Here is a 57,671-nt window from a genome sequence, read left to right as displayed (position 1 = left end):
GTGGACTATTTTTGCTATTTCCTCCCCAGAAACAACTTCGTCGTTGAAGCTAACTTTAACCTTACTTGAAGTGAATAGTACCTTTACCTCATTTACACCATTAGCATTTGTAAGTGCAGTTTCGATTTTTTTCACACAACTTGGGCAAGTTAATTGTTCTAATTGTAAAGTAATATTTTTCATTTAATACTCCTCCTTAAATTTAATATGCTTGATTGTTAACTTCATTATAGATTAGTTTTCCAAATTTGAAATTGATTACAATCAAATTTTTAAAAAATTTCAAAAAATAAATCCCACTTCAAAAGTGGGAAATTAATTAAACTATTTTAGTTGTCCAGGATTCACAGTTCCATACGTCTGTAGTAACATCTCTATAAAATTCAGGCTCATGACATATTAACAAAATAGAACCCTTGTATGCCTTTAAAGCCCTTTTAAGTTCTTCCTTCGCATCAATATCAAGATGATTAGTAGGTTCATCAAGTATTAGTATGTTTGTTTCCTTATTTATAAGCTTACATAATCTAACCTTAGCTTGTTCGCCACCACTTAATACATTAACCTTACTTTCAATATGCTGGGTAGTTAATCCGCACTTTGCAAGTGCTGCACGAACCTCAAACTGAGTAAAAGAGGGAAAATCCTGCCAGATTTCTTCAATGCAAGTATTTGTGTTCGCTTTTTTTATTTCTTGTTCAAAATATCCTATATGCAGATAATCACCAAGCTCTACAGAGCCAGAGACAGGTTTAATTTGTCCTAGTATACTCTTTAATAATGTAGTTTTGCCAAGACCATTTGCTCCTACAAGAGCTATTCTTTGGCCTCGTTCCATCCTGAGATTTAAGGGCCTTGAAAGGGCCTCCTCATATCCAATAACTAAATCCTTAGTTTCAAAAATAAGCTTTCCCGATGCCCTAGCATCTCTAAAATTAAACTCTGGCTTAGGCTTTTCTCTTGCTAGCTCTATTACCTCCATATTATCAAGCTTCTTTTGTCTAGACATTGCCATGTTTCTAGTAGCTACTCTTGCTTTATTTCTAGCTACGAAGTCCTTTAAATCTTCAATTTCTTGTTGCTGCTTTTTATATGCAGCTTCTAATTGAAGCTTTTTAGCTTCATATATCTGAATAAAATCATCATACGTGCCTACATAACGGTTTAATTCTTGATTTTCCACATGGTATATAAGATTTATTACACTATTTAAAAATGGCATGTCATGAGATATAAGAATAAATGCATTTTCATACTGCTGTAAATACCGTCTTAGCCATTCTATATGCTGCTCATCTAGATAATTAGTAGGCTCGTCTAATAAAAGAATATCAGGCTTTTCTAAAAGCAGCTTAGCTAAAAGTACTTTGGTTCTTTGGCCACCGCTTAAGTCATTTACATCCTTATCAAGACCTATATCGTACAAGCCAAGGCCTTTTGCTATTTCTTCAACCTTTGCATCTATTATATAAAAGTCATTATTAGTAAGGATATCTTGTATAGTACCTAAGTCCTCAAGCAATATTTCAAGCTCCTCAGGCGTAACGTCTGACATCCTTTCACAGATTTGATTCATTTCATTTTCCATATCAAAAAGATATTTAAAAGCAGTTTTTAGCACATCTCTAATAGTCATTCCCTTAGAAAGAGCCGTATGCTGGTCAAGATAACCTACCCTTACACGTTTTGACCATTCTATGTTTCCTTCATCAGGCTCAAGCTTGCCTGTTATTATATTCATGAAGGTGGACTTGCCTTCACCATTAGCCCCTATAAGACCAATATGCTCTCCCTTTAATAGCCTAAAAGAAACATTATTAAATATAGCACGACTTCCATAACCATGACTTAAATCCTTTACTGTTAAAATACTCATTGTAAACCCCTCTCATTATTTTACGTACAGAAACAATTATACCTAAGATTATATAGCTTTAAAAGCAAAATTTTCATAAAAAAATAACTACCTTTTGGTAGTTATCTAGTCAGCTGTTTGTTTCTTTTTAAAGGTGCTTCTTAAGCCAGTTTCCTTTCTCTGCAGGATATTGATAATATTAGACCTGTGGTTATAAATACTCAATGCAGCTAAAACAATAGCAATTATTATACAGCCTTTACTATATCCAAAATATATTGTAGAAGCTATAAATAATAAAACTAAGCCTATAGTTCCTAAGGCAATAAAATCAGTTGCAATAGTAATAGCTACAATAGCTATTATCCCTAAAATTGCAATACGAAAATCTACTGCAGATAGCATACCAATAAGTGAGGCAGTGCCTTTCCCACCTCTAAACTTCATATAGAAAGGATAGTTATGACCTAAAATCACAGATAATCCATTCAAATAAAGGTAAAATGGAAGTTGACCCTGCTGAAGAATATTTTTAAGAAGCAGTTTTATAATGACAATAGAGAGTATAGCCTTGCCAATATCTAGCAGTGCAACAGCTACACCATATTTCCAACCCAAAGACACAACTGTGTTAGAAGCACCTGCGTTTCCATTGCCTAAAGTACGTATATCAACTTTTTTAAAAAATTTTCCTAAGATATAAGATGCTTGGAAACAACCAAATAAATAGCCAATTAAAGTTATAATAACATAGTTTTCCATAACCTATTCTCTCCTTAAGAATACTTTAATACATTATATCAAAAATCAATAGATTTAGATATTCAAGATTTTGTATATAATATAAATTTATGTTTAATCTTAATTATATATAATATTTGTCTGTTAATTTTGAAGTAAAAGATACAACAAATAAGACTAAAGGATAGAGGCAGAAAAATAAGAAAAAAAGCTAAAAAAATTACATTAATTTGAAAAAAGTGATAAAATATATTTAAACTTGCAATTCCATATGAAAGGAGATGAGTAATATTAAAATATTACTAACAACAGATACCTTTAGTCCCGCTATAAATGGGGTAGTTATTTCTGTAAAGAATCTATATCAGCAACTGACTAAAAGGGGACATGAGGTAAAAATACTAACGCTTTCTCAAACAGGCTTTTCATATAAGGAAGGGGACATCTACTATATAAAATCCTTTAATGTAAGGGTTTACCCTGGAGCAAGAGGTACACTTTCCTACAAGAACAAATTTATAAATGAAATCATTAAATGGTCACCAGACATAGTACATTCTCATACAGAATTCTGCACACTAATTCATGCTAAGCATATAAGAAAAAAACTAAGGGTCCCACATATCCATACTTATCATACTATGTATGAAGACTATCTAGGCTATGTTTTTAAGGGCAGATTAATATCTAGAAGAAGAGCTATGGATTTAATAAGGAGGTTACTTTGGTCTGTTGACGAAATCATAACTCCCACTCAAAAGGCAAAAGGCTCTTTAATAGCATATGGTATTAGAAACCCAATAAGTATAATACCTACGGGAATTGACTTATCTAGATTTAAAACAGAGCATAGACATACGAAAGAAGCTAAGGATTTAAAAGACAAGCTAGGAATAAATCCAGAAGATAAAGTACTCATTTTTCTTGGCAGACTTGGAAAAGAAAAGAATATTGATGAAATAATAATGAATATAAAGGAACTGAATAAGAAGTATCCATTAAAAATGCTAATAGTAGGTGGAGGTCCCCACATGGAAAATTTACAAAGCCTTGTAGATAATTTGGACCTCAAAAAAGAAGTTATATTCACTGGTATGGTTCCACCAGAGGAAGTTCCATTATACTATTCTTTAGCCAATATATTTGTTACTGCTTCTACTAGTGAGAGCCAAGGCCTAACATATATAGAAGCCTTAGCTAGTGGTCTTCCAGTTGTATGTAAATATGATGAAGCTGTAGAAGGATTAATTATGAATGGAATTAATGGGTATATGTATAGAAACGAAGGGGATTTTATTAAATGTGTAAATCTTCTGTTCTGCAGCAATGAGGACATACATCAATTAAGAAGTAAAGCTAAAGCTTCTGTAGAAAGATTTTCATTGAATGTTTTCGCAACAAATATTGAGAGGCTATATTTGAGCCATATAAAATAATGCTTTTATTATTTTAATAGAATGTTATAAACAAAGTCATATATATCTTTAAAACAATAATTAAAGGGGGGTTCACATGCTTAAACTTAAAAGTAAGGAAGAAATACTAAAGCAGTATGTTAGCAGGTATCCAGAGCTTGATAGACAGTTTATGAACAGACTCTCTGAAGAATATGACAGATATATAGAGGTTTTAAAAGATGTTAACAGCATAGAAGAATACAATAAGGTTTTTGAAGAGGAAATAAGAGAAAATGAGAGACGATACAAGGATAATGCAATGCTAAGAGGACTGGAGGATTCCCCATATAATCAGTATATGGAGATATTAGCTCATTATGGGTTGATTGTATTTTTTAGAGATAATATGCTAGACCTATCCTAAATCATATATTCTGAATAATATTAATAACAGCTACGATTTAATGTAGCTGTTATTATTTTGTAATAATACTATAATGTTAAGATATTACAGAGAAACAATATACTGTATTATGAATTTCTGCATATATATCTAACAAGCATGTGAACATATTACAAAAAAATAGCAATATTTTCAATAAATTTCACAATTGAATAGCCAAGCTATAATACCTTTCTTATTTAATAGGAGATAATTTATGCACTAACTACAAAGGTAATATTAAGAAGATGCAGAATTATCAGAATAAATCAAATAAAGGAGGTATAGTATGACGTCAACAAAAATTAATTACCCATTTTGGAAAAAGGAGGACTTGGATGGATTCTTTTCTCTATTCCAGAATAACCTTGCTAACTTTGTCGTTATCGCAATTAGTATGCTTGGGATGGGGTACCCAAGTAGTATAGTATTTGGGAAAGTTATACCTGGAGCAGCTATCTCAGTATTAGCAGGCAACCTTTATTATGCACACATGGCAAAAAAACTCGCAGAAAAAGAAAACAGACTTGACGTAACAGCATTATCTTATGGTATTAGTACTCCTGTAATGTTTATTTATCTTTTTGGTGTATTAAAACCTGCACTTGATATTACAGGGGATCCAAACCTAGCTTGGAAAATTGGAGTAGCAGCATGTTTCTTAGGAGGTATTATTGAAGCTTTAGGAAGCGTAATTGGAGGTTGGGTTAGAAAAAATCTTCCTAGAGCCGCTATGCTTGGTGCTTTAGCAGGAGTTGCATACTCAATTATTGGTGGACAAATGTTTTTCCATACTTTTGAGATGCCAGTTGTTGGCATGATAGTATTAGTTATTATTTTAATTGGTCTTGTGGCTAAGAAAGCAATGCCTTTTAAAATACCATCATCTTTATTCGCAATTATTATAGGTACAGTTTTAGCTTATGCTTTAGGTCAAGCAGACCCAGGTAAAATAACAGAAGGATTTTCAACCTTTGGGTTTTACCCGCCATTACCATCTATAGCTTTTCTTGAAGGATTTAAGTATATATTTGGAACTATGATTAGCTTGTTAGCAGTTTTAGTGCCTATATCTGTTTATAACTTTATAGAAACCATGAATAACGTTGAAGCTATGGCTGCAGCAGGTGACGACTACAATGTTGCAGAAGCACAGCTAGCAGATGGTTTGGGTACAATGGTAGGTAGCTTATTTGGTGGAGTATTCCCTACAACAGTTTATATAGCTTCTATAGGCGCTAAATGGGTTAATGCTGGTAGAGGATACTCAGTAGTAAATGGAATTGCTTTCTTAATAACTGCTTCTCTTGGAATAATAGCGGCTATATCCAGTATTATTCCATTACCAGTTATAGCTCCTATACTAGTGTTTGTTGGGGTATCAATGATTTCACAAGCTTTTGGTTCAGTAGACAAAAAACATTTTCCAGCTGTAGTAGTAGCCATGTTCCCATATTTGGCTAACTATATTTCTGGTAAATTTAATGGAGCAGCTCCTGAGGCTGTTGCTAAGCTTTCACCAGCAATTGTACCTCTTGGACAGGGTGCAATGTTTACAGCTTTAGTATGGGGTGCTATAGTAGTATTTATTCTTGACAATGAATTTGACAAGGCTGGTATGGCTGCTTTTGCTGGGGCTGTAATGTCTGCAGTAGGACTAATGCATGCACCAAAGCTAGGATTCTTACAGGATTATACATTTGCACTAGGATACTTAATAATGGGAATAATGCTATATATATTTAATGTTACAATGAAGGACAAAGTAGACCTAGACGATAATGTTTCTATGGATATGGTTGACTAAGCAATAAGAAAACGTTACCAATAGATAATCTGTTGGTAACGTTTTTTATTTGGATGATTATACTTCTACTTCGGGTGGTATACAAATACGTTTGCCAGGTATAAACTCACTTGGAGCCATAGTAGGGTTATATTTTAGTATATCCGTAGCAGATACAACAAATTTTTCTGCTATACTAGTTAGAGTGTCCCCCTGCATTATAACGTAAGTTTTTCCAGTTGGGCATAGCTCTGAAGGCTCATAAGGTGGAATGCAAATCTCTTGACCTATGCGAAGGTTTTCTATATCAATATCCGGGTTTGCATCTACTAATGCTCTAAAGGATACATCGTATTGCTGTGCTAATTTAAATAAAGTATCTCCTGCTACAACCACATGTATCTTTCCGCCTGGACATCTAGGCTTCCTAGGTATACAAATTATTTGGCCTATAGTTAGTTTAGTAGGGTCTACTCCAGGATTTGCTAACTCTAAGTCTCTAAGAGTTACATTAAATCTGTTTGCTATACTAAAGAATGTGTCACCAGCCTGTATAGTATAATATGCACCACCAGGGCAAGGAGGAGTGTTAGGTGGAACTACCTTTTTAGGGATACAAATAATTCGCCCTACTACTAGACTATTAGGATCCACGCCAGGATTTGCTGCCTCTAAATCTCTAAGAGTTACATTAAACCTGTTTGCTATACTATAGAAAGTATCTCCAGCCTTTATTACGTAATAAGTTCCGTCAACGCATGGAGGTATAGCTGGTGGTGGAGGCGGAGGAGCAGGTTTTTTTGGTATACAAATTTTTTGACCCACCACTAGGTTATATGGATTAACTAATGGGTTTGCTAGCTGCAACTCTCTAACAGTTATGTCAAACTCATCAGCTATTTTGTAAAATGTATCTCCAGCCTTTATAGTATATATTGTTCCATTTGGACAAATAGGAGTTGGAACTCTTCTAGGAACACAAATTATCTGACCAACAGAGATACGGTTAATATTAATAGTAGGGTTTAAAAATCGAATAACACCAATAGTTGTATTAAATTCTTGAGCTATACTACTAATTGTATCACCTCTTTTTACTGTATATTCTTCAGCAAAAGGAGGACATCTTCTCTCAAGCATGTTTCATATCACCTCACTTATTTTGTATTATATATTATTCAATCTTAAGAATAAGTGTGCATAAGAGAAGACAAAAGAAAAACCCTTCTCAGCACGTGTATTTTCGTACTGAGAAGGGCTTCAACTAAATAGGCTTCTATCGCTAACATCCTTAAATAAGGATAGGAGCTTTTCTTTTGTAAGGTTTTTCTTCTCTTCTCCTGAAACATCTAATATTATTTGACCTCTATGCATCATAATCAATCTATTTCCGTATCTTATTGCATGATCTATGTTGTGAGTCACCATAAGGGTAGCTAGTTTTTTTTCCTTAACAATTCTATCTGTTATAGCCATGACTATTTCAGATGTTTTAGGATCTAGGGCAGCAGTATGTTCATCTAAAAGTAAAAGACGAGGGTCAGTTAATGCAGACATAATTAAGGCTAAGGATTGCCTCTGACCTCCTGATAATTTAGACACATCTACTTCCAGCTTATCCTCTAGGCCTAAGTCTAGTATTTTCAATGATTCCTTAAACAAGCTTTCATTTTTCTTATCTATTAAAAGTGAAAAGTTAAACTTTTTACCTTTATTTAAAGCCATAGATAGATTTTCATGGACTGTCATAGATGGCACAGTACCTAATGAAGGATCCTGAAAAATCCTAGAAATTTTTTTACATCTTTGACTTTCTACCTGATCAGTAATATCTTCACCATTTAAGATTATACTGCCCCTATCTATACCTAGCTTTCCAGACACAATATTTAAAAGCGTTGATTTTCCTGCACCATTGCTACCTACTATACATATAAAATCATCATCTTTCACTTCTAAAGATACTCCATGAAATATGCTTTCTTCATTAATATCACCAAGATTAAAGGTTTTACATATATTATTTAACTTAAGCACTTATATCACCTGCCTGTCTTTTAGCTTTAGGCTGTGGCAAGGCTTTTAATCTAAAAGCTGACTTGTTATTTCCTAAATAAAGAGCAAGTATTACAATTATACAGCTTATAAGCTTTAAATCACTAGGGTTAAAGCCTATCCTTAGACTTAAAGAAATACTGGCTCTATATAGAAAAGCACCAATAATGCACAATAAACTAGGAGTGAATAATCTTAAATTTTTAAATATTGAATGAGCCATTATTATAGAAGCTAAGCCTATGACTATAGTGCCTGTTCCCATATTTATATCGCTATAGCCTTGATATTGGGCGAATATTCCTCCAGATAATGCAACTAAAGCATTAGATAATGCTAAACCAAGTATTCTAACATTTCCAGTGCTTATACCTAGAGAGGTTACCATATTTTCGTTATTCCCTGTAGCCTTTATAAGATAACCTATTTTGGTTTTGAAAAATATAGTAAACAAAGCAGCACATACAACAGAAAAGCCTAATGCAATAAATAAATTAAAAGTTAAACTATCTTTAGAGAAAATAGTAGCATTATTAAATATAGGTAGATTTGCTTTTCCCATAATTCTTAAATTTATAGAATAAAGCCCTAGCATTACTAAAATTCCAGAAAGCAAATCCTTTATTTTAAGCCTTACATTCAACAAGCCTGTCATGGTTCCAGCTAAGGCTCCTGTTATAATAGAAAAAGAAAGTGCTATAAAGGGGTTAATTCCCTTAGAAATTAAAATTGCAGATACACTAGCACCTAATGTAAATGTTCCATCTACGGAAAGATCAGGAAAGTCCAAGAACTTATAAGTAATATATACTCCCATTGCCATTATGGAAAATATTAGACTTTGCATAAAAATGCCTAAGATAAAAGCATTCATATTATTCAGCTCCCTTCACTAGGGTAGCTCTTTTTAACAGTTCATCAGGTATATTTATACCTAATTCTTCTGCAGCATCTTCATTTATTATTAATTGGGTTTCTTTAAGCATAGAAACAGGTGTATCCTTTATGCTTTTACCACTTAGAATCTCAGCAGCCATAATTCCAGTTTGATGGCCTAGCTTATAATAATCAAGTCCTTCGCAGGCAAGAGCACCATTTTTTATCATAGGCTCATCTACTCCTATAATAGGCACTCTATTATTCATGGCTATTTTAGATATTATAGGCATATTAGAAGCTACTAAATTATCTGATGGAAGAAATAAAAAATCTATACCTTTTATCTTAGCGTTTAAAGCAGGTTCAAATTCTGATGTATTAGTAACTGGAATTTCGATTATTTCAATACCTAAAAAAGCAGCAGATTCTTTAGCTATATCTACCTGTAGCTGAGAATTAAGCTCACTGGTATTAAATAAAATACCAACTTTTTTCGTGTTTGGAATTAAGGTCATACCAAGCTCTAGCTGCTTAGCTACAGGGCTTAAGTCACTAGTTCCTGTTACATTGCCCTCTGGAGCATCAGGATTTTGGACTAAGCCTGCATATACAGGATCAGTAACAGCTGTAAATAATACTGGAATATCCTTAGTAGAGTTATGTGCTGATTGAGCAGAAGGAGTTGAAATAGCAAGAATTAAATCTTTTTTCTGTGATACAAAATTTTGTGCAATAGTAGTTGTCAAGGCTATATCTCCCTGAGCAAACTGAATATCTAAATTTAGGTTTTTACCTTCCTCATAACCTTTTTCTTTTAATGCATGAATAAAACCAGCCCTAGCACTATCTAATGCAGGGTGTTCGACAATTTGACTTATTCCTATTGAAACCATATTTTTGGAATCATTGCTAGATGAACAAGCACTCAATAATAAAGTGATAATCATAAGAATTGAAATAAAGCCTAAGATATTACTTAGACTGGTGAGATGTTTTTTTCCTACCATACTACCGTCCTCCAATTTTTTAATTTTTTGTTTAAAGTCTTCTGCTAAATCCTACCTTACTCCCCTTAGCCTCAATGGCTATCTACAAAAAAACAAACCTACTAATTCTTTTTGTAATCCTGAGTGTAATCCAAGGATCACTTTTAGAATAATTAAAATTGATTTTATAATCTTTCCATTAAAATGTCAAGAAAAAGTTAAAAAACTTTTAGCTAACAACTAACAACTAATTCTAGTTTATTCTTTTATTACTGGTATGGACCTATGGCCCAATCCAATAGCAAGATCATTTAGATGAAGTAGTCCAATGCTTATGAAAAGGCAAACACTAATATGCTCCTCATATCTGGCGATACCTATTTTCCCACCAAAGTTTAACCCCATAGCCTTTGGATTTACCTGAGTAATAGCTTCCATAACAGCGCCAGCCACAGCACCTTCATGGACATGATAATCTTTAATAATTCCAGTTTTTTTAGAAGCTACTAAAGCTCTTTCTATAATTTTAGGTATAGAATTTATCAAATCACCACCAACATTTACAGCAGCAGCTTTAAAACCTTTTTTATGAAGATCCTCTATAATAGACTTTTCTTCATCTCTAGTAGATATGGCAAGCCTTATTGAAGCCTTTGCAACATTTGTACTTTGGTTTTCCACTAAAATCACCTCGTTACTATATTGTAGACTAAATTATATATGAGATACACAAAAATGTAAATGCTCTAGTAAACAGAGAGCCTAAGGAATTGTTCTTTATATGAGTAAAGCAAAAAACGACATAGGTAATAGCAATAAAAGGAATGATTTATTTTAAACTATCAAATATAATAAATTAAATTTAGACATGTAAAAAAATTAACAAATTTTCACAAAATATGATAAAATATTTAATAAATTATTAGGAACTTTTAAAATTATGTTATATGATAGAGATACTTATACAAATGAAAGCAAGAGCCAAATGTAAAAAATGAGAAGGTGATAAAGTGGAAGCTATAAAAATACCAATAGAACAATTAACTATGAAAAGGAATAAGCAACTTAGTGCTTTAACAAAAGACCATCTGCAAGGCAATGCTGGGGAACAGGACAAATTAAGCTACAAGGGTAGAATATTGATTTTAGATGATGACGTAATGATGCTGAATATACTTGAAAGGCTCCTTACGGAAAGAGGACATGAAGTTATTCTTTCTTCTAATCCTTTTGAAGTAATCAGTATAATAAAAGAAAATAAGATAGATCTTGCCATATTGGATTTAATCTTACCCAAAAGTAATGGGTATGAAATTACAGCATTAATTAGAAAGACAGAGCCAGAGTTACCTATTATCATGTTATCGGGCAGCGCCATAACAGAGAGCAAAATAAAAGCTTTAAAAATAGGTGCTGATGATTATATAACAAAGCCCTTTGAAGAAAATGAGCTAATAGCTAGGGTTGAAAGAACATTAACCAGATATATAAGCCTTAAAGCATTATCTGTTGAAGATGGATTAACGGGGGCCTATACTAAAACTTATCTATGGCGAAAGCTAAAGGAAATTAAAAATGCATATACAAGAAACGGTAAGATTTTTTCTGTTGCATTTGTAGATATTGACTGCTTCAAAGAAATAAATGATACTTATGGACATTTAGCAGGAGATGAAGCCTTAAAATGTTTTGTATCTACACTTAAATCTTCTCTGAGAGCTACAGACTATGTATTTAGATTTGGAGGAGATGAATTTATTGTCCTATTTCCTGAGACAACTAAAGAAAATGCTCACAAGGTTTTAGAAAGATTTAGAGACAATGAAAGCTATATCCAATGTATTAAAAGTAAGACAGGGGTTTTAATTGGATGCTCTTTCAGTGCAGGAATCACCGAAATAAAAGGTGTATCTGATACAGTTGAAAAAATTATTGAGAGGGCAGACGAAGCCTTATACCAAGCCAAAGCACAAGGCAAGAATAGAGTTATTATCTACGATAGCTGCGACTAATTTTTGGAAGGGAAAATTATCACATCGAATTTTCATACAAAAGAAAAAACGAATAATTATGGGGAGGAATATAGGGAAGAGAGGAAGAGGAGATATAATGACTTTTGGATATGAAATAGTGAATAGTCAAGACGGATTTCCCGTAAAAGCATTTATCCATAGCGTTGATGGCTTTAAAATGCATTGGCATGATGCAATAGAGATACTTTTGATTCTAAAAGGCTCAGTAAGTATAAATGTAGGAAATGAAAGATTTTTGCTTAGAGAAAATGATTTAATATTGATAAATAGTAATGAAATTCACAATACAAATAAAACAGATGAAGATAATATAATACTAGCATTACAAATAAATCCAGCACATTATACTGCTTATCATCCTCAGATTAATAGGATGTTATTTGACTGTAAATCCTTCATTTATAGAGAAGATGAGCAAGAAAGATTTGATGTAATCAGGTGGTATCTAGCTCAAATAGTATGGGAATTTAATAAACAAACTAGTGGTTATCAGTTTACAATAGGAAGTAAAGTAAATTTACTTATCTCACATTTGATGAATCATTTTACATATACAGCTGTGAAAAATGAAAATGTTGCATTCATAAGAAAAGACATTGAAAGAATTCAAAGGATAATAAGTTATATAAACGAAAACCTAGAAAGTAAGATAACTCTTAAAGAAATAGCCGAAATAGAACATCTTAGCCTCTACTATCTATCGCATTTCATAAAAAAACATATGGGAATGTCATTTCAAGAGTATCTAAATCATATAAGATTAGACAAGAGTGTTAAGCTTTTGACAAGCACTGATAAAACAATAACAGAAATATCATATGAAAGTGGATTTCCTAGTACAAAATCTTTTAATAAGCTTTTCAAGGATATATATAATCTCACCCCTACAGAATTCAGAAAAAAGCGTGAAAACCCAAACTACATTTCAAAAGCTGAGGACCATGATATAGGAAAGGTAAGGAGCAAAACTTATTTAGATGTAGATAGAAGTGCTGCATTTAAAAGCCTATTTCAATATTTAGATTTAATGGATAAAAAAGCACAAAAGCATAATATGGCACCTACAAGTACTGAAACCATATCTGCAAAGGCAAATGAGGAAGGAGAATATTTAGAGCCATATTGGAAAAAGCTAACTAGCTTTGGCAGGGCAGCAGAGGGACTAAGACAAGGCTGGCAGAATCAGCTTAAAGAGCTGCAGGACGAACTTGGATTTGAATATATAAGGTTTCATGGCATATTTTCAGATGAAATGATGGTATATAATATTGGCAACGATGGTAATGTAGTGTACAACTGGTCTTATGTTGACGAGCTCTTTGATTTTTTTAAAAAAATAAATATTAAACCCTTTGTTGAATTAGGTTTTATGCCTTCAGAGATAAAAAGCTCAGACGAAACTATCTTTTGGTGGAATGCAAATATATCCCAGCCAAAGGATATTAAATTGTGGACAGATTTAGTAAAAGAATTCATAAAGCATTGCATTAATAGATACGGTCTAAAAGAAGTAGAAACCTGGTATTTTGAAGTATGGAATGAGCCAGAACTGGAATATGTATTTTGGATTGGTGGCAAGGAAAGCTATTTTAATTTTTACAAAGAAACTGTTTTAGCCATAAAGTCCATTTCTCCTAAATTCAGAGTAGGAGGTCCTTCCATTACTCATCAGGTTGTAAAGGAAGGAACCTGGCTTGAGGATTTTTTAGATTATTGTAATAGCAATAATGCTCCCTTAGACTTTATATCCCTGCACATTTATCCAGAGGATTTTTCGTCAAAGGAAGAGGTTGAGGAGATAATGATTGAAGCCATACAAAAGGAAGAACCTTTAGATTTAATGTCCATATGGGGTTCTGTTAAAAGGATTTATTATGATAAAAATCACACTCATGACACTTTAAGTTCAGCTAACAGCAAAATAAACAAATATTTAATAAAAAAACCAGAACTTCACATAACAGAGTGGAATGCTTCAACATATTGTCGAAATCTAATTAATGATACATGCTTTTCTGCCACATTTATTATAAGCAATATTTTGGAGAACATAGGAAATGTTGATTTTATAGGACATTGGACATTTACAGATATAATGGAGGAGTTTAAGGCAGGCATATCCCATTTCCATGGAGGCTTTGGGCTGATAAACAAAGAAGGATTAAAAAAACCATCTTATTTTGCTTACTATCTATTGTCTAAGCTCGGAAATAGAATAATAGGACAAGGCCAGGAATACGTAATAACGAAAAGAGATGAAGATATTCAAGTTTTAGCTTATAACTATGCATATTTAGATGAATTGTTTTCAAGCGGAGATACCTCTGCACTTACTAACACGCAAAGATATTTAGTTTTTGAAGACAAGCCTACAAAGGAAGTAAAGCTATGTATATCTGGACTTTCAGGCTATTATAAAATAACAAGATACCAGTTGAATAGAGAGCATGGGTCAGTAGTAGATGCATGGATAGACATGGGAGCGCCAGAAAACATGACAGAAGAGGAACTAAAATACCTTAAAGGAAAAGCAATGCCTAAAATGACTGTGGAGTATTCAGAAATAGAGGGAGACTATAAAGATAAACTATTTGTTCCAGTACATGGTGTAGAGCTAGTATTATTAGAGAAAAAAATTAAATAGGAATAGTTTTATTAGCCAGCTTCATTATAACAATGTGAAGCTGGCTTTATTTTTGATAATCCAATGGAATATTTAGTTAAACACAGTAAACATGGCTAATCCTTCAGTAAATTAGGATCTTATCCCCAAAGTTTAAATGGCAAAAAAAAGGAATAGATTCAAGCAACTATAGCATATCTTATGCCATTGGCATTAGATACTATTAAATAAGTATGTATTTTGTCGAAATACATACTTATTTAAATAAAAACGGGGTTGAGATTATGAAAGAAAGGAGGAAATATATGCTTTTTAATAAAAGTAAATACAAGATAATCATGATGATTATCCTAGCCATGCTGCTTCAAATAGCAGCCCCTGTAGCAGAATATGTCTATGCTGAGGTGATGAATGGCGAAGGGGGAGAAACAGTAACAGAAGCAGTATACATACCTAGTGAGATGATATCTTTCAGCTTGGTGGTAAATGGAATAGACCTTGCAACAGCAGATGAAACAACAATTGAAGCCTTAGAACTTGAGCAGAAACAGGAAGCGAAGTTTACAATAGTATTTAATGTAAATTTAGAGAATGATGCTTATCTGTATAAAACAGGAGATTATTTTGAATTTGATTTTCCAACTGCTATAAAAGACTTTGGCAATCTTTCTGGATATACATCACCAGATGTAGGAGAGCCAAAATTTAGTTACAAATATGAAGGTGGAAAGGTAAAGGTTTATTTATCTGAAGATTTAGACCCTTTAAATCATATAAGCAATGAAGTTATAGTTACACTAAACTTTTCTTCAGAGTTTGGATTTAGTGGGGATGATTTAGAACAAAAAATAGAGATTCCGACTCCAGGTCAAGCTGGTGGGACTAAGACTATAAAACTAACCTTTAAGCCTAAGACAAAAGATGAAAAGATGTCAAAGGAAAGTCTTGGAGTAACTATCATAGATGGTGAAAGATATATTGACTGGGTAATTTGGGTGAATAAAGCAGGTAAAGCTTTAAACAATGCAACAATTACAGATGTGCCTAGCAGCAAACCAGCCCATATAATTGTAGAGAATTCAGTTAATGTTGCAAGGTATGATATTGGATTAAGTGGTGTAATAGATGAGATGGGGGCTGGAACAACCGTTTCAACAGATACGAACTTTCCCATAAATTCCTTGATTGGTAAGTATGCTTATAAAATTACTTATAGAACAAAGGTAATTGAAGATTCACCTTCTGGACCTCAAGAATTTAAAAATACGGCAACATTGACTAGCCCAGGATTTACCACAGAGACATTTACAGGTTCCCAAAGCATTACCTATGGAAAAGCACTTGAAAAAATTCGAATTAGTGGTGACAACTATGAGTCAAACTGGGAGATTAGATATAACTATAATCTAGCAAGTATACCGGAGCCAGGAGAAGGGGAATTTAACATTGTAGACACTCTATCAGGACCCCATAATATTGATACAAGTTCTATCAAAGTATATAAAATGAGTACTGATGCGAATGGAAATGTAGTAGATACAGGAACAGAAATAGGAGGACTTTCAGGTGGAGAAAATCCTAACGGTCCAAGCTATACTATTACTACAGTCCAGGATGAAGAAAGTAATGTAAAAGGCTTTAAATTAAAATTTGATGGTCCTGTTACAGATGCATATAGAATAGTATACCAAGCTAAATATGATAAAGACTTCTATACTGGTCCGTCAGCTACTGTAACCAATACTGTAAATGCAGGGAGCCATAAAGATTCTAAAAGCTATACAGTAGGACAAAATATTTTAAAAAAATCTCATACTTTAGACTTAGCAAATCAAGAACTAACTTGGAAAATCACCATTAAAGCAGATAATGCTGATATCACCAACTTAAAACTTGCAGATGTATTTGCTTCAAAAGATACGGTAACAGGTATTGGTGAGCAAAGCCTTGAGGGAACCATAACAATAACTGAATCAACTGGACATACTATAACACCTAATTCTGACTCAACCAAAGGCTTCACTATAACAAATATCAATATTACAAAAGGCAAAACTGCAACAATAACCTATAAAACTAAATATGCTGTAGGTGAAGATGGTAAAGTCGCTAGTGAATATAAAAATACTGCGACAGCTACTTGGGGAGATTATACTGTTACTGTATCCGATAGCTATAAACCTAAAACAACAACTACAAACAACGGTAGGAAGGAAGGTAACTATAATTACAGTACCCAAACATTTACTTGGGGTATAATAGTAAACTTCAATAAAAAGGATATCCAAGGAGCGATTTTAACAGACACTCTTGGACCAGGTCATGACATAGTAGCAGATTCATTAAAGATATATAATTTCACACCTTATGGATCCGATGATACTAAAGGGACTAAGGGAGATCCTAGTAACCTAATAGCGGAAACAGATTATACAGTATCATATAATGCTACAAATGGTAAAAGCACAGGATATACACTAACATTTAAAAGTGATTTAGAGAGTGGAAAGAACAATAAAGCATATTATATAGAATATGAAACTAGGGACTCCGACAATATAATTGGGCTCAGCACAGGAGAACAAGCAGAACAGAATGATGAAGATAAAGGTAAATATACAAACACTGCCACCTTTAAGACTAAAGATACCACGACTCATACCTTAGAATCTAAACCTGTAACAGTAAATAATGCAAACCACCTTATATCAAAATCAGTTTCAGGGAATGCAAGCTCAAATAGTGATAGAGTGCTGACTTGGACAATAGATATCAATAAATCACTTTCTAATATTGGAATGGTTACATTAAAAGACATACCTTCTAATAATTTAATGCTTCTTCCAGATACAATTAGAGTACGAGAAATTAAAATAGCTTCTAATGGGAGTATAACATATGGTTCTTGGATTAGCCCAAACCCTGCACCAACGCTAAACAATGAGGAAGGAAGTTTTACTTTAGATTTAGGAAATCTATCTAGTCCCGAAAGAAAGGCAGTTCAAGTACAATATAAAACATTAGTGCTAGAAGCAAATAATACTAATGAATCCTTTACTAATGAAGCTACTATCACATACGAAGGATCTGAGGATACAGGTGAAGGACAAGATAACGATTCTAAAGTAGAACAAAAATTTAAATTTAGCTTTTCAGACGCAACTTCTTCATCTAAAAAAGGAAATGTGAAGTTCAAGAAAGTTGGATATGATAACGCAACAGAAAATAAAGTGGACCTAGGGAATGTTGAATTCCAGCTAATAAAGAAAATAGGAAATAATCATTATATAATCAGGGAAGCTACTTCAGAAGAGAATGGAGAATTTGTATTTAACAGTGTTGGATATGGTACTTACCTTATTAGAGAAGTATCAGCACCAGCAGGATATATAAAAATGGAAGACCAACCATTTACAATGGGGACAGACACTGACATTAAATTATCAGGTAACGAAGCAAAAGTTATTGAATTAACTAATACAAAAATAAACCAAGGCTTCAAATTAACAAAGATAGATGAAAAAGAACCTAGTATAAAGCTGGCTGGTGTAGAATTTGAACTTTTCAAACACGATGGAATACCTGTTACAAAAGATAGAAATGAAAATGATATAATAGGGAAACTTACAACAGATGTGAATGGTATAATCCTTATTGATGATTTACCAACAGGTAAATATTATCTAAAGGAAATAAAAGCACCAGAAGGATATTGGTTAGATGAAGGGCATATTGAATTTGAAATTAAGGCTGAAAATATAGAAATAATTGATCTAGGCAATATAACCAATACCAAGCAAGGCGACCTAATCGTCAAAAAGATTGATAAGGATAACAATAATTCATTACCCGGTGCAGAGTTTACCCTTTATGATAACTCTAAGAATATAATAGCTACTGCAACAACAAATGCAGATGGAATAGCCAAATTTACTAATATAAAATATGGCTCATATATATTGAATGAAACAAAAGCACCATCAGGATATGTAGGTTATTCGGAAGATATTAATATAACTATTGCTTTACCTGAACAAGAGGAAGTAGTACAAAACGAAAAAATTCATCAAGCAGTGGAGCTAACTAAAGTAGATGAAAGTGATGCTAATATAAGGTTATCTGGAGCAGTGTTTGAACTTTATAAAACCGATGGGACACATGTTAAGCAAAATGAAAAAGGTGAAGACATAGGAGACGAAGGACGTATCTCAACAAATATTGATGGCAAAATTTCAATAAATAATCTAGAACCAGATGAATATTACTTTAAGGAAGTAAAATCACCAGAATACTATCTATTACCAGAAAACTATACAATATCTTTTAAAATCGAAGAAAATCAAACAACCATCACATCAGTAACAGCAAAAAATATTCGCGGCGAAGGTAATATAATACTCACAAAGGTAGGCGTAGTTGAAGGAGAACCAGATACTAAGACTCCCTTAGAAGGAGTAGAGTTTACGCTTAAAAAAGGCGATACTGTTATAGCATCTGGAACCACTAAAGCGGACGGTACTCTAGCATTCAATAATTTACCATACGACACCTATACTATATTAGAGACGAAGGCACTTGATGAATATGTACCAAATACTACTTCAATAACAGTAGTATTAGATGGAGAGGGTACAAATGGTAAAGAAGTCACAGTAGGACCTATAGAGAACATAAAGAAGGACTACTCTGTGAAGTTAACAAAATACAATTGGAACAAATCCGAGGTTCTCAAGGACGCAATCTTTGAACTAAGGAAAGAAGGACTAGATGGGGAATATGAAGTTGTTGAAGGGATTGATGTTGAAGATTTAACAACAGATGAAAATGGTGAAATTCATTTAGAAAACTTAGAAGCTGGTAGTTATCAATTAATTGAAACTAAAGCTCCTGCTGGATATAGATTAGATAAGACACCAGTAGAGTTTGAGATCAATGAGAATCAGATAGAGCCAACTAAAGTTGAGAAAATAAATTATAGGATTCCACCAGTAGACCCAGACCCAGGGCCAGGTCCAGGACCGAAGCCAGACCCAGAAAAACCAACAGAGCCACCAACAAGTCCAGAAGAGCCAACAGTTCCAACAGAACCAGAAGAGCCAACAGTTCCAACAGACCCAGAGGAACCAACAATTCCAGAGGAGCAACCTACAGTTAAGGAAGAAACTCCAAAGGAAACCCCAAAGGAAGGAGAAGTAGAAGTTCCAGAGGGAAGTGATCCAAAGGTTAAGAATCCGCCTGAAAACGGGACGGTAACCATCGATGAAGATGGAAGGTGGAAATATACTCCTAATCCAGGGTTTGTAGGAAAAGACAGATTTACTATAATAATTAAGCACCCAGACGGAACAGAAGAAGAAATATTTATAGAAATAGATGTAGAAGATGTACCATTAGGTACAGTATTACCTAAAACTGGAGAAGGCAGTAAATTAGGATATTATCTTACAGGATTATTACTAGTACTTCTAGGAGTATTCCTAAGAAGAAAAATAATATAGAAAAATAGTGCTGTAGTAAAGGGGCGCCGTAGGGCTATAGGGGAAACGGTATAAAAGGCAGAGATTACAAAGTCTCTGCCTTTTAAATACCGAACCCATTGAGTACATATGTTTATTTAACGGTTCAAACTCGACAAACAAGATTTAAAGGTAGGATATAAAATGAAGAGAAAAATACTATCGTGGATTATTATAATTATAGGCTTGTTACTAGCTGCATATCCCAAAGCATCAGAGCTATATGTAGATTATAAGCAGGCTAAACTCGTAGAACAATGGCAGCAGAGCTTGGCGGTCATAGATAGTGGAGATGATATAGAAATAGAAAATGATGAAATATATAATTTAGATGAAGATAGCAATCTACATATGGAAGCAAGTCCACAAGAACCAAGAGAAGAAGGAGAAACAAAAGAGGATCCTGAAGAAAAAAGAAAAGAAGAAGAAAAAGCTAGAGAAAGAGCAGCTAAAGCAGCAAAAGAAAAAGAAGAATATATAAATAAAAACATGGAAGGAATACTTAAAATAAATAAAATAAAGTTTAACCAGCCCATACTTAAGGGCGCTACAGAAAAAAATCTAAAAACATCTGTAGCTAGTGTAGAAAATACAGGGAAAGCAGGAGAAGTAGGCAACTATGCCATAGCAGGACATAGAACCCGCAGCTATGGGCGAAACTTCAATAGATTAGAAGAAGTAGAGCTGGGAGACATAGTGGAAGTAGATAGTGGAGATAATCAATATAAATATACAGTAACAGAAAAGCTATATGTTTATCCAGAAGATGTATGGGTATTAAATAATAACAAGGAGGATAAAGAAATAACCTTGATCACATGTCATCCTATGGTTAATCCGACCCATAGATTGATAATAAAAGGAAAGATTATTGACTAAACAATAGACAGAGTAGTCCTAGAAAAAATAGGACTTTTGGATTATTTTTTTAAAGGACAAGCTATGGTAAAATCAAGAAAATAAATGTAATTTTTTATCAGTGACTTTTCACCGATAAAGGCAAACCTAGCGAAAGCTAGGGGCGCAAAGCTAAAGGGCCTTCCTTAGAAATAAGATGGCAGCCAGTTACCGAAAGGAGAGTTTTTTATGTTAAAGCGTAATCTAGTAATCTTCTCACTAATTGCTACAATAATATTATCTTCCACAGTGGCTTTCGCTTCAACTTCAAATATAGACAAAAGCCAATTAGAGAGTGGGTTAATAAGCATAAATTATACACCAAAAAAAGATGTAGCAACAAAAGTAATGATCAGTAAAGGTGATGTAAAATATACTTACGATATAAAAGCATACAATAGTTTTCCACTACAGCTTGGGGATGGTAAATATACAGTTTCCATTTTAGAAAATGTAGATGGTAATAAATACAGACAAGTTGAAAAAGAAGAGATAAATTTAAAGCTATCAAATGCTAATACAGTATTCTTACAATCCAGCCAAATCGTAAACTGGAACGAAAACATGGACGCTATAAAAAAAGCTAATGAATTAACTAAGGGTGCAAAAAATGATAATGAAAAAGTAATAGCAATATATAATTACATTGTAAATAACATTAGCTATGATAATGAAAAAGCTGTAAGTGTACAAGCAGGATATATACCTTCCATAGATAGTACCTTAAACGAGCAAAAGGGAATATGTTATGATTATTCAGCACTATTTGCAGCAATGCTTAGAAGCGTAGATGTACCTACAAAACTAGTAATGGGAAGGAAAAATGATATAGAAGCATATCATGCTTGGAATCAAGTTTACTTAAAAGACACTAATGAGTGGATAATCATAGATACAACATATGACGCTAGTATGAAAAAGGGAAAATCAGCTACTTCAATGATAAAAAGCGAAAAAGAATATACTGTAGAAAAGCAATATTAAAATGAATATAAAAATCACCATATAAAGTGAATATAAAAAAACCACTGGTAAAATCCAGTGGTTTTTTTGGCTTTTGTACAGCCTTAAAAATATAATATTTTTATTCACCTTCAAAATCTTTAATACTGCATAAGAAAAGCTAATTATAGAAAGGGGATTGTTTGTTATATAATAAACACAAAGAAAATGTTAAAAAAAACACAATGAAAGGGGAATGAAAATGCAAACTACAGCCAAAATCAATAAAACTCAATTAATCATTGCACTATGTATCATTGCAATTACTTCAGCTTTTGGCAAGTTCTTAAGTCAAACTGATAACAAATTAACATTGTTTCTTATTACTGGTGTGGTTTTAGGATACATACTTTCTCGTTCAAGATATGGCTTTGCAGGCGGAATCAAAAGAATTTATGTTACAGGAGAAGGTAGCCTTACTAAAGTACTTTTAATAATGTTTGCTATCACTATGGTTGCATCAGCAGGTATACAATGGGCAGCTGTAGCAAAAGGAGCAGTACCACAATTTAGAGCCGCTTCTTCAGATTTGATTATCCCTGGAAGCCAATCTGTAAGCATGTTTAATATCTCTACTATTCTTGGAGGATTTCTTTTCGGAATCGGAATGATATTTGCTGGAGGTTGTGCATCAGGTACACTTAGTGATTTAGGGGAAGGAGAAATTCGTTCTGCCATAGCTCTACCATTTTTCGTTTTATTTACTATACCAGGTCACGCTTTAAGAGATTCAATTGCACAGTCATCCATAGGTAAAATAGGAGCACAAGTATATTTACCAGATGTATTTGGATTTATAGGGGCTATTATTATATCTTTTGCAATATTGTTAGTTTTATATGTAATAACTAGAAAATATGAAGATTTTAGAAAAAAAGAAGGTTTTTATGAAGAGACAGTTTTTGAACCAAATGAAATGCCACTACCAGAGGATGAAGACTTTAAATTCTTTAGTTACAAAACATATCATAAGTTTTTCATTGAAAGATGGAGTTTTCTTAAAGGTGGAATGTTATTATCAATTGGATTTATATTTGTATTAAATACAACAGGGAAAAACTGGGGAGTAACCTCTGCCTTTACAAAGCTAGGAGTTAAGATTGTGAATCTATTTGGCATAGAAATTACATCACCAGCCTTTGCAAGTATTGTTAAAGATGTTAATACTGGTTTAATATATGATGGTGGCACACTTAGAAACGTAGGAATTGTCATTGGAGCAGCTTTATGTATGCTTTTAGCAGGTAAGTTTAGTTTTAACCTTAACTTTAGATTTAAAGATGCTGTATACTATGCTGTTGGTGGAGCTCTTATGGGATTTGGATCAAGACTAGCAGGTGGATGTAATCTTGGTGCTCTATATTCTGCAATTAGCAGCTTTTCATTGTCTGGCTGGGGATTCATGGTTGCTCTTTGTTTAGGTGGAATAGTAGGACTTAAATTATTTGCAGGAAAAGTTAATATAATACCACCAAGTAGGTACAAAGGAAAAGCAAAAGCTTAATAGTTTTATGCAAACGTTTTATTATAAATTTAATACAGATAGACAACCTAATTTTTTATTAAATTCACATATTGGATTTCTATTTCTGTTATATAAGAAAACAAAACCATAAAGGAGGAAAAGATTATGAGTAAAAGAATTTTAATCGTTGGTGGAGTAGCAGGGGGAGCTTCTACTGCTGCTAGAGCAAGGAGAATTGATGAGTTTGCTGAAATAATCATGTTTGAAAGAGGACCTCATGTATCATTTTCAAACTGCTGTTTACCAAATCACTTAAGTGGCATGATAGAAAACAGTGATGATCTTGTACTTATGTCTCCAGAACAATTTAAAAATCAATACAATATTGAAGCAAGAGTAAATAGCGAAGTTATTAAGATTAACAGAGATAAAAAAACTATTACAGTTAAAGACTTACAATCAAATAAAGAGTACGAGGAAGCATATGATAAGTTAGTATTATCTCCTGGTGCTAATCCTATAGTCCCTAAAATTGATGGCTACAATAAATCACATGTATTTACAGTAAGAAATGTTATTGATATTGACAAATTAAACAGATATGTAAGAAGTGGCAAGGTAAAGGATATAGCAGTAATTGGCGGAGGATTTATTGGTGTAGAAGTAGCAGAAAACTTACAGTTATCAGATTTAGATATTAATGTAACCTTAGTAGAAGCAGCAGATCAAATAATGGCTCCATTTGATTATGATATGGTTCAATTACTTCATAAAGAAATGATGGAAAAGGGGGTTAATTTAATTGTAGGAGATGCAATAGCAAAGGTTGAAGATGAACATATAGAACTTGCTTCAGGTAAAACAGTACCGGCACAAGCAGTAGTTATGGCAATAGGAGTAAGACCAGAGACTACATTGGCAAAAGAAGCAGGACTTGAAATAGGAGAAACTGGTGGAATAAAAGTAGATCATAATTATTTGACAAATGACAAAGACATTTATGCAGTAGGAGATGCTATTGAAGTATATAATAAGCTAACTCACTCTAAAACAAGACTTGCACTTGCAGGACCAGCTCAAAGGCAAGCGAGAGCTGCTGCAGATCATATATATGGAATTCCACACAGAAATACTGGTGTTATTGGCTCTTCATGTGTGAAAATATTTGACATGAATGCAGCATCCACTGGATTAACAGAGAAAGCTGCACAAAAAGCTGGAATTCAATATGATTTTGTTTACATTATCCCAGGAGATATTGTAGGATTAATGCCTGAAAATAGTCAATTCCACTTTAAACTAATATATGAAGTTCCAACAGGCAAAATATTAGGAGCTCAAGCTATAGGAAAGGGTAATGCTTCTAAGAGAGTAGATGTTATTGCAGCTATGATTATGATGGGCGGAACATTAGAAGACTTAAAAGAACTAGAATTATGCTATGCCCCAGCATTTAGTACTGCAAAGGACCCAATAAACCATGCTTCTTTAGTAGCATTAAACATATTAAATGGAAGATTTAGACAAGTTCCAGTTACAAAGGTAAGAGAGTTAGTAGAGAGCAATGCTTATATTATAGACGTAAGAGAAGTAGATGAATATGAAGAAGGTCATTTAATTAATGCAATTAATATCCCATTAAGTGAGATTAGAAATAGAATTTCAGAAATACCAAAGGATGTACCAGTGTATCTACATTGTCGTTCAAGCCAAAGAAGTTATAATGCTATTATGGCATTACAGAATATGGGATATGACAATCTATATAATATTTCAGGATCTTTCCTAGGTATTTGCTGCTATGAGTATTTTAATGACCAAGTATCAGGAAGAGATAAAATAGTAACTGAATATAACTTTAATTAGATTATTTCTATATAAGGTAGATTAGTTTAACAGCTAATAAAAACCTTGTAGGCAAAAGACTTACAAGGTTTTTATTTACACACAAAGGAATATCTTTTTTTCATAATACAAAATGAGAAAAAGAGGAGGAGAAAAGGAAATGAAAGAAAAAAACAGGAAAGTGAAAAGCTCAAAAAAATTAACTATTGCAACTTGGATAGTAATATTAGGGATTTGGTATTTTGTAACTAAACTTAATATGGTACAGTCAGTATTAGTGCCATCACCATATGAGGTATGGAATAGTTTTTTGAATATACTAAAAGATGGCTATAATGGGACTTCTTTAATGATGCATTTAGGTATTAGTTTCAAAAGACTGTTCGTTGCTTCATTCTTTGCTGTATTAACTGCAATACCTCTTGGATTGTTAAGCGGGTATTTTGAAAAAATTAGGGCAGTTGTGGATTCAGTAATTCAGTTTTATCGTCCTCTTCCGCCACTTGCTTATTATACCTTGCTTATACTATGGTTTGGGATAGATGAAACATCTAAAGTTACGTTATTATATTTAGCTGCTTTTGCTCCCATATATATTGCATGTGTTTCAGCAGTTACTAAAATTAATCAAGACTATATACTAAGTGCCGAATCGCTAGGAGCAAGCCACCGAAATATTTTCTTTCATATAGTATTACCTGCTAGTATGCCTGAAATATTTACTGGGCTTAGAACCGCAGTAGGAGTAGCTTATACTACTCTAGTAGCTTCAGAAATGGTAGCAGCCACTTCTGGAATAGGCTGGATGGTTATTGATGCATCTAGGTATTTAAAAAGCAATGTAATGTTTGTAGGTATTATAATCATGGGTATTACAGGCATTTTAATAGATGCAGGCTTAAAATTTTTAGAAAAAAAGCTTGTGTATTGGAAAGGTTATGTTTAATTATTAAGAAAAGAGAGGTAGTGAAAAATGAGAAAATCCATGAAGGCTTTAGCTTTAATTATGTTGTCAGGTGTTTTAGTTCTTTCATTGATAGGCTGCGGCAACAATTTAAATGTTTCTGGTCAAGCAAAGGGGCCAAACACATCTTTACCAAAGCAAATAAACTTTGGAATTTTAAGAGTTCCAAATGATGAAACTATAGCGATTTCACAAAAGATATTTGATAAGTATTTTACGGAAAAAGGTATCAAGTGCAACTTCATTGTTTTTGATTCAGGAGTAGAAGCTAACAAGGCATTTGCATCAGGAAGCATTGATTTTGCTTCTATGGGACATACCAATGCAGTAGTAGCTTTAGCTACTGGTTTAGATGTAGAGTTAATATGGATTCATGAAGTTCTTGGAGAAATAGAAGCTTTAGCAGTAAAGAAAAGTTCCAACATTAATAGCATAGAGGATCTTGCAGGTAAGAAAATAGCTACTCCTTTTGCATCTACATCTCATTATAGTTTATTAAATGCACTTAAAAATGCAGGAATTGAAGATCAGGTAGAACTTTTAGATATGCAGACAGTAGATATTGTTGCAGCATGGGAAAGAGGAGATATTGAAGCAGCATATACTTGGCAGCCTTCACTAGGGAAAATATTGAAAGATGGCAAGGTAATCATAAATAGCGAAGAAATGGCAAACCAAGGTTATGTAACAGCAAACACAAAATTAGTTAGAAAAAAATTTGCTGAACAGTATCCTGATTTAGTTGCTTCTTTCATTGCTTGCTTAGCTGAAGGCTCAAAGATATACAGAGAAAATCCAAATGAAGGAGCTAGTTTTGTAGCAAAAGAGCTTCAAATTGAAACACAAGATGCCTTAGAACAGATGCAAGGTGCTATATGGCTATCACCTGAAGAGCTAATAAAAGAACAATATTTAGGCAATTCAAATTCCACTGGTAACTTTGCAATGATTATGAAAGATACAGCAGATTTTCTAGCACAACAAGGTTTTTTAAATAAAGTGCCAATACAAGAAGAGTTTAATAACTTTATTAATCCTAGCTATATAGAAGAGGCTATAAAGATATTAAAATAATTTAAATAGACGAATATTTTAAACAAACTATATCATATTTGCCATGGAGGTGATATAAATGGGGAAAGACGAAAAAAGAGAAGTAATTATTGACGTTCAAAATGTAAGCCTAACTTATGAAACTAATACAAAGCCAATAACGGCTCTAGAAGATATAAATTTACAGATAAAAAAGGGAGAATTTCTGTGTGTATTAGGTCCTTCTGGATGTGGTAAAAGTACATTGCTTAAAATTATTGCTGGATATATAATACCTACAACAGGTTCATGTCTCATGCAAGGAGAACCTATTAAAGGGCCTGATTGGCACAGAGGTGTGGTCTTTCAATCACCCACCTTATATCCATGGATGAGTGTGAGAAAAAATATTGAATATGGTCCTAGAGTGAGGAGCCTACCACAAGATGAAATTAAACGAATAGGACAACATTATTTAGAACAAGTAGGGTTAATAGAGTTTGGAGATAAGGCAACATTTGAGCTTTCTGGTGGTATGAAACAGAGAGTAGCCTTAGCTAGGGCGCTGGCAAATGAACCTGAAGTCATACTTATGGATGAACCCTTTGGAGCATTAGATGCACTTACAAGAGTTAACATGCAGACTTTAATTCGAAATATTTGGAAGGACACTAAAAGTACAATATTTATGATTACACACGATATAGATGAAGCATTATCTCTTGGAACAAAAGTAGTAGTTATGTCTAAAACTCCTGGCAAAATATTAAAGGAGTTTAGCCTTGATTTTACCTATACAGCTATGACTAATAAAAATGGTCGTGTAAAAGTTGGAGAGGAATATATAAAAATCAAAGAGGAAATAGTAGACATAATTAGCCAATGACAATAGATATAATTACTCTTAAGAAATATAGAAAAAGAATTCAAAATAAGTAATCATTTATTTTGGATTCTTTTTATCATATTTAAAATTATTTATTTATAATGACTAATTAAAATATCATAAAAAATATCTAATTATTAGTTTACTGCCTATAATAGCTCCTATAAAAATGAAAAGACCAAAAACCCATCCAGCTAAAGAAAGAGAAGCTATACCACTGTAGAGAGCACCTATATTGCATCCAGAAGCCAATCTAGAACCATATCCCATTAATAGCCCACCTATACAAGCACCAATTATTTGCTTTTTAGATTTAATTTTTCTAAACTTAAACTGAGACGCCATTAAGGCAGAAAGTAGTGCACCTACTATAATGCCTATATTCCTAATAGATTTAGGGTCTTTTAAAAACCCCTCTTGCAAAGTTAATAGAGAGCTTTCCGAGCTGAAATAAAACCAAGAAGATACATTTCCACCAAGGGCCTCATATATCCATGCTCCCCAGTTTGTTAATGTAGAAGAAATTCTCCATGCTTCTCCTGTTACAGCTAAAGTAACAATTTGAAACAAGGACAGAAGAATTGCACCAGTAACATAAGTCCAAGAATTTTTAAACCATTTAAGGTAAAATTTATTATCATTTAGATTCAATTTTATCCCCCCAAATCACACATTAATAGTCATGATTATTTTTAGATTCCCATTTATCAGCTAAAATATAGAGTAAAGCAATAAATAATAATTGTACTAATAAAGCACCGGACCAACCTAAAACATCTGGGAGAAATATTGCCTTAGCTTTCGAAATAAAGGCTTTATCCCACCAGCCATAATCATGTGCTCCCCATAAAGAGCCTATAATAAAGAAAATAAGTGTTAGTATCTGCATTTGAAAGCCTTCTCCAGCTCTCATAAGAACACCTGAAGCACAGCCGCCTGCTAAAACCATTCCTATGCCAAATAAAACACCACCAACTATGGTAGCAAAGCTTATTGGAGCAATAGAGCCTTGTCCAGGAATTGCGTGGTTATTAATATATGCTCCATACTTAATTGCAGTAAAGCCAATAGTTGTTATGGCAAAGGCTATTAGCATTGCTTTAGTTAATGATGTGCCATTAATTAAATAGGGATCTCTTATGGCTGCAGCAAAGCAAAATTTTGATCTCTGAAGTATAAAACCAAAGGCTATACCAGTTAACCAAAAGAAACTGTGGATATCTGATATTGATTGTAAAAATATATCTATAGCTATAATTAAGGCAATAACTAATAGACCAATAGGGATTTGATTTTTTAGATTGTTGCTATTCATAGCATACACCTCGAATTCATTGAGTTATTTCTCATACAGTAAATTTTCGTCACAGGCTAATCGAATTTTATTATTATACCATAAATGCATATTCGACTTATTTAGTGATACAGAAAATACTAAATTACATTTAAATTTGTGATTATTGCTGCTATTTAATTATTTATAATATATAATGTAAATAGTGATATTTATTTACATGAGGAGCTGAGTAGAGAATGAATATAGAGTACCTAGATTACTTTTATAAAGTTGCTACAATGGGTAGTATTTCAAAGGTAGCTAAAAGTGCCCATATATCTCAGTCAGCACTAAGCCAGCAGATTTCAAAACTTGAAGAAGTTTTGGGTTATAAATTATTAGATAGAAGTAATAAAGGTGTTGAACTAACTGACAAAGGACTTATTGTTTTTAAATATGCTGACAATATAGTAAGAACATATGAAGCTATGATAGAGCAGTTACATTTAGATAATGAAAATGCACGAAATATAAAGATTGAGGCATGTTGGTCAATTGCTACCTATTCCTTACCATGTGTTATGTATAAAATTAAAAACAAATTCCCAAATCATAGTTATGAATTAAATCCAAATGAATCAGACTTAATTGAAGAAAATGTTATGAACAATATATGTGATATTGGAGTTATATATAGTAAACCTAAAAACCAGAATCTTTCCTATTATAAAATAGGTATGGATAAAATTGTTCTTGTTTCTTCATCAAATTATAATATATCTGATGAAATTGATTTTAAGGATTTAATTAAATATCCACTTGTATTATTAAATGATAAAATGCATGTTATGGATCCTATAACAAGCAAAATGAAAGAACTAGGATTAATGATAGATAATCTAAAAATTCTATACAATAGCGATTCAGCAGAGTCAGTAAAACTATCTGTACTAAATGAATTTGGTATAGGCTTTTTACCTTACACATCTATAAAAAAAGAATTATACAATAAACAGCTAATGTTAATAAATATTGCAGATTTTTCAATAGAATATGATATGTATTTAATACATGACAAGAAAACAAGAGAAAATAAAGTACTCTACGAATTTGTAGAATATTTTAAGAGTATAGCACAAAAAAATTTATGCTAAGGCTTTACTATGAAAATCTCCCAAACACCATTTATGACTTCTTTATAGGAAATATCATATTTCTTAAAGTTACTCATTACAGACTCAAGGACACAGCTGTGATCTGTCACAACTTTAACCGTATCACCTGAACTCAATGATTTGAGTTCTTTTCGTGTTTTTAAAATTGGAATAGGGCACATATCACCTAGACAATCTATGGTTTTCACAAGACTCACTTCCTTGAAGATTATATATTTAACTGCATTAATTATATCATAAAATGGCATTTATAGTTATAATGAAAAGAAAGTAAAAAAAAGACACCTAGATATGAGACTTCTGAAAAATTCTTGAATTTTGCCTGTTATTCAGTGGTCTCCTAGATATCTTTTTTTTATTACTAAATTGCTATTATCTATATATAATCCACATTTAAATTGAATGCTAAAGCCTTTTGTCCTAATAGCGCCTTATCCTTAGACTTTCCTATATAGTCATCTCCAAACATTGTATATAATTCACCTGAAATAGTAAGCTCAGGAAGCCTTCCTAGAAGCTTTTCGCCATCAGTTAAAAATCCTAGCTGAACAGGCGTACCAAATACTCCTTCTGCTGTAAAGTCACCACCAGAAGCTAGGAGAACTACAATAGCCAGTTGCCCATTTAATAGCTCCTTTAAGGTTTTATTGCTAGATGCTACCTTAAGATTTCTAGCTCCTAAGGATGGAACCTTATCATAATCTGCGGAAGCACTGCCAGTTAAAGGCAGGTTAAATTGAGCTGCAGTCTTCTTATCCGTATATGGAGTTATTATCTTTCCATTTTCGATTAAAGTATATCTATCCTCATTTACAACACCCTCAGCATCAAAGAATTCAAACTCTGTAATATCTTCTCTTTCTGTACTCTGGTATAGTGTAAAGCTGTCGCTAAATTTCTTTTCACCTAAAAAGTCTTTAAATAGAGAAGCGCCTGTACCTATCTTGTATCCGTTCATTTCCTCTAAAATTTTCTTAAGGGGTAGTCGTTCATCATTCTCTAAAAATACCACGGGCTGTTTACCCTGAACAGGAAGCTTAACCTTATTATTGTAAGCTGTTAAAGTTTCTCTTACATTATTTAAGATTTCATTTCTACTATACTCTCTATCTAAAAAGCTTGCAAATGCATCAAAGACGTTTACAGAAGCTTTTTCTTTTATTATAAGTGCTGCTATAACAGCTCTATCTACATGAGTTAGATTGAGTCCTTTATTATTTATTAGTTTAGTTTCAAATTCTTGAATATAGATATTATTTGAAAAAATAAAGTCAGGAAACTCTTCTCTCAATATTTTAAGCAGCTCTTCTACTTCACTTACAAAATCTTCATCAGAAAGAGTTTCTTTTCTATAATCAACTTCTTTTACAAGGCTTGATGAAGGCTCGTAAGGATAAGGTATTTGAAGCTTTAAATTTTCTATTGCTCTTTTTTCAAGCTCAGCCTCATCTGCTTTTCCTACAGCCCCTGCAATACCTATAAAGCCATTTTCATATATTCTGAATCCTGTTTTTGTAATATCCTTTTTTCTGACGGATTTTATTTCTGTTTGAGATATGTTTATGCTTATTTCTTTAAAAGTCTTAATATATTTTTCCTTTACCATTCCTACACCTCCTATTGTACTGTAATATTATTTACTCTTATATAAGGACCACCCATGCCTACAGGAAGAGGCCATTGCTCAAACTTTCCACAGCCTCCTAAAGAGAAGGAAAGAAGCTCCATTTCCTTAGAGATACCATCTATCTCATGAAGAGTTTCCATTACATTACCACTAATAACTGCTATATTAACAGGCTCTGCAATTTTACCATTTCTAATCATATAGGAAATACTAGGTGCTATAGTAAAAGTAGACATACCGGAGCCGTGGTTTATCTCTTCTACTAATATGCCTTCTTTCACCTCTGAAATAAGCTCTTCTTTAGTTTTATCTCCAGCCTCAATATATGTAGAAGTCATTCTCACAATAGGCTCAAATTCAAAATTCAAAGCTCTAGCATTACCCGTAGGATTTTCTTTAAGGGACTCTGCAGTTACACTGCTATGAAGTCTACCAGAAAGGATTCCGTCTTTAATTAAATAGGTTTTATTAGCTTTAGTTCCTTCATCGTCAAATGGTACAAATCCGCTTCCAGGAATATCTCCTCTATCAACTATAGATAAATTATCTACACCTACTTTTTTGCCAATAGTCCATTCTCTCATCATGGTTTCGTCGCCAACCATGAAATCTGCCTCGCTTTTATGTCCAAAGCTTTCATGAGTAAATACTCCTGTTGCAATAGGTGAGAATATTACAGTATATTTCCCAGGCTTTATAGGCTGAGCATGGGTAACATATTCAATATCTCTAGCTATGTTTTTTTCTAGCTTATCATGTAGAGATTTAATTTCATTAAAATCCGTAACAGTTTTATCGTACCCACTGTCTAGGGTTTTACCGTTTACATTCAAGGAATATCTAAATACTACTGCACAAGTCTGATAGTCAAACTTTAAATCTGCTCCCTTACTTGAATAAAATTCCTTAGTAGTTTTGCGGTCAATGTAAATAGCTCTCCACATTTTTATTTCATCTTTATTTTCTATAATTGGGAAGTATGATTTTAGAAGATGGAGTTTTTCTTCTTGACTTACATTCAATATGTCATTTTCCTTAAACTTAAAAAAATCTCCCTTATTAACTTGAAATTTTTCAACTACATGATTTTCCATGATTCTTTCATTTTCTTTAGCCATAAGAGCGAGCGTATTTATTTCTTCCTGTATATTGTCTATATCCGTTGTTGAGCTATAGTACCATCTTTTACCGTCGAAAACTCTTATGAAGCCACCCTTATGGTTTCTCTTTAAATTTTGTCTTAGTTCTCCATTTTGATAGGTAATTTCGCTTACAGAAGCATCCTCTAACCTCACATCTGTATAAAGATTTTTTGGAAAAATATACATCTAATCCCTCCTTAAATACTTTTATTATTAAATGTAGATAAGTATTATCCATAGTGTATGTATGTTTGCTACTATTTTAAATGTAAAACTATTTAGAATTGTTGGATAATGCATTCTTGATTACATATTACTATCAAATATTAATAATGTCAAACTGTATTTTTATAAAATTAATATTTAAAATAAAAATATTAATAAAATTTATTGATAAATTTTAAAGTTCATAAAAATGAAAATTATTCTTAGAAAAATTAAATCAATAAAAAATACCGAACATATGTTCACAAAATTGATGTTTCATGGTAAAATATAGATAGGAAATGAACATGTGGAGTGATACTATGGAAATCCTAAATAAACTTAAAATATTATCAGATGCAGCTAAATATGATGTGTCTTGTTCATCTAGTGGAAGCAATAGAAGTGGAAGAAAGGGAGATATAGGAAGCACTAGTCAAAGCGGCATATGTCATAGCTGGGCAGATGATGGGAGATGCATATCCTTGCTTAAGATTCTTTTTACTAATTATTGCATATATGATTGTGTATATTGTGTGAATAGGGCTTCAAACCATATACCTAGAGCAGCATTTACACCTGATGAAGTAGCAGATTTAACTATCAATTTTTATAAGAGAAATTACATAGAAGGACTTTTTTTAAGCTCTGCAGTATATAAAAACCCTAATTATACAATGGAGCTTTTGACAGACACAGTTAAAAAGCTTAGAGAGGTACATAGGTTTAATGGATACATTCATTTAAAGGCCATACCTGGTGCAGACAAGACTTTGATAGAAAAGGCAGGCATGTATGCAGACCGAATGAGTGTAAATATTGAGCTGCCATCAGATCAAGGACTTAAGCTACTTGCACCACAAAAGAACAAGGAAGCCATTATAAGGCCTATGAATTATATAAACTCAAGAATACATCAATCTATAGAAGAAAAACAAAAGTTTAGACATTCTCAAAGCTTTGTACCTGCTGGGCAAACTACCCAGCTTATAGTGGGAGCTACTAAGGATAGTGATTTAAAGATACTTAGGCTTTCGGAAGCCTTATATAAAGGCTTTAATCTTAAAAGAGTATATTATTCTGCCTTTGTGCCTGTATCTACACATCCAAACCTTCCGCCACTATCTTCTCCACCCTTAGTCAGAGAAAACAGGCTTTATCAGGCAGATTGGCTGCTTAGATTTTATGGGTATAATGCTGCCGAAATACTTAATGATGAAAAGCCAGATTTTGATCTTGACCTTGATCCTAAATGTGACTATGCCTTGAGAAACATAGACATGTTTCCTGTAGAAGTAAATAAGGCAGATTATTATTTGCTTTTAAGGGTTCCTGGCATAGGGGTAAAATCTGCTAGGAGAATAATCTCTGCTAGAAAGTTTGGTAAATTAGACTTTGAACATTTAAAAAAGCTGGGGGTGGTAATAAAGAGAGCTAGATATTTTATAACCTGTGACGGTAAGCATTATGGTATAAAAAGCATGGATGCTTCTGCCATAAGAAATAGCCTAGTCCTCAATGTGGATAAGAAGTATGCTATAGAGTCAGGAGAGCAGATTTCTATATTTTCCCTATATCCACAGTTGCTACCTGCTAACGAAGTTATATCAACTATAACAGGGGAGTTTTAACATGCTACAGTATATTTACGATGGAAGCTTTGATGGACTACTAACAGCCATATATGAAGCTTATTACAGAAGAGAAATACCAGATGATATTTTGTCAGAGGATAATCCTCAGCAAAATCTTTTTATAAAAAAAGTACATATAGAAACAGATCTGGAAAAGGCTAAAAGAGTTTATAATTCAATAAAAGCTAAGATATCGGATTTTGCTTTGCAAAACTGCTTTTATGTTTTTCTTTCTGAAGATGAATACAGGGGAACTGTAATATATAATTATTTAAGGCTTGGGTGGAAAATAGGAAAAGATATAGACTTAAATTTATCGAATGATGCAGTGCTTTTAGTAAATAATATCTCCCAAAAGGTAAGAAAGGAAGTTCATCGAATGCTTGGACTTATTAGATTTAGCCAGCTGAGCAATGGAGTATATTATTCCCAGATAGAACCAGATAATAATATAATAGGCCTTATAGCACCTCACTTTGAGGATAGAATGCCAGATGAATATTGGATTGTTCATGATGTTAAGCGAGAATTAGCTGTTATGTATAATAAAAAAGAATGGGTAGTTAGGGATTTAAATGTCCTAGAAGAGATTAGCTTTATAGACGAAGAGGAGGAATACCAAAGACTTTGGAAAGAATATTTTAATAGTATCGCCATTGAAAATAAAATAAACCCAAGGCTTCAAAAACAACACATGCCAGTAAGGTATTGGAAGCACTTAGTTGAAAAACAAAAGGACTGCTAGTAAAAGCAGTCTTTTTATGTATACATATGTATGTTTAATATATTATAATTATAGATAAAAGATTTGTGATTAAGTATTACTTACCATATTATAAGAATATTAAACAAAATGATAAGGGGAAATATAATGAACGAAATAATACTCTATACAATATTCGCATTTGCTGCAATAGGAGCTATAGATAAGCTACTAGGGAACAAATATGGATTGGGAGAAAAATTTAATGAAGGTTTTATGGCAATGGGAAGCCTAAGCCTTACTATTATCGGGATATATGCCTTAGCTCCAGTACTATCTACTGAGCTTTCAAAAATAGTAACTCCTATATTTGCAGCCATAGGTGCAGATCCATCTGTATTTCCTGCGTCTATACTTGCCTGTGATATGGGTGGTTATATGTCAGCAGCCAATATGGCGCAGTCAAAGGAAATGGGACTGTTTTCAGGACTGATACTAGCCTCTATGCTAGGGGCTACAGTAGTATTTACCCTCCCCATAGGAGCAGGCATTATTGAAAAGCAGGATCAATACTATTTTACTAAAGGCATATTATCTGGTATGGTAACTATACCTATAGGTAGCTTTGTAGGTGGAATACTGTTAGGTGTTCCTATATATATTCTTTTGATTAATATGATTCCGATTATTTTAATGGGGCTAATCTTTATTATTGGCTTGATTAAATTTCAGAATAAATTAGTAAAGGGATTTGGTTATTTTAGTAGACTAATAATGATAATAGGCGCCCTTGGACTTATTGTAAGTATATTTGAAAGAATATCTGGCATTACTCTTATACAAGGAATGGAACCCTTTGATGAAGGACTTAAAATAGTAGGCAGTATAGTTATAGTATTGTGCGGAGCTTATCCCATGATGCATATAATCACAAAAATATTTAAAGCACCATTATTAAAGCTTGGAGAGAAAATAGGTGTTGGAGAAAATGCAGTAGTGGGAATACTGATAACCTTAGCTAACAGTATCCCAGCATTTATGATGATGAAAAATATGGACAACAGAGGAAAGGTCCTATGCTCTGCATTTGCAGTCAGTGGTGCTTATACCTTTGGTGGTCAGCTAGGCTTTGTAGCTAGTATAGAAAAAACAGCCATAGTTCCATTTGTTGTATCTAAGATAGTAGCCGGAATTAGTGCAATTATACTAGGCTTAATTCTTACTAGAAATATTAAAGAAGACCATAGGCTTACTATTGAGGAATGTAACTAAGAGAATTATAAAAATATACAGAAGCTAAAGCACATGAACATATTAAGACAACTTGTGCAATTAGGGGGGACGATATGAGTAAAACAATACTATATATAATATATGGATTTGCTGTACTAGGTTGCATAGATAAAATTATAGGGAATAAATATGGCTTAGGGGAAAAGTTTAACGAAGGATTTTTAGCCATGGGTAACTTGGCTATACCTGTAATTGGGATATATGCACTTACGCCTGTAATAGCCCATCAATTATCAAAAATAATAACTCCACTGTTTGAATATATAGGAGCAGATCCATCTATATTTCCTGCGTCAATTCTCCCCTGCAACATGGGTGGATATACTGCTGCGATGAACATGGCACAAAGTAATGAAATAGGAGTGTTTTCAGGATTTATTTTAGCCTCTATGCTAGGAGCTACCATAGGATTTACAATACCTACAGGTGCAGGAATTTTAGAAAAAGAAGATCAAATGCTATTTACTAAAGGAATATTAGCAGGTATGATAACTATACCCTTAGGCTGTTTAGTTGGTGGTTTATTATTAGGCTTATCTATACCAGTTCTCCTTATAAATATTATTCCGGTTATATTTATTTCAATTGCTTTTACAATAGGCTTAGTAAAATGGCCTAATCAGTTATTAAATGGCTTTAATCGCTTTAGCAAGGCAACAACTATAATAAGCACATTGGGGATTACCATAAGTATATTTGAAAAGATATCAGGACTTACATTAATCCCTGGGATGAGCCCTTTTGATGAAGGATTAAAAATTGTAGGAACTATAACTATAATTCTTTGCGGGGCATATCCTATGATTCATGTGATCACAAAAGTATTTAAGACCTCTCTTTTGAAGTTTGGGAATATGTTAGGCATTGGAGAAACTGCTGTTTTAGGCATGTTAATTTCCTTATCAAGTAATGTTCCTTCCATGATTATGATGAAGGATATGGACGAAAGGGGGAAGGTGCTGCTGTCAGCATTTCTAGTAAGTGGAGCCTTTACCCTTGGTGGACAGCTAGGCTTTGTAGCCAGTATAGATAAAACTGCAATAACACCATTCATACTATCGAAGCTAGCCGCAGGAGTTAGTGCAATTGCAGTAGGTATGGTTCTAACTAGGAATATGAGTAGCTATGGAGAACCTATTAATGCAGAATTAAGTTAATGTAAGCTTAAACATATAATGAAAGGAAGGGTGGATTATGCAAGTAAATGAAAAGCTTAAAGAGATTCGAAATTTAATGAAGGAAAAAGGAATGGATGCTTATGTAGTGCCAAGCTTTGATGCACATCAAAGCGAATATGTACCAGAGCATTGGAAATCAAGGGCGTGGATTTCAGGTTTTACAGGCTCAGCAGGAACAGTAGTAGTTACATTAAATGAATCAGGATTGTGGACTGACGGAAGATATTTTATACAAGCAGAAAAAGAGCTTCAAGGTACAGAGATAAAGCTTTTTAAAATGAGACAGCCTGGAGTACCTACCTATTCAGAGTGGCTAAGAGACACTCTTAAGCAAGATGCCTGTGTAGGCTTTGACGGCAAAGTGTTCTCCTGTAATCAATCAAAAGAATTAGAAGAAAAGTTAAAAGAAAAAAACATAAGCATAAATGATAAATATGATTTGATAGATTTAATATGGGAGGACAGACCAACACTTCCTTTAGAGAAGGTGTATATTCATGATGTAAAGTATTCAGGCAAATCTACTAAAGAAAAGCTAAACATAGTTAGAGCGGAAATGAAGAAAAAAGGGGCTCAATATTATATAATAAGCAGCTTAGATGATATAGCTTGGCTATATAACATAAGAGGAAATGATGTAAGCAATAACCCTGTAACCATATCCTATGCCTTAGTTTCAATAGATAGTGCTATGCTTTTCATAGATTCAAGAAAGATAACTGATGAAGTGAAATCCACCCTAGAGGACAATGGAGTTGAAGTTAGAGGATATGAAGAAATTGAAAATATATTAAAAGGTATTGAAAAGAATTTAAGTATTTACTACGACCCAAACAAGGTAAGCAGGTGGCTTTACGGATGTATGCCTGAAAACACAAAGAAAATAGAAGGAAAGGATATTTCCATGCTTCTTAAAGCCATAAAAAATGAAGTGGAAATTGAAAATCTTAAAAAATGTCATATAAAAGATAATGTGGCTATGGTGAAATTCCTTTATTGGCTGCATAATACAATAGGTAGAGAAGAAATAACAGAGGTGTCTGCAGCTGAAAAGCTTGAGGATTTTAGAAGAGCTCAGGAAGGCTTTATAGATACTAGCTTTGATACTATAGCCGCATATAGGGACCATGCAGCCATGATGCACTATAGGGCTACAGAGAAAAACCAATATACACTAAGTCCAGAGGGCATGTTTCTTGTAGATTCTGGAGGACAGTATCTTGACGGTACTACTGATATTACAAGAACTATAGTATTAGGGAAAATAACAGAGGAAGAAAGAAAAGACTTTACTTTAGTTCTTAAAGGGCATATTGCATTATGTAGAGCTAAGTTTTTACATGGAGTAACAGGAACAAATTTAGATGTATTAGCTAGACTTCCACTATGGGAGCAAGGCATAGACTACAAATGTGGTACAGGACATGGGGTTGGTTTTCTGCTTAGTGTTCACGAAGCACCACAAAGATTTGGGGTCGAATACAATGATGCAATCCTTGAAAGTGGAATGGTAATAACTAATGAACCAGGAGTATACAAAGAAGGAAAGCATGGAATAAGAACAGAAAACACATTATTAGTAGTTGAGGATAGATCAACAGATTCAGGACAGTTTATGAAGTTTGAAGTCCTATCCTATTGTCCAATAGATTTAGATGGAGTTGACTTTAGTATGCTAACTAATGAAGAGAAGGATTGGTTAAACAACTATCATAAAGATGTATATGCAAAGCTATCCCCATATCTAACTGATGAGGAAAAACAATGGCTCAAGGAAAATACTAAGGTAATACAGTAAATTGATAAATTTCTAAGAAGATATAATGCATAAATATTATAGGGCAAAATGCCCTATAATATTTTTTGTTTTTGCGAACATTAGTATATAATAATACTGTAATATTATTTTTGAAATCATAGGAGGAAATCATAGTGAAGAAAAACGATGTATTAGAATTGTATATAGATGAAGTATTATTCCCCAACAAGGGAATTGGTAGAATTGGAGACAATAAGATTATAGTTAAGGACGCTATAAAAGGTCAAAAAGTAAAAATAAGAATATCAAAAAAAAGAAAAGATAAAATAGAAGGAAAAATATTAGAAGTACTCCAAAGAGCACCTATAGAACAAGAGCCTTTTTGTAAGCATTTCGGCATATGTGGAGGCTGTTCTCATCAAACCTTACCCTATAAGGAGCAGTTAAACATGAAAAGTAGCCAAGTGCTTAAACTTTTAAGGGATGCAGGCATAAATGATTTTGAGTATCTAGGTATAGAAGGAAGTCCATCAGAGTATGAGTATAGAAACAAAATGGAGTTTACATTTGGAGACCTAGAGAAGGGTGGAGAGCTAAGCTTAGGAATGCACCGCAAAGGGAGATTCTATGAAATAGTTACAGTAGATGGATGCCAAATAGTAGATGAAGATTTTGTTAAGGTGCTTACTACCATATTAAATTATTTTAAAGGGAAAAATGTAAAGTTTTATAATAAAAGAAGTCATGAAGGTGTTCTAAGACATTTAGTAGTAAGAAAAGCCATAAAAACTGGGGAGCTCCTAGTAAATTTAGTGACCTCATCTCAGCAGGAGCTAAACCTAAATGAGCTTATTGAAATACTTAAAGAGACTAACTATAAAGGAAAACTAGTAGGTTTTTTACATACTATAAATGATGGACTTTCAGATACGGTGCAAAGTGACGAAACTAAAACACTATACGGAAGGGATTATATAATTGAAGAAATTCTTGGACTTAAATTCAAAATCTCAGCATTTTCATTTTTCCAAACAAATACATTAGGAGCAGAAAAGCTATACTCCATAGTCAGAGACTTTGCAGGAGATAAAAAGAATAAGCTAATATATGACCTATACTGTGGCACAGGTACTATAGCTCAAATCATGGCAACAGTTGCAAATAAGGTAATAGGCATAGAAATAGTAGACGAAGCAGTAGAAGCAGCCAAGGAAAATGCAAGACTGAATAATCTTGATAATTGTATGTTCATAGCAGGGGATGTAATGGAAAAGGTATCTGAGCTTAAAGAAAAGCCTGATTTAATAATCTTAGATCCACCAAGAGACGGCATCCATCCAAAGGCAATACACAAAATATTAGATTTTGAACCAGAGGAATTCATATACGTTTCCTGCAAGCCAACCTCACTAGCAAGAGACCTACCAATCTTCGTAGAAAGAGGCTACAAGGTAACAAAGGTTAAGTGTATGGATATGTTTCCGCATACGGGACACGTTGAAGTGGTTGTGAAGATTGTAAAATTATAGGACCTAGTTATATCAAAGAGTTGGATGATTTTAAGGCATTGAATGTACAGATGATATTCAATGCTTTTCTGTTCATGGGAACATGCCCATTAAAAATAGTATCAATATTAATTTTAAAATTAGTTTTTAGATAGTATCAAAATATAAAGATTTAAAAAAAAGATTACAATTATACCTATTTAACATACAATATAAGTATAATTGTAGTGAAAGAAGGAGAGAATCATTGCTTCTACAATTTGGGATGCGTTAAAAACCTCAAACCTAAGCTCTGATTATATTCAATTTGGCACGGACACTAATCAAACCCTAGCTCATGGCGGGCTGGTTCGCGCAATCGAAATAGTACAGCGTCCGGAAAATATCTGTGGAGTACAGGGAATAACTTTGGAATAAGCGGCAACTTCTACAATAACATGAGCAAAACTTATAGCAGCCATCGAATAGCATATAGTTTTACAGGATATTCGCTTTTGTAAAGACAATTTGCCTTTTCAAAATCGACGAATAATCCCAGGTGACAGGCATAGTATTGAAGGAAATTACAGGAGGTGTCAAGATGAATTCAGCTTCGCATAATTGTTCACGTAAACGACATGCAAGAATTGTAGGCTGTTCAATACTAGCAACAATTCTTATTAGAGTATAATTCTGATGACATTGGACAATTGGGATATTTAAAGAGGAAGTGCGTATATAAAGTGGTTATAAAATATTGATCTAGCACGATTTATAGGAATAGAAGCTGTTATTATAAGTATTATATATTCTAGATTTAAAGTATATCTGAAATACTAAGTACATACCTGGTTTTAAAATTATTAGCATTAAGTTTGATTATATTTAATAAGAATGTTTATTTAGATGACTTGTATGGTATAATATTTGAAAGAAATGGAAATTTACCTGTATTTATAGTGATTGTATTATTGGTTTCACCGCTAGCTATAAGTTGTCTAATAATATAGTGCTAATCCTTACAAGGATGTGGAAAACACTTTATATTATTATAATTTAAAAAACAAAGGTGAGGTAGGATGAAATGGGAAAAAAACTTAAAATCATAGCTATTACTCTGATAATAATTATAATATTTGCATCCTTTTTCACCTTTGTAAATAAAGATTTAAATAGGCATAAAGAATCAAATTTCTCTATAAATTCATTTGAAGATTGTAGGGAGATAGTTTTATTAAAAGCTACACCTAATTCTATAATAAGAACCTTTGAAACAGTATTTCTAGAATATACCATAAGGCTAGTAGAAGAAAGGACTCTAGCATATTTTTTATCTAAAGGTAGAATCACTATGGCTTACGATGTCCAAGCCCTGCCCTTGATAAAATCTAGTAAGGATAAATTTTATTTTTATCCAATATATAATGATAAAGTAGTTATTTTACAAGATTTTCAGCAGATAAACAGCGCTATTATGAGTTGGGAAGATTTAAAATCTATAGACCATAAATTAAGCTTGCCTTCAGATAAGTTAGAATTACAATATATTTGCTCAGCTATTTCCTACGAATCTATAGGTGAAGTAAATCATGATTATACATATAAATATTTAAAAGAAATAAATGAACAAAAAAGATTATATATAGATGATCCAAATACCCCATTACAAATACGTCTTAAATCAACAACCTTAAGTCAAATATCCAGTAGAGATTCTTATAAAATAGTAGAAAACGAAGATCCCTCCTTAGTCTATCAACTTGGTATACTGTCATGGGATCCAATTCCAGAGGAAAAAATTAAAGAAATACAAAATTCTTATATAAGCTTAGAAGAAAAGCTAGGAAAAGAAAACCTAGATAAATTAAATGAATTAGCATCAGAGCAAGAGCATTTCTTTTCGCCAGAAATGATAGAACAATTTATTTCATCCAATGAGATTACAACAAAATTTAATAGAAATGTATTAGGAATCCAAAAATTTGTTCCAATAGATGATATAGAACATCACTTATTTAGCCTAATACTAATAATTATTATTGTAGTATGGATAAAACATAGTCAAAAACATATTATCTATTCAGGTATACGGGTAGGGCTACTAATTACTGGAATTTTAATAATTTCTTGGCTTATATTGACTATATTTAAATCTGCCATATATGACAATCCGCTTGTAGAACGGATATCTTGGTATCTATATTATGGCTTTATGTTGCCCATTCCAGTGATATCATTATATATAGCTGAAAATGCGGATAGGCCTATGGATAGATATATATCTAATGGGGTTAAATTAAGTAGTATTATTTCAATTTTATTCTTATTATTAGTATTTACAAATGATAAACATCAATTAGTATTCAAATTCCACTCCTTGGATCAAAGAACATGGAATAGCCAATATAGCTATGGCATTGGCTATATATCACTTAAATTATGGTTTATAATTAGTCTGTTCGCAGCATTTTTTATAATGATGAAAAAAGCTTGGGATTCACCAAAACGAAAAAACATATTAATTCCAATCCTAGTCATTCTACTAGGTATATTATATAGCTCTTTATATAATTCAAGAGTGCAATTTTTTAGTGAATTACCACTGACTTTTGGTATGAGTATATTTATAATAGGTTTTTGGACAGCGGCAATATTTTTTGATTTAATTCCCGTAAATAAAAGTTATCCTTTAACTTTTGAAGAAAGCACTATGGACATGCAAATACTTGACTTAAAATCAAATATAATTCACAAAACAAAAGGGGCAACTCCCATATCAGAGGAAATGGAGAAGGCAATAATAGAAAGAGATAAGGAAGTATTTGTTTACAAAGACAATATATTAGTTTCCACTACAGCCATATCTGGTGGCAAGGTGATCATAAAAGAAGATATATCTATAATCAATGAATTAAAAAATTCACTTGAAAAGGTTACAGAAGAACTGGAGAAAGAAAACAATATTCTCTTAAAGAAAGAAAAGATAGAAAGAGAATTAGTCTTTGTTAGAGAACGAAACTATATTTTGAAAGAAGTAAGTAAGATAATAAATGAAAAAACCAGGGAAATGAAAAATCTACTAGAAGGGATAGAAGAAACAGAATTAATAAAAGACAAGGTGCGGAAGGAAATTTATAGATTGGCAATATATAGTAAAAGAAAATCTGAACTATTAATAAAATCACAACAAGAAAAGACTTATTCTATGGAGGATACATCTAATCTACTAGAAGAAATAACCAAAGAGATGCCAAAGGGATATACATTTTTTAGTCGGCCAAAAGGGGAAGTAAACCTTGATACTGTAAAAATCTTATATGATTATTATCATCAAGCATTAAATATAGGGGTGGGAATAGGTATCCAGAACATAACTACAAGATTATATAAAGAAAATAAAAAAACATATCTACATTTATTGGTGGATGAAAATGGCAATAGGATCTACATAGAATTAAAAGATTTTCTTTCTAATAGATTATCAACTAAAATCAGAAAAAAATCAATAGATAGTTCTACATCTATTATTCTTAGTATAGAAGAGGGAGTAGAAGATTATGATGGAATTATATAGTAGTTTAAATTCAAGTATAATATTTATTTTCATGATATTATCAGTTTTTGTAATAATTATTCAAGCAATGTATATTACATTGATAAAAAAGAATATAGTCCTAAAGATATATGAAGTATTAAATATTGCATATTTAATACTATTATCACAGATGCTACGTAGCCTTAATAGTGGGTTAAACTCATCTATATTGATGGAAGGAATATACGATCCTTTTATATGGCTTATAGGCTTTATTACAATTACTATTGGCTTATATGCTTATAAAACAATACAGAAAAACCACATAATCTGTGGATTACTACTGGTGGTTATAACATTCCCAATTATGGAAAGATTGCCTTATAAAACATATACTTTTTTCTTTGTGATTTCATTGTTTGGCCTTGGTATAAGGGGATATTTATTATATAAAAAAGAAAATAGAAAAGAAAGAACAGAAATAACGTATAATTCCATAAAGGAAGCAATGGACGCTCATTTTATAGGAATATTATTTGCAGAAACTAATGGCCAAATAACCCTGATAAATAATAAAATGGCAATTTTAATAAAGAAGATAACTGGGGAATATAAGAGAAATGCAAATAAATTTTGGGATTTTATATTAGAAGAATCATCCGATTCAATATGTTGTAGACAAGAGAAGGATTGCTATATAATGACTGATACAGAAGGAGAAAAATGGCAATTTAGAAGGGAAAAGATTTTTAGAAAAGAGAAAGAAATATATCAAATAATTGCTACCAACGTAACCGAACAAGAAGCTATAAATCAAAAACTTAAGCAAAAGAAAAAACAATTAGAAGAGCAGGGCTATGAATTAAAAGCTTTAATAGAGAATGTAGAAGAGATAGAAAGATTAAAAGCATACAGTATTGCCTATGAACATATACATGATATGCTAGGTCAGAAGATATCTATTCTGCAAAGAATGTTAAAATCAGACGAGAATCTTCAACTAGAAAAACTAGAGGAGTTAATAGATAATTTGGTGAAAGATATAAATAGTGTAGAAGAAAGGTCGTCAGAAGAAATTTATCAGAATTTGGTTGAATCTTTTAAATCATTAGATATACAAATACATAAAAATGGTGAAGTGCCACAAGACCCTAAGATATCAAATATATTAGTAGGAATAGTAAGAGAAGGAATAACAAATGCAGTGCGTCATGGAAGGGCAAAAAATATCTATATAGATTTATATGAGGACAAAGATCATTATCTTAGTATTAGAAATGATGGAGCTGTCTCACCAGAAACAATTTATTGGGGAAATGGTCTTAAAAGTATAGAGAATAAAGCTAAAGAATTGAATGGAATACTAAATATAGATACAAGGCCGGAATTCAAATTAACTATTAAATACTAGGCAGAGAGGTGATGTAAATCATGATAAAGTTATTATTCATAGATGATCAGCCAATAATCTTAAGATTCCTAGAAGACATTTTCAGCGACAAGGTAAAATATGAAATAGTAGGCAGCTTAACTCAAGGAAAACTAGCAGAATTGTGGTGTGAAGAAAAGAAACCTGATGCTATATTTTTGGATATTCAAATAAAAGAGGACCATATCAATGGTCTTAAAATAGCAGAAATAATAAAAAGAAAATATCCTAATATTAAAATAATAATGATGACAGGTTATGATGAAATTTCATATCTACCAAGGGCAAAAGATATAAGAGTAGATGGTTTCTTGTTCAAAAGTTATCCTGAATCTAAGTTTATAAAGGCATTAGATGAAATAATCTATCAAGGGAAAAAAGTATTCCCCGACGAAGATCTACAAATACCAGTAACGCATGGACAGACTTCACTAACCTGGAGAGAAATAGAAGTTTTAAGGCTTATTTGCAAAGATTATACTAATAAGGAAATAGCTAGTGAACTTTTTGTAAGTGAAAGTACAATAAAAAGACATGTGGAAAAACTTCTTTCAAAGACTGGGAAAACATCTAGAGCAGGTTTAGTTTCCCATGCCATGTCTGGAGGTTGGATAGACCCAAGTATATAATAAATTTAGAAAAGACCTTTTAAGGTCTTTTTTTATGTGCAAAAACTGGTCGAATGACCAATATACAAAGAAAAAATATAAATGTAAAATTAAATTAGCAAGCAAAGGAGGGTGGATATGGGAAAAAAAATAGTTTTTTTAATGTACACTAGTATGATAGGCCAGGGGTTGGAAAGAGAATTCCTAACACAAAAAGAATATGAAACGGTATTTACTAATGATTATGAAAACACAGAATTATATTTAAATAAGAAAACACCAGATATTATCCTTATAGAAGTACCAGACCATTCATCCTACCCAATAGGCTACTGTATGCAAGTATCTGATCGATTCAAAAAGAAATATCCTCAAATCAAATCCATGCTGTTTTTAAACCACACTCCTATGGAGGAAATAATCGAGGAGGTGATTAAGGCAAAAAAAGAAAATAGGATAGATGGATTTACCACAAGCTTTACCAGATTGGAAGAGATAGTAGCAGGCTTAAAAGCTTTAAAATAAAATAAAAAGAGGAGGAGAGTTTATGATTAAAAAAATTATAGCAGTCTTTATAGCAATTGTGATAGTCTTTGGAACAATTCCAATTGACGTTTTTGCTAATAATAGCCAAGAACCAGCCAAATTTGAAGATATGCCTGAAAATTGGTCAAGGGCAGCATTGGAAAATGCCGTAGAAAATGGACTATTATCAGGGGTAGATGGCAAAATAATGCCAAATGAAAAACTAACAAGGGCACAAATGGCAACAGTGATTACTAGGGCCTTTGGAGCAAAAGACAAGGGCAACATATCAAAGTTTTCAGATGTAAAAGCTTCAGATTGGTTTTATGACAGTATGTCAAAAGCATACAAGATGGGGGTAATAAAGGGTTCTAACAATAAGTTAAACCCAAAGGAACCAATTACTCGTCAAGAAGCTTTTGTAATGATCGCAAGAGCATTCAAGTTAGAACCAGCAGATGTACTTAACAAATCATTTGAAGATACAGATCAGATTTCTGATTGGGCAAAAGAAGAGGTCTATTCTGTAATTAACAATGAATATATTCAAGGTTCTAATGGAAAAATCAATCCCAAAGGTAATATTACAAGGGCAGAATTTGCACAAGTTTTCTACAATATTGTAAAAGAATACATTCAAACAGAAGGCACCTACAAAAACCTTGCAAAAGGCAATATCATGGTTAGTGTACCTAATGTCATACTAAAAGACCTAACCATAGAAGGTGACCTCATAATAGGTGACGGAGTAGGAGAAGGAGATGTCATCTTAGATAGTGTAAAGGTAAGGGGAAGGATTGTAGTTCGTGGTGGTGGAGAGAATTCCATCATCATCAAAGGAAACTCAGACATATCAAATATTATAGTAGCCAAAGTAGATGGAGTAGTAAGTATTAAAGTACAAGGCGATGCAAATGTTGAAATAATATATATAGATGACGAATCTGATGACGTTAACATAGAAGGGCAAATAGGTAATCTACAATTAATGGCATCAGGAATTATAGTAGGTGCTATAGATAGCCAGATTAAAACAATAGACATCATAGGTAAGAATTCAAAGGTAATAATAGACAAAGACTCAAAAGTTGAAAATATCAATATAAATAAAGAAGCAGTTGGAATAAAACTAGAAGTAGTAGGGATAGCTGATAAAGTTACAACTCAAGCCCCAAACACACAAATCACGGGAAAAGGAAAAGTTTCCAAAGTAGAAGTAAAAGAAGGGGGCAATAATGCAAAAATTGAAACAACAAATACAAAAATCCAAGTAGATAAGGGAGTTACAGGAGTTACCCTACCCCCTACCCCACCAAGCCCTAGTAGTAGTGGTGGCAGTAGTAGTGGTGGTGGCAGTAGTAGTGGTGGAACAACAGTAGTGTCAGTAGGTTCTATTAACATCAACAAATCAACGACAACATTAGTAGAAGGAACAACAGAAACTCTAACAGTAACATTTACACCAAGTAATGCCAGCAACAAAACCATCACTTGGACAACAAGTGATGCAAGTAAAGCAACAATAGATTCAACAGGTAAGGTAAGGGCAGTGAGTGCTGGAACAGCTACCATTACTGCAAAAAGTAATAATGGTAAGACAGCAACATGTGTGGTTACGGTAACAACAACAGTAGTGTCAGTAAGTGCTATTAACATCACTCCAGAAACCTTGAATTTAACAGCAGGTGGAGCAACAGGAACCATAGTAGCAACAGTTTTACCTGATAAGGCAACAAACAAGAGTGTTACTTGGACAACAAGTGATGCAACTATAGCAACGGTAGTTAATGGTGTTGTTACACCAAAAACAGCAGGAACAGCAACAATTACAGCAACAACTGTGGATGGTGGATTTTCAAAAACAATATTAGTGACAGTAAATCCTGTAACACCACCAGCATATTCATCAACAAAGGCACTTGCAAATGCTACAGTAACAGTAGCTAATGGTACAAGCGAAGCTGATGCAAAAGCAGCATTAGATAAAACAGTAGAAGTAGTTGGAACAAAAGGTGAAACAGGCACAGCTAATATAGCTTGGACAATAGCAAGTTATGATGGAAATACAGCTAATAATTACACAGCAACAGGTGTATTAACCTTACCAACAGGCTGGACAGGAACAGTAGCAGATGTAACTGCCACAGTAACAGTAAATCCTGTAACACCAATAGCATATGCATCAACAAAAAAACTTACAAACGCTACTGTATCAGTAGCAAATGGAACAAGTGAAGCAGATGCAAAAGCAGCATTAGATGCAACTGTAGAAGTAGTTGGAACAAATAGTGAAACAGGCACAGCTAATATAGCTTGGACAATAGCAAGTTATGATGGAAATACATTAGGAGAATACTTAGCAACAGGAGTATTGACATTACCAACAGGCTGGACAGGAACAGCAGGAAATGTAACTGCGACAGTAAGAGTAACTAAAGCTAATGTTCCTAGTTCTATTACATTGGGCTCTAGTATATTAAATTCAACCAATCCTTATTTAGTAGACGATAAACCAGCAACGACAGGAACGCTTGGGGATGGCAAGTGCACAGCACATTTTGATTCATTAACTGGAGTTTTAAGCTTACAGGGCTATGTAGGTGGAAAGATCCATATTAATGAGGCAGGCAAGGATCTCCGTATTAAATTAATAGGAAATAATAACAAAATTACTGGCGGACAATTTGGTATCCATAATGATAAAGGAGATATTTATATTACGTCAGATAATGAAGCATCCTTAGAAATTGAGATAAATTCATCTTCCGCTGGTGCGGCAATTGCAAATGGATGGATGACCATGACTGAAAACCCTTCCGTGTTCATCGGCGGTAAAGTTAAACTAACAATAAAAGCCGAATATACTGGAGAACAAACTACTAATAGTATAACTGGTATTTATGCTGGAAGAGGTTCTGTAAAAATTCAGGATCAAGCAGATTATTCCGCTACTATAACAAATTCAAAGTATCAAGGACGAGGAATATACTCAAACGGGAAAACTATAATAAATACCTCAGGAAAAATAGGAATCGATGTTTCAAATAGTGATCAAGGTGTAGGAATATACGGTAATAGTGGTATAGAAATACAGCAAGTTAATTCCATGCTTATAACAATACCTTCAACCGGTGATACTAATACAAAATTCACAAGTGGAACAGTTGATGTATCATCAGGAGTTGCCGTCAACAAATCAGCTACAGAAGCTAGCTACAGAAGCGGTACACCATACACGCTAGGGCTGGAAGGTGGAAATATTACCACAGCAACAGGAGGAGTTATAGGCTCACCACATCAATACCTAGAAGATGATGTAATAACAATCCAATCTACAATATCTGAAGCTAATTTTGATAGATGGACAAAAGCAAATGGAGCAGCATTAGAAACATCATTATTTATAAATAGTACTACTGCAAACACCGCCACAGCAACAATTAAGATGCCGGCTGGAAGTCTAAATATTAAAGCTAGAGAAAAGGAAACTGGAGCGGTAATAAATATAGCAGCAATACTAGGAGTAACAGCTCCAGTAACAGGGGCAACTCCAGTAACAACTATCGCTGGAACAGAACAATACACAGGAACTGTAACTTGGTCACCAAAAGCAACAAAATTTGCTGGAGATACAGCTTATACAGCAACGATTACTTTAGTAGCAAAATCAGGATTTAAGTTAGATGGAGTAGCTGCTAACTTCTTTGAAGTAGAAGGTGCAACAACAGTAACTAATGAAGCGGATACAGGCGAAATAATAGCAGTATTCCCAGCAACAGCAGCTGATACATTAATAAATATAGCAGCAATACCAGGAGTCGAAGCACCGGTAACTGGGAAAACTCCAGTAACAAAAATAAATGATACAGAACAATATACAGGAACAGTAGAGTGGTTACCGGCAGATACAAAATTTGCTGCAGAAACAGTTTATACAGCTACAATAGAATTAACAGCAGAAACAGGATTTACATTAGATGGCGTGGCTGCTAACTTCTTTACAGTAAATGGTATAGCAACAACCCATGTGGCGGGAGTTGTAACTGTAAAGTTTCCAGCAACAGCAGCATCTGATTTTGCCGGTGGAACTGGGACAGTAGGAGATCCCTATCAAGTATCTAATGCAGAGCAACTGAATAAGGTTAGAAATTATCCGGGTAATAATGTGTACTTTAAACAGACGGCAGATATTGACCTTACAGCTTATCTTGGTGTAGGTGGAGCTGGATATAACGAAGGTAAAGGTTGGGTTCCAATTGGAAAGGACGTTTTTGGAGAAAGGTTTTATGGAAATTATGATGGAGGAGGATTTGAAATCACCGGGCTTACTATAGTAAGTTCAGAAGATTATCAGGGACTTTTTGGAAATGCTTCACAATATACAAACTTGAAAAATATTAATTTAACAGGGGTTGATATAAAAGGGAACTCATATGTTGGAGGCTTAATTGGGAATTTTGGTTTTGGACAGTTAGAAAACTGTCATGTGTCAGGTAAAGTAGAAGGCACTGGAAACTTTGTAGGTGGATTGGCAGGACTATATAATAATAGCAATGTTGGCGAAGGCATGAAAAACTGCAGTACCTCAGTTGAGGTCATAGGCATAAATTATGTAGGTGGATTGGCAGGTAAAAGTGGTTATACTACTATAGACAGCTGCTATTCAAAGGGCTCAGTTAAAGGAGTTGACATTGTAGGTGGACTGGTAGGTAATGTGGCTTTGAGTTCAAATGTTAAAGTAACTAATAGCTACTCCCTAGCTTCAGTCACAGCAACAACAACCTATGGACGTGTAGGTGGCCTTGTAGGTTTAAATCAGAAAGCTATAGAGAATTGCTACGCTGCAGGTAAAGTAACAGGTAACGTAACCAATGCAGGTGGTTTAGTGGGTCAGAATAAAGATGAAGGGGCTATAACTTCAAGCTACTATGATTCTGAAAAGACTGGTCAATCTGACACAGGCAAAGGAGACGGTAAAACAACAGTAGATATGATGAAGAAGACTACATTTTCAGGGTGGGATTTTGAAACTATATGGACAATAGTCGAAGACTCTTCATATCCTACACTAAGGTAAAAAAACAAAGTATTTAACATTTAACTGCATAATCAAAACCCAAATCACCCTCGTAGGCAGAGTCGAAACCAGGCTCACCTGCGGGGGTTTTGGTTTTTGGGGGGGGAAGCGTACTTACCTACGTCACGGGGGCGGGGGTGTTTTGCTGTTTTGTGGACGTGTTTCCTCGGAGGGGGCACGTTGAAGTCGTAACCCTGCTTACAAGGAGTGAAGCGAGTTGTAAGTAGAGGTACTTCTCATGTCAGGAATGTCCAAGAAGACAAGTGAAGCGAAGGCTGATTGGTTACATTCTACGGCGGAGGTAGTCTTCTGATGACGTATTGTGGTCTGGATAAAGAATAATAGGGTTTGACCACAACATATAGTGGTTTGAGAGTGAAAAAAGGGTCAAAAATCGGTGGAAAAACACCGTTTTTTGACCCTTTTAAATAGGCCATTTGACAGATGACATTGTATAATTGGAGATATTTGAAGAGTAAATGGTTAAATTTAGTTGATGTTATGGTATGTGAATTATATACTATAGATGAAGATTAGTATTAGAATACGTCTTTAAAAAGGAGTGATTTCATGAACAGCAAATCAATAGTTTATATTTTAAGCACCTTAATCTGCAGTTCAGTTTTTGTAATTTTTGGCACTTATGCCTTAAAAAAGAAAGGCCCTGTTCACTTCTGGGCGGGTTCGGTTGTTAAAGATGAAGAAATAAAAGATGTAAAGGCATATAACAGGGCCAATGCTTTTATGTGGCTTGGGGCTGGAGCTATAATCGCATTTTCAGGTTTTGCTTCTCTTATATGGAAAAGTAAGATGATTTCTTTGGTTTTTGTGTTATTAATATTTTTTATTATAATCATTATGATGGTTCTTTATCAGAAAATCTATAATAAATATAAAGCATGAAAAGCTTATATTTATGTAATAGTTTGCCTATAGCTTATTTTAATTAGATACGCACTCTTAATAACTATATCTTAAGGGGAGTATTATATACATCATGAATAACCTATATATTGGAGGTGTTGATGTGGCAAATAAAAATGATAATAGTGACAATGGAGCTAATCCTATTGGAACTTGATAGGAATTGGATTAACTTTAGGTACTGTCATTGGGGTAATAGTTAAAAATATTCCTATTGGAGTTGGGGCAGGGCTCGCACTTGGAGTAGGAATAGGTTCTAGTATAAATAAAAAATAAGTATGTATAAAGTTCTAGAAATATTTTAGATGTATTCTTTATTTTATGCACAACTAATAAGATGTAAATAAATTGATAAAAATACATGGATTGGATTATAAACAATTCTAATACATCTATTTTTATATAAAGAAAATTGAATATAGAGAATAAGCTGGCGAAGTTGAGGTCAAGAAGACCAATATACTTCGATTTTTTTATGTCTAAAAATAGAAAGAGAGGATTGAGAACAATGTCAAAATTATTTATGTATGGAACATCACTGGAGGGAATAGAACAACTGGCCGTAGAATGTAACCAATCACTTCTCCCTACGGTCGAGTTCTTGGACATTCCTGACATGAGACCTACCACTATTTATTTCATAAATAGGGTTAGGGCTTCAATGGTTATGGTTCCAAATTTCCAGCCAAGAAGAAGTGGTATAGTCATTAACAATTATTTCAACTGCCAAGGGGGTGGAAAAGATTGCAACTGCAATGTTCTTAATGTTAACAATAGATGGAATAAATATGGATACATTGGGTAAGATTTGAAAACTAATGTGTATAGGTTTAGATATAAGGATTTAATAAGGAAATGTTTTGGTAAAATAAATAACTATTATTTAAAGGTTTAATTACTAAATAAGGACATTTTTAAACAAAGACTTTGAAAAAAGATAGCATTAAGGAGGTAGTTATATTATTATGGAATATAGTATTACTAGTGAAAAGAGAATATATTTTAGCATAAAGGAGCGAAGATAATGTGAAAGGACTTATTTCAAGATCATATATTGGAAAGAGGGATAGATTATTTTATTCGTAACCTTGTTGAAAATGTATATGTTAAAGACAACATAATAGAAGCTACTGTACATGGAACTGAAGAATATAAAGTTGAAATTGTGAAAGATAATGATGAAATTAGAGATTTAAGTTGCAACTGTCCATATGCAGATGGTGGAAGTAATTGTAAGCATATGGCGGCAGTATTATTTTATTTAGAAGACAAAGAGAATACTTTAGCAGGAAAAGATATAGGCGAAAGTATTGGTAAATTAGTAGAAGAAGCAGATAAGATTATAATTGAAGATTTTTTAATTGATATTCTGAAAAATGATGAAAAATTATTAAACAAATTTAAAAGTAAATTACAGTGTGATATTTCACCAACAGATATGAAGCGTTATAAAAATCAAGTAAATATTATTTTTAGGAGATATGCAGGACATCATGATTTTGTTGATTATAAAAATGCCAGGAGTTTCATATCCGAACTTGAAGAAATTCTAGATAATGATATACAAGCAATGCTAGATAACAATCAACTGAAAGAGGCCTTTGAACTTACTAATTATATATTTATTAAAGTTGGAAATCAAGACATGGATGATTCAGATGGTGGAACTGGAGAAATAGCCAACAATTGTCTACAAATATGGCAAGAAATACTATATAAATGTGATGTTAAACTTAAAAGAGAAATTTTTAATTGGTTTATTGCTCATTTGGATGGTTCGGTTATAGACTATATGGAGGATTACATAGAACAGTTTATATTTGATAATTTTAAAGAAGAAGAATTTCTGGAAAACAAACTTATATTTCTTGATAATGAGATAAACGAATATAAAAAAGATAAGGATTCATGGTTAAGTAGCTTTAGGCTTGGTGAATTAGCTTTGCACCGTATAGAAATTCTAGAGACAAAGAATGTAGACCAAAATAAAATTGAAGAATATTGTAAAGAGAACTTGGAGATTAATCAGGTTAGGAAATATTATATTGATATTTGTATTAATAAGAAAGACTACGATATGGCAATTGAGTTACTTAGGGAAGGTAAAGACAAAGAAAAAGATTGGCCAGGACTTTTAATCAATTATAGTTTGAAGTTAAAGGACTTATATAAACAAATTGGCAAACATAAATTGTATGAAGAAGAATTATGGGCATTAGTATTAAACTACAAAGCAGGGGATGTGGAATTATATAAAGAATTAAAATCAATTTATACAGATAAAGAATGGATGAAAGAAAGAGAAATAGTGTTTAGTAAGCTATCTCCCTATAGAGGAATTGATAAATTATATGAGCTAGAGGGATTATATGATAGATTAATTGAGTTAGTTGTAAATTCCCATGGATTATATATGGTGATGGAGTATGAAGAAATTTTAAAAGATATTTATCCAAAAGAGCTTCTTAATAAATATGAAAATACAATAAAGGCTATGGCAACAAATACTTCTGGCAGGGCACACTATAGAGAGATAGTATCTATTTTAAGAAGAATGAAGAAGTATCCAAAGGGTAAAGAAAAGGTATCGGAAATTGTAAGTGATTGGAGATTAAGATATAGAAATAGACCAGCAATGATGGATGAACTAAATAAATTATAGCATGTGAAGATTTTTTAATTATTCTTTATATTTTTCTTGTATATTATTATAATAAATACATAAGATAAAAGAAATTGCATATACACTGTATTGACATTGTATATACAATTGAGTATAATATACTTAAAGGGAGTGATTAATATGGCTCAAATAAATATTCGTATTGATGATAATTTAAAAGAACAAGCAGAAATCTTATTTGAAGAATTAGGCTTAAATATGTCAACAGCCTTTAATGTATTTATCCGCCAAAGTATTAGGCAGGGTGGTATACCATTTGAAATTACAACACAAGTAGATCCATTTTTTAGTGAATCAAATATAAAAGTACTTCAAGAATCCATTAAGGAGGCAAGTGAAAGCAAGTTTGTTTCTAAGTCATTAGAAGAGTTGAAGGAAATGGAACAATGAAGATAAACTTTACAGAAATAGCATGGCAAGATTATATCTATTGGCAAGGACAAGATAAGAAGACAATAAAGAGAATAAATCAGCTTATTCAAGACATTGACCGCAATCATAATGAAGGAATAGGAAAACCTGAAGCATTAAAAGGAAATCTATCTGGATGGTGGTCAAGAAGAATTGATGATAAAAACCGATTAGTTTATAGAATACAAAATAATATAATTGAAATAGCACAATGTAAAGGACATTATGATGATAAGTAAAAGATAAATTATATGGAGCAAAGCCCTCAAGAAAATTTGATATGCTCCCCTTGTAGTAGACAGTTAAAATAATAAAACTGTTCACTACAAGGAGGAGTATTTTTTATGGGAAGAAAAGGTGCATTTACAACAAATGAGAAACTAGAATATGTCCATAGATGTTTAGATGGAATAGACTCCATTAATAATACTGCTAAACTTATTGGCGTTGACAATAGCACCTTAAGAGAATGGATTAGAAATTTTCAAGCACTAGGTGTTGATGGATTAGGTACTTCTAAGAATTCTTTTTATTCAGAAGAAATTAAGAATATAGCTGTAAGAGATTACTTAGATGGAAAAGGATCATTAGCTGATA

General features: G+C 32.9%; 45 protein-coding genes and 1 riboswitch (1 of these 46 running past the window's edge). Of the genes, 32 read left to right on the top strand and 13 right to left on the bottom strand.

What is annotated here, in order from left to right; translation table 11 throughout:
• The 3 genes from BLV37_RS03765 to BLV37_RS03755 all read right to left on the bottom strand — a co-directional run.
• A protein-coding gene (locus BLV37_RS03765) for a heavy-metal-associated domain-containing protein (protein WP_091727484.1) crosses the window boundary here: on the bottom strand, positions 1–183 show its 5' portion. It extends 33 nt beyond the left edge of the window; 183 of the gene's 216 nt are visible here — the first part of the coding sequence; its start codon is at positions 181–183; the stop codon falls past the left edge of the window.
• A gap of 136 nt (positions 184–319) precedes the next feature.
• Positions 320–1,876, bottom strand: coding sequence for an ABC-F family ATP-binding cassette domain-containing protein (locus BLV37_RS03760; protein ID WP_091727481.1), 1,557 nt, complete (start codon positions 1,874–1,876; stop codon positions 320–322).
• A 105-nt stretch (positions 1,877–1,981) separates the two neighbouring features.
• On the bottom strand, positions 1,982–2,617 hold the full coding sequence (locus BLV37_RS03755; RefSeq protein WP_091727475.1) for a glycerol-3-phosphate acyltransferase: 636 nt from the start codon (positions 2,615–2,617) through the stop codon (positions 1,982–1,984).
• A gap of 260 nt (positions 2,618–2,877) precedes the next feature.
• On the opposite strand from BLV37_RS03755, the gene BLV37_RS03750 reads away from it, so the two are divergent.
• From BLV37_RS03750 to BLV37_RS03740, 3 genes are all read left to right on the top strand, one after another.
• Positions 2,878–4,032 carry a glycosyltransferase family 4 protein gene (locus BLV37_RS03750; RefSeq protein WP_091727473.1) on the top strand — a complete coding sequence of 385 codons (1,155 nt, stop codon included), beginning with the start codon at positions 2,878–2,880 and terminating at the stop codon, positions 4,030–4,032.
• 76 nt (positions 4,033–4,108) lie between these two features.
• Positions 4,109–4,417 (top strand): hypothetical protein, encoded by a 309-nt coding sequence (locus BLV37_RS03745; protein WP_091727470.1) that lies wholly within the window; start codon positions 4,109–4,111, stop codon positions 4,415–4,417.
• A gap of 307 nt (positions 4,418–4,724) precedes the next feature.
• The gene (locus BLV37_RS03740; protein WP_091727468.1) at positions 4,725–6,242 is read left to right on the top strand and encodes a uracil permease; all 1,518 of its coding nucleotides are present in this window, start codon (positions 4,725–4,727) and stop codon (positions 6,240–6,242) included.
• Positions 6,243–6,299: 57 nt separating this feature from the next.
• Here BLV37_RS03740 and BLV37_RS15160 read toward each other — a convergent pair whose 3' ends face one another.
• The 5 genes from BLV37_RS15160 to BLV37_RS03715 form a co-directional block, all read right to left on the bottom strand.
• Entirely contained in the window at positions 6,300–7,361 is a 1,062-nt protein-coding gene (locus BLV37_RS15160; RefSeq protein WP_208975193.1) for a LysM peptidoglycan-binding domain-containing protein, read from the bottom strand.
• A gap of 120 nt (positions 7,362–7,481) precedes the next feature.
• Positions 7,482–8,258: an ABC transporter ATP-binding protein gene (locus tag BLV37_RS03730; protein ID WP_091727465.1), complete on the bottom strand. Its 777-nt coding sequence runs from the start codon at positions 8,256–8,258 to the stop codon at positions 7,482–7,484.
• Entirely contained in the window at positions 8,251–9,150 is a 900-nt protein-coding gene (locus tag BLV37_RS03725; RefSeq protein WP_091727462.1) for an ABC transporter permease, read from the bottom strand. Before BLV37_RS03725 ends, BLV37_RS03730 begins: the two co-directional genes overlap by 8 nt.
• 1 nt (position 9,151) lies before the next feature.
• A complete protein-coding gene (locus BLV37_RS03720) occupies positions 9,152–10,162 on the bottom strand; it encodes an ABC transporter substrate-binding protein (protein WP_091727459.1) in 1,011 nt (336 codons plus the stop codon).
• Between the two features lie 237 nt (positions 10,163–10,399).
• Positions 10,400–10,822, bottom strand: a complete 423-nt coding sequence (locus tag BLV37_RS03715; protein WP_091727457.1) for a HutP family protein — start codon at positions 10,820–10,822, stop codon at positions 10,400–10,402.
• A gap of 329 nt (positions 10,823–11,151) precedes the next feature.
• On the opposite strand from BLV37_RS03715, the gene BLV37_RS03710 reads away from it, so the two are divergent.
• The 10 genes from BLV37_RS03710 to BLV37_RS03665 all read left to right on the top strand — a co-directional run bounded on the left by BLV37_RS03710 (position 11,152) and on the right by BLV37_RS03665 (position 28,404).
• Complete coding sequence (locus tag BLV37_RS03710; protein ID WP_091727454.1) at positions 11,152–12,153, top strand: diguanylate cyclase; 1,002 nt, start codon at positions 11,152–11,154, stop codon at positions 12,151–12,153.
• Positions 12,154–12,250: 97 nt separating this feature from the next.
• Positions 12,251–14,818, top strand: coding sequence for a GH39 family glycosyl hydrolase (locus tag BLV37_RS03705; protein WP_091727451.1), 2,568 nt, complete (start codon positions 12,251–12,253; stop codon positions 14,816–14,818).
• Positions 14,819–15,102: 284 nt separating this feature from the next.
• The gene (locus BLV37_RS03700; protein WP_176967856.1) at positions 15,103–20,295 is read left to right on the top strand and encodes a SpaA isopeptide-forming pilin-related protein; all 5,193 of its coding nucleotides are present in this window, start codon (positions 15,103–15,105) and stop codon (positions 20,293–20,295) included.
• A 162-nt stretch (positions 20,296–20,457) separates the two neighbouring features.
• Positions 20,458–21,192 (top strand): class D sortase, encoded by a 735-nt coding sequence (locus BLV37_RS03695; RefSeq protein ID WP_091727446.1) that lies wholly within the window; start codon positions 20,458–20,460, stop codon positions 21,190–21,192.
• A gap of 109 nt (positions 21,193–21,301) precedes the next feature.
• Positions 21,302–21,386, top strand: a riboswitch (cyclic di-GMP riboswitch).
• Positions 21,387–21,399: 13 nt separating this feature from the next.
• On the top strand, positions 21,400–22,194 hold the full coding sequence (locus tag BLV37_RS03690) for a transglutaminase-like domain-containing protein (protein ID WP_091727443.1): 795 nt from the start codon (positions 21,400–21,402) through the stop codon (positions 22,192–22,194).
• A 214-nt stretch (positions 22,195–22,408) separates the two neighbouring features.
• The gene (locus BLV37_RS03685; RefSeq protein WP_244270459.1) at positions 22,409–23,716 is read left to right on the top strand and encodes a YeeE/YedE family protein; all 1,308 of its coding nucleotides are present in this window, start codon (positions 22,409–22,411) and stop codon (positions 23,714–23,716) included.
• 126 nt (positions 23,717–23,842) lie between these two features.
• A complete protein-coding gene (locus BLV37_RS03680) occupies positions 23,843–25,543 on the top strand; it encodes an FAD-dependent oxidoreductase (RefSeq protein ID WP_091727438.1) in 1,701 nt (566 codons plus the stop codon).
• A gap of 139 nt (positions 25,544–25,682) precedes the next feature.
• Positions 25,683–26,468 (top strand): ABC transporter permease, encoded by a 786-nt coding sequence (locus BLV37_RS03675; protein ID WP_091727435.1) that lies wholly within the window; start codon positions 25,683–25,685, stop codon positions 26,466–26,468.
• A 27-nt stretch (positions 26,469–26,495) separates the two neighbouring features.
• On the top strand, positions 26,496–27,560 hold the full coding sequence (locus BLV37_RS03670; RefSeq protein WP_091727433.1) for a taurine ABC transporter substrate-binding protein: 1,065 nt from the start codon (positions 26,496–26,498) through the stop codon (positions 27,558–27,560).
• Positions 27,561–27,618: 58 nt separating this feature from the next.
• Positions 27,619–28,404 carry an ABC transporter ATP-binding protein gene (locus BLV37_RS03665; RefSeq protein WP_091727430.1) on the top strand — a complete coding sequence of 262 codons (786 nt, stop codon included), beginning with the start codon at positions 27,619–27,621 and terminating at the stop codon, positions 28,402–28,404.
• 117 nt (positions 28,405–28,521) lie between these two features.
• Here the strand turns inward: BLV37_RS03665 and BLV37_RS15410 are convergent, their stop codons facing one another.
• Both BLV37_RS15410 and BLV37_RS15405 read right to left on the bottom strand, forming a co-directional pair.
• Complete coding sequence (locus BLV37_RS15410) at positions 28,522–29,055, bottom strand: YeeE/YedE thiosulfate transporter family protein (RefSeq protein ID WP_091727427.1); 534 nt, start codon at positions 29,053–29,055, stop codon at positions 28,522–28,524.
• 22 nt (positions 29,056–29,077) lie between these two features.
• Complete coding sequence (locus BLV37_RS15405; RefSeq protein ID WP_091727424.1) at positions 29,078–29,719, bottom strand: YeeE/YedE thiosulfate transporter family protein; 642 nt, start codon at positions 29,717–29,719, stop codon at positions 29,078–29,080.
• A 218-nt stretch (positions 29,720–29,937) separates the two neighbouring features.
• Here BLV37_RS15405 and BLV37_RS03650 point away from each other — a divergent pair, with 218 nt between their 5' ends.
• Positions 29,938–30,834 carry a LysR family transcriptional regulator gene (locus BLV37_RS03650; RefSeq protein ID WP_091727423.1) on the top strand — a complete coding sequence of 299 codons (897 nt, stop codon included), beginning with the start codon at positions 29,938–29,940 and terminating at the stop codon, positions 30,832–30,834.
• Here BLV37_RS03650 and BLV37_RS03645 read toward each other — a convergent pair.
• From BLV37_RS03645 to BLV37_RS03635, 3 genes are all read right to left on the bottom strand, one after another.
• Positions 30,831–31,043, bottom strand: coding sequence for a sulfurtransferase TusA family protein (locus BLV37_RS03645; RefSeq protein ID WP_091727598.1), 213 nt, complete (start codon positions 31,041–31,043; stop codon positions 30,831–30,833). The two genes, BLV37_RS03650 and BLV37_RS03645, sit on opposite strands and share 4 nt — an antisense overlap.
• Positions 31,044–31,231: 188 nt before the next feature.
• Positions 31,232–32,461 (bottom strand): metallopeptidase TldD-related protein, encoded by a 1,230-nt coding sequence (locus tag BLV37_RS03640; RefSeq protein WP_091727420.1) that lies wholly within the window; start codon positions 32,459–32,461, stop codon positions 31,232–31,234.
• Positions 32,462–32,472: 11 nt separating this feature from the next.
• Complete coding sequence (locus BLV37_RS03635) at positions 32,473–33,810, bottom strand: TldD/PmbA family protein (RefSeq protein ID WP_091727418.1); 1,338 nt, start codon at positions 33,808–33,810, stop codon at positions 32,473–32,475.
• A gap of 341 nt (positions 33,811–34,151) precedes the next feature.
• On the opposite strand from BLV37_RS03635, the gene BLV37_RS03630 reads away from it, so the two are divergent.
• From BLV37_RS03630 to BLV37_RS03550, 18 genes are all read left to right on the top strand, one after another.
• Positions 34,152–35,459: a putative DNA modification/repair radical SAM protein gene (locus tag BLV37_RS03630; protein WP_091727415.1), complete on the top strand. Its 1,308-nt coding sequence runs from the start codon at positions 34,152–34,154 to the stop codon at positions 35,457–35,459.
• A 1-nt stretch (position 35,460) separates the two neighbouring features.
• A complete protein-coding gene (locus tag BLV37_RS03625; protein WP_091727412.1) occupies positions 35,461–36,207 on the top strand; it encodes a TIGR03915 family putative DNA repair protein in 747 nt (248 codons plus the stop codon).
• A 126-nt stretch (positions 36,208–36,333) separates the two neighbouring features.
• A complete protein-coding gene (gene eutH / locus BLV37_RS03620) occupies positions 36,334–37,437 on the top strand; it encodes an ethanolamine utilization protein EutH (RefSeq protein ID WP_091727409.1) in 1,104 nt (367 codons plus the stop codon).
• A 74-nt stretch (positions 37,438–37,511) separates the two neighbouring features.
• Complete coding sequence (eutH, locus tag BLV37_RS03615) at positions 37,512–38,615, top strand: ethanolamine utilization protein EutH (protein ID WP_091727407.1); 1,104 nt, start codon at positions 37,512–37,514, stop codon at positions 38,613–38,615.
• Positions 38,616–38,652: 37 nt separating this feature from the next.
• On the top strand, positions 38,653–40,434 hold the full coding sequence (locus tag BLV37_RS03610; protein ID WP_091727404.1) for an aminopeptidase P family protein: 1,782 nt from the start codon (positions 38,653–38,655) through the stop codon (positions 40,432–40,434).
• 134 nt (positions 40,435–40,568) lie between these two features.
• Positions 40,569–41,924 carry a 23S rRNA (uracil(1939)-C(5))-methyltransferase RlmD gene (gene rlmD / locus BLV37_RS03605; RefSeq protein ID WP_176967855.1) on the top strand — a complete coding sequence of 452 codons (1,356 nt, stop codon included), beginning with the start codon at positions 40,569–40,571 and terminating at the stop codon, positions 41,922–41,924.
• 1,042 nt (positions 41,925–42,966) lie between these two features.
• Complete coding sequence (locus tag BLV37_RS03600) at positions 42,967–45,456, top strand: histidine kinase N-terminal 7TM domain-containing protein (RefSeq protein ID WP_091727399.1); 2,490 nt, start codon at positions 42,967–42,969, stop codon at positions 45,454–45,456.
• Entirely contained in the window at positions 45,440–46,828 is a 1,389-nt protein-coding gene (locus tag BLV37_RS03595; protein WP_091727396.1) for a sensor histidine kinase, read from the top strand. Before BLV37_RS03600 ends, BLV37_RS03595 begins: the two co-directional genes overlap by 17 nt.
• 20 nt (positions 46,829–46,848) lie before the next feature.
• Positions 46,849–47,475, top strand: a complete 627-nt coding sequence (locus BLV37_RS03590) for a response regulator transcription factor (RefSeq protein WP_091727393.1) — start codon at positions 46,849–46,851, stop codon at positions 47,473–47,475.
• A gap of 117 nt (positions 47,476–47,592) precedes the next feature.
• Positions 47,593–47,979, top strand: coding sequence for a hypothetical protein (locus tag BLV37_RS03585; protein WP_091727390.1), 387 nt, complete (start codon positions 47,593–47,595; stop codon positions 47,977–47,979).
• A 22-nt stretch (positions 47,980–48,001) separates the two neighbouring features.
• A complete protein-coding gene (locus tag BLV37_RS03580) occupies positions 48,002–53,056 on the top strand; it encodes an S-layer homology domain-containing protein (RefSeq protein WP_091727387.1) in 5,055 nt (1,684 codons plus the stop codon).
• Between the two features lie 570 nt (positions 53,057–53,626).
• Entirely contained in the window at positions 53,627–53,959 is a 333-nt protein-coding gene (locus BLV37_RS03575; protein ID WP_091727384.1) for a hypothetical protein, read from the top strand.
• Positions 53,960–54,133: 174 nt separating this feature from the next.
• On the top strand, positions 54,134–54,256 hold the full coding sequence (locus tag BLV37_RS15400; protein ID WP_280140107.1) for a glycine zipper domain-containing protein: 123 nt from the start codon (positions 54,134–54,136) through the stop codon (positions 54,254–54,256).
• 199 nt (positions 54,257–54,455) lie between these two features.
• A complete protein-coding gene (locus tag BLV37_RS03570) occupies positions 54,456–54,785 on the top strand; it encodes a hypothetical protein (protein WP_176967854.1) in 330 nt (109 codons plus the stop codon).
• 249 nt (positions 54,786–55,034) lie between these two features.
• A complete protein-coding gene (locus tag BLV37_RS03565; protein WP_176967853.1) occupies positions 55,035–56,642 on the top strand; it encodes an SWIM zinc finger family protein in 1,608 nt (535 codons plus the stop codon).
• A gap of 141 nt (positions 56,643–56,783) precedes the next feature.
• On the top strand, positions 56,784–57,053 hold the full coding sequence (locus tag BLV37_RS03560) for a type II toxin-antitoxin system RelB/DinJ family antitoxin (RefSeq protein ID WP_091727376.1): 270 nt from the start codon (positions 56,784–56,786) through the stop codon (positions 57,051–57,053).
• Complete coding sequence (locus BLV37_RS03555; RefSeq protein ID WP_091727373.1) at positions 57,050–57,313, top strand: Txe/YoeB family addiction module toxin; 264 nt, start codon at positions 57,050–57,052, stop codon at positions 57,311–57,313. Before BLV37_RS03560 ends, BLV37_RS03555 begins: the two co-directional genes overlap by 4 nt.
• Before the next feature lie 105 nt (positions 57,314–57,418).
• Positions 57,419–57,671 (top strand): helix-turn-helix domain-containing protein (locus tag BLV37_RS03550; RefSeq protein WP_143031478.1); only part of this gene is annotated, 253 nt, incomplete at its 3' end.

This window comes from Proteiniborus ethanoligenes (genome assembly GCF_900107485.1).
Classification (GTDB): Bacteria; Bacillota; Clostridia; order Tissierellales; family Proteiniboraceae; genus Proteiniborus; species Proteiniborus ethanoligenes.
This window is presented reverse-complemented; position numbering and strand designations above follow the sequence as displayed.

Excerpts from the sequence above, each read along its gene's own strand:
- BLV37_RS03760 (WP_091727481.1), bottom strand. The coding sequence starts at position 1,876 with ATGAGTATTTTAACAGTAAAGGATTTAAGTCATGGTTATGGAAGTCGT.
- BLV37_RS03755 (WP_091727475.1), bottom strand. The coding sequence starts at position 2,617 with ATGGAAAACTATGTTATTATAACTTTAATTGGCTATTTATTTGGTTGT.
- BLV37_RS03750 (WP_091727473.1), top strand. The coding sequence starts at position 2,878 with ATGAGTAATATTAAAATATTACTAACAACAGATACCTTTAGTCCCGCT.
- BLV37_RS03745 (WP_091727470.1), top strand. The coding sequence starts at position 4,109 with ATGCTTAAACTTAAAAGTAAGGAAGAAATACTAAAGCAGTATGTTAGC.
- BLV37_RS03740 (WP_091727468.1), top strand. The coding sequence starts at position 4,725 with ATGACGTCAACAAAAATTAATTACCCATTTTGGAAAAAGGAGGACTTG.
- BLV37_RS15160 (WP_208975193.1), bottom strand. The coding sequence starts at position 7,361 with ATGCTTGAGAGAAGATGTCCTCCTTTTGCTGAAGAATATACAGTAAAA.
- BLV37_RS03725 (WP_091727462.1), bottom strand. The coding sequence starts at position 9,150 with ATGAATGCTTTTATCTTAGGCATTTTTATGCAAAGTCTAATATTTTCC.
- BLV37_RS03720 (WP_091727459.1), bottom strand. The coding sequence starts at position 10,162 with ATGGTAGGAAAAAAACATCTCACCAGTCTAAGTAATATCTTAGGCTTT.
- BLV37_RS03705 (WP_091727451.1), top strand. The coding sequence starts at position 12,251 with ATGACTTTTGGATATGAAATAGTGAATAGTCAAGACGGATTTCCCGTA.
- BLV37_RS03700 (WP_176967856.1), top strand. The coding sequence starts at position 15,103 with ATGCTTTTTAATAAAAGTAAATACAAGATAATCATGATGATTATCCTA.
- BLV37_RS03695 (WP_091727446.1), top strand. The coding sequence starts at position 20,458 with ATGAAGAGAAAAATACTATCGTGGATTATTATAATTATAGGCTTGTTA.
- BLV37_RS03690 (WP_091727443.1), top strand. The coding sequence starts at position 21,400 with ATGTTAAAGCGTAATCTAGTAATCTTCTCACTAATTGCTACAATAATA.
- BLV37_RS03685 (WP_244270459.1), top strand. The coding sequence starts at position 22,409 with ATGAAAATGCAAACTACAGCCAAAATCAATAAAACTCAATTAATCATT.
- BLV37_RS03680 (WP_091727438.1), top strand. The coding sequence starts at position 23,843 with ATGAGTAAAAGAATTTTAATCGTTGGTGGAGTAGCAGGGGGAGCTTCT.
- BLV37_RS03675 (WP_091727435.1), top strand. The coding sequence starts at position 25,683 with ATGAAAGAAAAAAACAGGAAAGTGAAAAGCTCAAAAAAATTAACTATT.
- BLV37_RS03670 (WP_091727433.1), top strand. The coding sequence starts at position 26,496 with ATGAGAAAATCCATGAAGGCTTTAGCTTTAATTATGTTGTCAGGTGTT.
- BLV37_RS03665 (WP_091727430.1), top strand. The coding sequence starts at position 27,619 with ATGGGGAAAGACGAAAAAAGAGAAGTAATTATTGACGTTCAAAATGTA.
- BLV37_RS15405 (WP_091727424.1), bottom strand. The coding sequence starts at position 29,719 with ATGAATAGCAACAATCTAAAAAATCAAATCCCTATTGGTCTATTAGTT.
- BLV37_RS03650 (WP_091727423.1), top strand. The coding sequence starts at position 29,938 with ATGAATATAGAGTACCTAGATTACTTTTATAAAGTTGCTACAATGGGT.
- BLV37_RS03640 (WP_091727420.1), bottom strand. The coding sequence starts at position 32,461 with ATGGTAAAGGAAAAATATATTAAGACTTTTAAAGAAATAAGCATAAAC.
- BLV37_RS03635 (WP_091727418.1), bottom strand. The coding sequence starts at position 33,810 with ATGTATATTTTTCCAAAAAATCTTTATACAGATGTGAGGTTAGAGGAT.
- BLV37_RS03630 (WP_091727415.1), top strand. The coding sequence starts at position 34,152 with ATGGAAATCCTAAATAAACTTAAAATATTATCAGATGCAGCTAAATAT.
- BLV37_RS03625 (WP_091727412.1), top strand. The coding sequence starts at position 35,461 with ATGCTACAGTATATTTACGATGGAAGCTTTGATGGACTACTAACAGCC.
- eutH (WP_091727409.1), top strand. The coding sequence starts at position 36,334 with ATGAACGAAATAATACTCTATACAATATTCGCATTTGCTGCAATAGGA.
- eutH (WP_091727407.1), top strand. The coding sequence starts at position 37,512 with ATGAGTAAAACAATACTATATATAATATATGGATTTGCTGTACTAGGT.
- BLV37_RS03610 (WP_091727404.1), top strand. The coding sequence starts at position 38,653 with ATGCAAGTAAATGAAAAGCTTAAAGAGATTCGAAATTTAATGAAGGAA.
- BLV37_RS03600 (WP_091727399.1), top strand. The coding sequence starts at position 42,967 with ATGGGAAAAAAACTTAAAATCATAGCTATTACTCTGATAATAATTATA.
- BLV37_RS03595 (WP_091727396.1), top strand. The coding sequence starts at position 45,440 with ATGATGGAATTATATAGTAGTTTAAATTCAAGTATAATATTTATTTTC.
- BLV37_RS03590 (WP_091727393.1), top strand. The coding sequence starts at position 46,849 with ATGATAAAGTTATTATTCATAGATGATCAGCCAATAATCTTAAGATTC.
- BLV37_RS03585 (WP_091727390.1), top strand. The coding sequence starts at position 47,593 with ATGGGAAAAAAAATAGTTTTTTTAATGTACACTAGTATGATAGGCCAG.
- BLV37_RS03580 (WP_091727387.1), top strand. The coding sequence starts at position 48,002 with ATGATTAAAAAAATTATAGCAGTCTTTATAGCAATTGTGATAGTCTTT.
- BLV37_RS03575 (WP_091727384.1), top strand. The coding sequence starts at position 53,627 with ATGAACAGCAAATCAATAGTTTATATTTTAAGCACCTTAATCTGCAGT.
- BLV37_RS03570 (WP_176967854.1), top strand. The coding sequence starts at position 54,456 with ATGTCTAAAAATAGAAAGAGAGGATTGAGAACAATGTCAAAATTATTT.
- BLV37_RS03560 (WP_091727376.1), top strand. The coding sequence starts at position 56,784 with ATGGCTCAAATAAATATTCGTATTGATGATAATTTAAAAGAACAAGCA.
- BLV37_RS03555 (WP_091727373.1), top strand. The coding sequence starts at position 57,050 with ATGAAGATAAACTTTACAGAAATAGCATGGCAAGATTATATCTATTGG.